Consider the following 57,671-nt stretch of genomic DNA (forward strand, 5'->3'; position numbering starts at 1 on the left):
TCTTTTTGGTCGATGTACTGTAGTTGGAGGTTTCATAAGTACCATTATTCATCTTTTCAAAGCCTTCAAAATCCTTTGAGGACAAACCTGTTTTAGAGGTTAACCTGCAGCCTAATGTTTTCGGAATTCGAATTTTTACCGTAGCAACACCTGTTTTTACGTGAACATCACTTACCGGCAACAACTCACCAAATTTAATGTCAAGCGCAGCTGCACCACCATCAAAACTAAATTCTCTGATCTTATAGGGAGCAAGATCAAAATCTACCTCTCCGGCACCCATGTTCATGTGCATTTCATAAACTGGGTTAACATTTAGCTTCAGCTTTACATCGTTGCCGCCATCACCCATGTTCCAGTTCTTTTTATTTTTCATTTTAAAAGAAATTGTGCGCACACTGTCTAACACCTCATTCATTAATGAAAACGTACCACCCCTTTTTTGAACTTTAGCCAGGAACAAACTATCAGTGCTGTCTTTCAGCTCATATGAAGTCCCGCCGCCGCTAATGCTCAATATGGTTTTTTTAGCGGAGTCAGCATCTTCAAAAGGCTCGACAAACAATTGCGTTTGCGTACTGGAATCATCATCGTCTATATCGAAATTAAAATGACTGCTTTTTTCGGTAACCGGGGGATGCTGACCTTTAAAAAAGAGCACGGTGAGCATCACTACCAGTACGCCTATGGAAATATAGCCGCCCAATTGCGATTTATTCCTGGAGAATAAGATATTCACACCAGCAATGATCAGAAAAATTGGCCAAAACCGCCAGATGCTTCCCCAATGAAAATCAATTATATTAAAATTCTCTAAAAGGAGTACCCCACCTATAAAAAGCAGAATTATCCCCCACATTATTCTATCAAGTTTCATATTAAATATCTTTTTTGGTGAAGTCTATCTTATTTGTAGTTGCATCATCAGCCGGCACTTCTGCCACTGGTGTATCTGTTACTTGGGTAACAGGAGTTACAGGCGTTACGGGTGTAACCGGATCCGGAGTAACCGAAGCTTCCGGTGCCGGCGCTGCAGCATTTTGCTCATTTTGCCTCTTCCATTCCTCCCATGCATTCTTGTTCTTGGATTTCATGATAAAGCTTACACCTATCGCTATAAAGATTAGCGGCCACATTTTACCAATATCAAACCAGAAAGGGATGATATCGAATTCATTCATTAAAAAGTAAATACCAATCACCAGTAAGATCAATCCGCCTACCGTTTTAGCGGTATCATTGTTCTTTTTAGGTGCCTTAAAACCACTTTCAAAAGAAGCGTTTTTATAGCTGTCATCATTTATGGTAGAAGATGTCCAGCCTTGCGGATTCGGCTTGCTTTCAAACGGGTTGGCAAACCCTTTGTTGTATTCATTAAACTTTGCAAACCTTTTAGCAGGATCATTATTTACCGGCACTACAATCCACATCACCAGGTAAACCAAAATTCCAGTGCCAACTAAAAAGATGGTCGATAGTACAAACAACAACCTGATTATTGTTACATCAACCTCCATGTACTCCGCAATGCCTGATGATACACCAGCTACTACTTTTTCGTACTCATTCCTAAATAATCTCTTTTCCATAATATTATCCTCCTGTATTAAAAATGTACCGGGTTAATCGTTATCTCCTCTACGTTAGCACCTGCGGATAAACACAGTATACTCGTAATACTTTTTGCTATATCTTCGGCTTGTACAAAATGATCACTCGGGATATTTGTTCCTTCCCATGAGGATGTTAATGTTGCACCTGGCAAAACAGCTGTTACCTTTACGTTGTATTTTGATAACTCTTCCCTAAATACACTGTTAAGACTAAACATCGCTGCTTTAGTTACACTATAACTGCCTGCATTTTCCGCAATTTTCTTACTGGCCACAGAGCAGATGTTAAAAATATGCCCAAACCGCCTTTCACGCATTATTTTGCCAAAAAACTTACTGCAATAATAGGCAGATTTTAAATTTAAATCCAGCATACGCTCAAACTGATCATCAGCTTCATCCAGAACACTTCCTGTTAAAAACAGCCCCGCATTGTTAACCAGTACGTCGGCATCCGGCATTTCATTCCTCACTGCATTACAAAAATTGACGCATTCTTGTTTTACAGAAAGATCAGCTTTTACCGCCAGAACCTTCACTTCTGTATACCTCAAAGATTGGGTCAGCTCTTCCAGTTCAGTTCCATTTCTGGAACAAATGGCCAAATTGTATCCTGCTTCTGCTAATTTTATGGCTACTGCCCTACCAATACCTTTGGTAGCACCTGTTACTATCGCATTCATGCTCCATTTTAAATATATGGCAATATTATAAAAAAGGGCTGCAAGCCAAAACTTTGAAGCTAAAGATTTGTTAGAAAAGTCTGTAAGGTCATTTCCAATTTTTATTGTTTCTTTGTAATACTATTGCTTATATACCTACAGCTAATTTTTAAAGAATGAATTTCACCAATTTTGGCAAATATTTACTTTTACTAAAGGCAGTATTCAGGAAACCTGAGAAGTTTAAGATCTACTTAAAAGCAATCTTCAAACAAATGGATTTTATTGGCGTAGGATCCATTGGATTGATTGCCATAATTTCTACGTTTATTGGAGCGGTTATGACACTGCAAATTGCTTTCCAGCTGGTGAGTGATTTTATCCCTAAAACAATTATTGGATCAGTAAACCGCGACTCCAGCATCCTGGAGCTTAGTCCAACCATTACAGCAATTGTATTGGCGGGTAAAATTGGCTCTGCCATCTCCTCAGAGATAGGAACCATGCGGGTAAGTGAACAGATAGATGCGCTTGAAATTATGGGCATTAACTCTCCGGGTTATTTAATCCTCCCTAAAATACTTGCAGGAATTACCATGGTACCTATGTTGGTGATCATGTCCATGTTCTTAAGCATCACGGGCGGTTACCTGGGTGGTACCCTTTCAGGAGCAGTTACACCTGCAGAATACATGGAAGGTATTACTACAGATTTCAACCCTTACACCATAACCGTAGCATTGGTTAAAGCATTCGTATTTGGTTTCATCATCACGTCTGTTCCTGCATACGAAGGTTTTTACGTAAAAGGCGGTGCATTGGAAGTGGCTCAAGCAAGTACAAGGGCAGTTGTAGTCAGCTGTATATCCATTCTTGCTTGTGATTACATTGTAACCCAGTTATTGCTGTAACCTGATTGATCATGATTGAAATTAAAGACATACACAAATCATTTGGCGACAATGATGTACTACAGGGCATATCTGGTAAATTTGAAGCTGGTGTTACAAACCTGATCATTGGTGGTTCCGGCTCCGGTAAATCAACCTTATTAAAATGCATGGTCGGTCTTCACCATCCTGAAGAAGGGGTAGTTGAGTATGATGACCGTGAATTTACCAGGATGAACTTCGAAGAGAAGATCGAGATCAGAAAAGAGATAGGCATGCTTTTCCAGGGATCAGCACTATTTGATTCTATGACTGTGGAAGAGAACATCATGTTCCCTTTAAATATGTTTACAGAACAAACCAGGTCAGAGAAACTAGAACGGGTTAACTTCTGTTTAGACAGGGTAAATCTGGAAGGTAAGAACAAGCTATATCCTGCAGAGCTATCGGGTGGTATGAAGAAGCGTGTGGGTATTGCACGTGCGATAGCCATGAACCCGAAATACCTGTTTGTGGATGAGCCAAACTCCGGATTGGACCCTAAAACCTCCATCGTTATTGACGAGCTGATTAAAGAAATTACAGAAGAATACAATACCACCACAATTGTAGTAACACATGATATGAACTCGGTAATGGGAATTGGAGATTACATTATGTTCCTGCACGAAGGCAAGAAATTCTGGGAAGGATCTAACAAAGAAATTGCCCATACCGATATTGAAGAACTGAACGACTTTGTTTTTGCCAGCCGTTTTATGAAGGCAGCAAAAGGAAAATTTTAATACACCACACTTTATGATAAGCCTTTTAACACCCACGCATTGGAAAGATTATGAACTGATTGATTGTGGGGATTTTGAAAAGTTAGAACGTTTTGGAAACCTGGTGCTATCCAGACCAGAGCCTCAGGCTGTTTGGAAGAAAACACTTTCAGATAATGACTGGAGGAAGCAAACACACATTAGATTTAAAGGCCGCTCCGCAACTTCAGGCGAGTGGATCAAGAGCTCAGCACATTTGCCAGACCGCTGGAATGTGGAATATAAGAATGACGATGTAACCATTAACCTTAGATTGGGATTGACCTCGTTTAAACATGTAGGTGTGTTTCCAGAGCAGGCCGTAAACTGGGATTACATCTCCTCCTCTATCAGGAAATTCAAATCGCAAAGTCCTAAGGTATTGAACCTCTTTGCTTATACTGGTGCAGCATCACTAATTGCCAAAGCAGCAGGTGCCGATACCACACACGTGGATTCTATTAAACAGGTAGTAAACTGGGCCAATGAGAACCAGGAATTATCTAAACTTAAAGATGTAAGATGGGTAGTTGAAGATGCATTGAAATTTGTAAAGCGAGAACTGAAACGCGGTAAAAAATACAATGGTATCATCTTAGACCCGCCAGCATTTGGTCACGGCCCAAATGGCGAGAAGTGGAAACTGGAAGATCATATTCAGGAAATGATGCAAGAGGTGGTGCAGTTATTGGATGAAGAAGAACATTTTCTCATCTTAAACACCTACTCGCTTGGTTTTTCATCAGTTATTGTAGAAAACCTGATCAAAACCTCCTTCCCTCAGGTTCAAAACCTGGAAACAGGAGAACTTTATTTACAAGCCACTTCAGGAATCAAATTGCCGCTAGGTGTTTTCGGTAAATTCAATAAGTACTAAAGTAATCTTAATGCTCTTGTTAACGGTATTAGCTGATGTTCGCTTTTAAGAACTTAAATACAGTGAGCGCTGGAATAACCAAAACACTCGTTCTGCTAAACCGCGCAATGTTAATTCCGTAAAATCTGCCATTGCTGTCAAACACCGGTCCGCCGCATTCTTCTGGTTTAATGATTGCATCGTGGGCGAAGACTTTCTTAAAACCATCCAGCCTTGCACTCTTGCCACCCTCAAATTGCTCCGCAGCATGTGTTGAAGCTGGCATTTTAGTCAGTAGAAGACCGGCAGTAAACGAGTGACCATCCCTTAGTCCCGCCACATATAAACTATCGCCTGCTACAAACTTCATCATAGTTTGGTTGTACTGGTCGGCATTTTTAACGGCTACATTATTTAACTTCCGCACCTCATCGCCGCTTTTCAGTCCGGCTAATTCTGCCGGACTATCTTTTAAAATCCTGGTGATCTTAATTTTGCCTTCATTATACATAGAATATGCTCCCATATATCCTAAATTGATCTTCTTCGGAATTTCAATGTACATACTGCTCAGCACACTGATGCGCTGATCATTTAATATAGAGGTATGATCATCAACGAGAGAAGAAACAGGGGAAATCAAAAACGTACCCAAGTCGCCTTTAGCCAAAGCAGCAGTGTCTTTTAGTGCCACAGATTTTAAACTGGTGTTACTTTTTACCGGAACCTGCAATAATACCAGGTCGTTTTGCTCATCTCTTGCAATAACCTTTGCGGGAATGTTCTTGCCAGAAATAATAACCTCAGGCTTCTCAAAGACTATAGAGCTTTTAGATACCAGATAGCACTTCCCTTCAATATTGAAAACAGTAGCCAATTCTTTATGTGCTTTATCTGCAGCTGTACTGCTGATGGACGCAACACTTTCCTTAAATGAAGATGCCAGCGATGTAAAGCTCGTCCCCATGTTTTCCAAAAACGGCAGGGTGGTATTTTTACTGCTCATCGGATCTTCCCCGGTTATACTGGTATCAGCAGGTAGTTTCACGTAGTTTTGTGGAGTTTGTAAAGCAGTCCAGTATTTCCTGTAAAAATCAACGGGCACTTCCAGGTTGTCGTTCTCGTTTACGCCGCATCTGCTGTGCATGCCTATTACCCTGCCCATGTCGTCAAACAGCGGACCGCCAGAATCTCCGGGTTCCATTTTACAGGTGGACTCCAGGAAACCCCATTCATTGATCAGGGATTTGATCCGGCCAAACCTCACAGTAGGGAGTAATTGATTTAGTGTTTCCGGATAGGCAATGCTGATGCAGGGCTGGTTTATCTTTAAACTGTGCGACCAGCTCATTTCTGCAACTGGCCAGTTTCCTTTGTCTATGATTTTTAACATACCCAGATCGGGCCTGTTTTCCAATTCAGCAAACCCTATCCTTCCCAATGCTTTGGCGATGGCTTCTCTCCCATCGGGAAACCTGACTCTATAGGTTCTATTGGGTATGGTGGCATGCGCTACGGTGAGGATGGTTCCGTCTTTACCGACCACTACTCCTGTAAATTGCGAGCTGTTTTGTGCTTTCCTGATGGTGTCAAATCCATAGATCCTCACGCTGGAGGCATAGGCATTGGCTACTCCCTTTTTAATTTGTACCTGAAGCTCCTTGGTATTTTGTAATTTCTGTGCAAAGCTGGGGGCGCAAAGCAATAACAGCCCAATTGAAAAAATCAGTTTTAATCGAATCATATCTAACCATCTACCTGGAATTGCGTAGCGGGGGCAAGATAGCAAGAAATATCCTTATCCGAATAGCTCAGGAACATGTTTACCCAGTCCGTCTGGAGTGGTGTAAAACGGCCGTTTCTCTATTACATAATTGGCATCTGGTGCAATCCCCAGTGCATGGTAAATGCTTTGGTGAACCTGGTCTATCACTATCGGATTTTCTACCGTTTTGCAAGGGCGTTCATCGGCAGTTTTACCATAAACACTTCCTTTTTTAATGCCGCCTCCAAACATCAGCATGGAGCAGCCATCTGTAAAGTGACGGTGCATGCCGTAGTTCTTAATATCGGTAATGATGTTTGGCTGCTCTACCTGTTCCTGAACTTTTAGGTCTGGCCTGCCTTCTACCATCATATCCCTGCTAAATTCGCTGGCCAGTATCACCAGTGTACGGTCTAGCCTGCCGCTTTTTTCTAAGTCCTTAATCAGCTGTGCTACCGGGCCGTCGATTTGCTTTTTCATATCTACCAGCCTGGTGTTACCGTTATCGTGCGTATCCCAGCCTTTAAACGGTTCATATTCTGTGGTCACACTGATAAACCTTGCACCTTGTTCTGTTAGGCGTTTCGCCATTAAGCAGCCCAGGCCAAATTTACCGGTATTGTAAATGTCATAGCTTTCTCTGGGCTCCAGGCTTAAATCGAAGGCTTTCGCCTCCGGCGAGTTCAGCAGGATGTAGGCTTGTTCCATGGATCTTTTTAAAGATTCCTTCTGGTAGTCGCTCCCATATTCGCCCAAGGGGCCCTGACTAATCAAATTATGGTAAAGCTGGTTCCGCTTTTCAAATCTTTTGGCCGACATGCCTACGGGCGGTCTAACGCTTTCCAGACCTGCAGATGGATCTGGTATAAGAAAAGGGCCATGCTCATTGCCTAGAAAACCCGCGGTATGGAATGCTTTCAATTCCTCCCCTTCGCCAAGGGTAAAGCGCTGACCAATACCTATAAATGCCGGGATCACCGAATTTAAAGGCCCTAGTTCTTTGGAGATCCAGGAACCAATATGCGGGGCAGCTACTGATTGTGGTGGTTTATAACAGGTATGCCAGTGGTACTGATGCCTGGAATGCAGGATATGTCCCATATCTGCAGCCACATAGGAACGGATAACGGTTCCTTTGTCCATCACCTTGCCTATAGACTGCAGGCCTTCAGAAAAATGAACCCCATCTAGTATGGTAGGTACAGATTTAAAGGTACTTAATACGCTATTGGCCTCCATGCCTTTAGTAAAAGGTGTATATTTCTTTGGGTCGAATGTGTCTGTATGGGCCATACCGCCTGCCATCCAAAGCAGGATAACAGTATCAGCAGTAGCGGTGCTGCTCCTTCCGTTGCAGGACGAAAGTAGGTTGGTTAACGGAATACCAGCCGCCATTGCAGCCAGCGTGGCGGCGCTTGTGTTTTTTAAAAACTCCCTTCTATTCCAGCTCATCTTGTTATAATTGGGTTTGATTTACACATGATTCTTTAGTAGATAATTTGAAATTCCGGCAGTAAAACCATCGCCCAGAAAAAGTCCTGTATGGCTTCAGCTTTTGGCGCGGCTCCCAGTGTTTGCCTGGCCAGTTTAAATTCCTTATCTGCAGGCTTTCGTCCTAATGTTTTTTGGTAGATGTCGCTAATCAGCTCATCGGTATTTTTAAACTTGGATTTCCAGTTTTGGGCTCCTTGTAGTAGTACCGAATTGAACTTGCCGCCGTTTGTCAGCTCTAAGGCTTGCAACAGGTTGGCCTGTGAATCTCTGCTGGTAGCCACAGTTTCCCGGTTTGGCCTGCCTAAAGCGGTTAGGAAAGAATTGTTGGCCACCAATGAGGAGCGTACAAATGCAGGTTTTACCGGCATCTTGTTGTATGCCGCATTCATAAATGGATTATAGCGCAAGTTGGAATCAGCAAATACTGGAGCAATGATGTTACTGATGGCATCGGTAAACTGCTCGGCCGACATCCTTTTTCTTACCATTCCTTTAAATTCATATTTTGGATTGCGCACCTGGCTGGCTTCTTTAAAGCCAACGGAGGGCAACTGGTAGGTATTTGAAGTGGCTATTTGATAGATGAGCTCTTTTACATCTGCTTTTTTAGCAACAAAATTAAAAGCCATCCAGTCCAGCAAATCCTGGTTCCAGGGCTCATTGTCCATCACATCTACCGGCTCAACCAAACCGCGACCCATCATTTGGGCCCATATTCTATTTACCAGCGTACGGTATAGCCTGCCGTCCTCTGGTTTAACCAGGTTTTCTGCGAGCTGCCTGCGCTTGTCGACCACAGGTGCTTTTGGATCTATGGTGCCGAGTTCTTTCCAGAGCATAGCGGCGTCTACGTACTTCCCGGTTGGCTTATCGCAACGGTTTATTTCTAATGTGGTATCGGCAAAGATGTTGGCAAAGGCATAGGCATCTACCAGTTTTAAATCACTAATAAAGCTGTTGTGGCAAGAGGCACATTTTAAGTTAAGACCCAAAAATACCTGCGATACGTTTTGCGCAGCCTGCATTTCTGTACGCTGACTGGAGTTGATAACCCCGCGCCATTTGATGCCCTCGATAAAACCTTTTGACGCCTCTGTAGGACTAATCAATTCTTTTACAAAGAGGTCATAAGGTTTATTGTCTTTGAGCGATTTGTAAAGCCAGTCGGTGATGTCAAACCTGCCTCCGGTAATATAACCGGTTCCAGTATAATCGTTCCTCAGTGCATCATTCCAGAAGCTGAGCCAATGCAACGCATAATCATCCTCCAGGTTTAACAGTTGTCGCACCCAGAGCGCTCTCTTATCTGGCCGGGTATCTTTAGCAAACGCTTCCTGATCCTGCGGGCTCGGCAACAAGCCAATAATATCCAGGTAGATGCGCCGCAGGTAAATGCGGTCGGCCACCGGTTTAGCCCAGGCTATGTTGTGCTTTTTAAAGTATTGGTTTGTCCACAGGTCTACCGGATTAGAAAGTCCGTTCGTGACCGCAGGCAAAACCGGGTTGCGGGGTTCCAGTTTGGCTACCCGGTAAACATTTTGCTTGCTGCCATCTTCAGGCCAGGGCGCGCCTTTATCAATCCAAAATTTAATGGTGGCGATGTCTTTATCCTGAAGCTTCTTGCCTTTAGCCGGCATTACGTCTTTATGATCTGCAGGAAGGTTTATCCTTTTGAATAATTCGCTCTCCGATGCGCTGCCGGGTATGACAACCAAACCATTCTCACCCCCTTTAAACACCAGGTGTTTACTGTCCAACCGTAAATCGCCCTTCACTTTATCTGCGCCATGGCATTTATAGCAATTGTGTGCCAGTATTGCCCTCACTTCGGTATTGAGTTCAATTTCCTGTTGCTTGCTCAATTTGCCGGTATCTGTTTGAAAAGATGCGAGGCTAAAATTGTTATTGATTCCATCCTGATCACCACTGTCCCAAGGCAATGTAGACGAAATAAAATCATCACCATGTGTTAAACCGGCACCAAAATGCCCGGTTATGGAAACGCCAATAGCTGTTGAGAATAGTAAAGTACGAAAGGCCTTTATAGTGGTTAGGCTGTTATTTTTGCCTATTTGTCGCAATACGCCTACGGTAATCAAACTGAGTATCGCGGTAGCAATACCCGTCCACAAATGGATCTTAAGTACAGGCCCTGCATAATCGCCATATAGGTAAAGGAGCAGACCGAATATAACAGATACCAATGCCGAAACTGCACCGGTAATGACTAAAACATCAATACCTGCGCGAAACTTGGAATGGTAGTTTTTTAAAGTAAAAAGCTCTAGAAAAGCTGCGAATACCAGTAAGGCAACCGGAAAATGGACGGCAAGTGGATGCAGATGCCCCAAAAAGTTCCAAATCCAAAATACCTGGGCTAATAGCATACGTAGTTAATATCTGGTTAATAATACTAGGCTCCTGTTGTGTGTTGCCTATTATTAAATGTCTGATTATTTTTCAAAATAACCAACCTGTACTATCCTGCTTTAAGAAAACTAAAGGTGCGATTTCTTGTTTTAAAACTTAAACTTATTGTTTTATTTGATTTATGGCAGGCGGCCGATTTAACATCAGTAAGAATTGGATTACCTTTGCAGCACATATGAGAGCATGCGCATTTTAAATCAAATCCGGCTATTTTTTCTTGGAGAGTATTTTTCTGATGCACTGCGCAATACATTGGTGATCTTACTGCCTGTATTGCTGTTTTTTAGCAAAGATGAGCAAATGGCCATTGCACTGGGTGTAGGTGCTTTATTGATCTCGCTAACGGATTTACCGGGAAACCGGGGCGACAAATTCCGCACAGCCCTTTCCAGCATTTTGATCTTCTCTGCTACGGCTCTGATATTTTCTCTCACTGAACACAATAAGTTATTTACCGGACTGGCATTTACCGGGATCACTTTTGCCTGGTGCATGCTGTCTGCTTTTGGTCAGCGTGCAGGTTTAACAGGTACCATGGCCATCATCCTCAGTACTTTTATTATGGGCTTACAACCGCAGCATCCTGTTCAATTTAGCCTATATATATTTTTAGGAGGTTGTTGGTTCTACGCGGTTAGTTTGTTGCAAGTAGTGCTATTTCCCTACCGCTCGTTACACCATGTTATTTACGAGTGCCTTAATGCCACTGCAAGTTATTTAAAAACCAAGGCATGTTTTTATCAACCGGAAATCCCCCTGGATAGCTGCTACAAAAATACGGTAACGGGCCACCTTAAGGTTAGTGAAAAGCAACAAATGATACGGGTGTTGTTGTTGAGCGATAAGAAGGCCATGCGGGCCGGAAATCCAAGAGGAGAACGATTGCTCAGCGTAGCTACGGCAGTGATTAATTTGTATGAGGAAGTTACTGCGATCCAATATGATTACACACAAATAAGGGAGCAACTTCAAAGGGTTGGAGCCCTTCCGCTGATTACGGAAATGATTGAATTGCTGGCCAACCGCACTGGTGAATTAAGTCAGCATTTTTTGAACAAGAAATCTACCACATGGAAAAACCGGGATCAGTTCGATTCGAGTAAAGATAAGCTTAAAGAACTGGCTTTGGGTGTCTTAGTTAGTGAACCCCGACAGGCAAAAATACTGACTGATCTTTATGAGAACTTTACTGGGATAGCGGCCCAACTGGATCTTATTCAAAACCCTAAGGAGACTATTGCCGAGCCTGACTCCAAGCCTCTATACGCTGAATTTTTAGGATCTGGTCTGTTTCCAATGGCCCAGCTTAAAAGTCACCTGAGCTTTCGATCGCCGGTTTTGAGGTTTGCGCTTCGATTGTCTTTGTCGTTTTTAGTGGGCTATTTGCTCATTCAATATCTGGGACAGGAAAAATATAGTTACTGGCTATTGCTTACCATAGTAATTGTGGCCAGACCGCGGTTCTCTGTGACCTGGAAAAGAAACTTGCAGCGAATAGGTGGAACTTTTGCTGGTTTGGTGATGACGTTGATGATATTGGTTATCCTACCTCCCACAAACATTCAGCTGATCATTGCCGCAACAGCGCTGACAGGTTTCTTCGCTTTCAACCGCACCAATTACAGCATCAGTGTAGCCTGTATTACCATTGCGGTGGTGATGTCCCTCAGCATCTACCGCGGCGATACGCAAGCTATTTTTCAAAACAGGGCAATATATACCATAGCAGGATGCTTAATTGCTTTCGCAAGCGTTTACCTTTTGCCCATTTGGGATTCAAAACAATTAAAGGGATTAATAGCAGAAACGTTGTCGGCCAACCTGGAATTCCTAAATGCCATAACTGACCCATCGCTTTCCTCAGTTTCCAGAAACCATCAGGGCAGGCTGGCCCGAAAAACCGCCCATCTTAAACTGGCCAAACTATCTGAAGCGCTACAGCACATTAAACTGGAACCAAGGGGCAAACAGCAATTGCCTATTTTAACTGAAGTTCAGATTATTTGCTACCGGATAAATGGTTTGATTACTTCGATGTTCTTAACTGGAGAATTGATTACGGCATCAGATGGCTTGTCCGAAATAAAATCCAGACTTAAGAGTTGTGAAACCGCAGAACTAAATGTCTTGCAAACGCATCGTGTGCAGTCGGTCAATGTTCCTTATCCATCTGAATTGTTACTGGAGGGAATTGCCTTGTTGGAAAGTTTGTCGATTCAATTAGCGGCATGTTTTGAGAAACGACCTAATGCAGATACAATTGCTGCAATGAATGAACTTAAAGCTGGTATTACCTAAAACTTATTCGAATTGTCTGTGTTTAACTCTTTAAAAACGAAATATGAATAACTTTTTTAGAGGATTAATTGCGGCCTGGGGGGCTAAAAAACTTGGCGGAGGCTGCCTTTCAACCATCATCATTTTTGTTTTAATATGGACCTTGCTCGGGAAATGCAACAACAATGGCGCTAAAGCACAAAGCCCAGCTGTAGTTAAAACTGAGGCGAGCATGCCCTTGTCTGCCGGATCCAGATAGCTCCGTTCTGTATGCGTTAAAATTTGTTAATTGTCACCGCTAACTTAGGCGTGCTAATTTATTTTCCTTTCCTTTAAGGCGTTAGCCTCTAAATGAAATGAAAATAAGATCAACCAAGGTCATCATAACACTTGGATTACTGATGGGATTTGCAGTTAACTTGCAAGCGCAAACTGGAAAAATGTTTAGAGCTGCTATAATACAGTACGCGACTGCAGAAACTGTTCAAGATGCGCTTGTAAAAAATCTCAACAACAGACAAACCAAAAAAAGCGACAACTTCGGCGTGTTTTCTATATTTGCTGCTATTGGTGATTCTTTGTTAATCCGAAAGATAGGATACCAGGATAGGTACTACAAAGTTACCGGATATAACGATGAGAGGATCTTCATCAAGCTTTCAAACGAATTGCTGGAAGTCAAGATTACCGGACAAAAAAAAGCCTCTGAAAACTTTAAAGAGGAAAGCAGGGCGTATAGTAAAGAAAAAGGGATATTCTACGAAGGGAAACCACCTATAGCTTTACTTTCTCCTTTTGGCGGAAGTCCGGTTACCTTCTTTTACGAATTGTTCAGTAAAGATGGAAAACGGGTACGGCGATTAAACCAGCTTGCAGCAAAGGCTGCGATAGATGAGGAAATTGCCAGGAGGTTCAATCAGCTTACTATTAAAAGGGTGGTTGATATCAGTGATTTGGATATGGATGCCTATAGAGACAACTACCCACCTAAGGTTGAAGAACTTAGAACATGGTCAGATTTCCAGCTATTTGAATACATCAAAACCAGTTTTTTGAAGTTTAAAAAGAAAGAGAAGAAATAATTTTATAGATATGCGCGGGGCGGCTTTTATATTATTGGAAGGAGTGTTATACTTGCAAGATATTATTGATTGCCCTCAACCTGCTTGAAGGCATAATCTAACCCTTATAAAAACATAAAAAATGAAATTACCTCAGTTAGCAGGGATGCTCATGGTCGGATTGTTCTCAATCGGCTTATCTACCAGTTGTACTTCTGAAACTAAAAAAACCGGAAGCAAAGATTCCAGCGCAAAATCAGGAGACTCAACTGTAACAGCTGAAGTTGGAACTGTTCGTGAACCTGTTGACACAGCAAAATATAATGCGAAGATTAAAAAATTAGCCAACGGTGATACCACTGGGAGATGGCCGGTTAAAAATCAGCCTTACCCGCTTGCTGGTGCAATCTTACCTTTTAAACGCATTGTTGTTTATTATGGGAATCTGCATTCTAAAAAAATGGGTGCCCTTGGCGAATACGCGCCCAAAGAGATGTGGAGCCGATTGAACAAAGAGGTTAAACATTGGGAAAAAGCAGATCCTTCAACTCCGGTTCAGGCAGGTGTGCACTACATTGCAGCAGTAGCAAGTGGTACTGCAGGAAAAGATGGTAAATACATTAACCGCATGGGCGACAAGCAGATTGATTCGGTATTAAAGATTGCCAAGATGCAGAATGCTATCGTGTTCCTTGATTTACAAGTGGCTTTAAGCACCATAAGGGCGGAGTTGCCAAGAATTGAGAAATACTTGCAAATGCCACATGTGCATTTAGGTATCGACCCGGAATTTTCTATGAAAGACGGCAGTCTGCCTGGAAAAAAGATAGGCACTTATGATGCCGCCGATATCAACTATTGTTCTGAATACCTGGCTAACCTGGTTAAAAAGTACAACTTGCCTCCAAAGGTATTTACTGTTCACCGTTTTACTAAAAAGATGGTCACCAATTACAAAAACATTAAACTTCGTCCGGAAGTACAGATTGTAATGCACATGGATGGATGGGGCGAGCCTGACCTTAAAATTGGTACTTACCGCCACTTCATTTTCTCTGAACCGGTACAGTTTACAGGTTTCAAATTGTTCTACAAAAATGATTTGAAGAAAGCACCTAACCGCTTGATGACTCCAGAAGAGTTATTGAAATTGAAACCTGCTCCTATTTATATTCAGTATCAGTAAAAACGATATTACTCTTAGTAATTAAACTCGACAGCGCCATCTGGGTTGTCGAGTTTTGTACTCTGACGCTTACCATTTACAATGGCATGGATCATATTGATCTGCGATTCATGCTGCTCAAACAGGATATTGTTAGTTATACTAAACTTCTTTACCGATGGAATGGCCGGCGTTTCAAAATAACACCAGGCAGCCTCCTCTTCTATTTCGTAGCCCACATATTTAAGGTTCAGTTCAACACCATTGGCTTTGATCTTCAAATGATCCTTAACATAGGCGCTAATTAGCTGGTCTACTTGCTGCTTATTTTTTGGCTTCAGTATATCCACGCTGGTTTTGTACCGCCTATCTATAGCCTTTTCCAGGTCGTCAAAAAAAATACGCGTACTTACTTGCACTGTCTTCGTTTTCTGATTCTGCTCAATTTCAGTAACACTCACATAAAGTGGGTGGAACAAAGCAAACCATACGAATAAAAGTTGTTGTAACATCATTGAATCTTATTGGAAATATCAGGATTGCTTGCAATCTTTAGCCAAATTTACGAATTTAAGTACTATGCAGGATTTCTCCCTTTATTTTGATTTAGGCTGGCAGCATATATTAGATTGGAATGGCTATGACCATATCTTATTTGTCATGGCACTTTGTGGCATTTACACACTCAAGGACTGGAAAAAAGTACTCGTATTGGTTACTGCTTTCACCATTGGGCATAGCTTAACGCTTGCGCTGAGCATTTTTAATGTGGTACATATTAATACTTCACTGATAGAGTTTTTAATCCCTGTAACGATTTTGATTACTGCATTCACCAACATCATTAGTAAAAAGGCCAAACCTAAAAGTATTAAACTGAAGTATTTTCTAGCTTTAGCATTTGGTTTAATCCACGGAATGGGATTTTCTAACTATTTAAAAAGTCTTTTGGGCAAAAGCACCAATATAGTGGTAGAATTGTTGGCATTTAACGTCGGTTTAGAAGTCGGCCAAGTATTCATTGTAACAGCAACATTGATTTTAGCTTTTATTTTAGTCTCGATTGTAAAAATTAAGCTATGGGACTGGACATTTTTCCTTTCTTCAGCTATATTTGGTATCTCTTTTATTATGGCGGCAGAGCGACTTGCTGCAATTTTATAACACTTATGAAGAAATTTATACTTTTCCTTACTGCAATTGCTTTGGGCACCTGTGCTAATGCACAAATGTTAAACAACCCAGGCTCTAATCATGGCAATAAGTTTGAACAATTGGGTACCACCTTGTCCACCCCAAATTCTTACAGAACTGCTTCCGGTGCCCCGGGTTCTGCCTATTGGCAGCAACGTGCAGATTATGTGATCAATGCGGAGCTGGATGAGAAAAAGCTATTGCTTACCGGTTCTGAAACCATTACCTATTCCAACAATTCTCCTGATCCGCTAAGTTACCTTTGGGTACAACTGGACGAAAACCAACATAAGGCAACCAGCGATAACAAGCTGACTGAGCAAAGTAAGATGACGGATAAGATGACCTATGCCGCACTTTCCAATATCATTAGGGAGGATAATGATCTTGGGGTAAAAATTGTTAAACTAACAGACGAAGCCGGAAAATCAATTCCTTACGTGATCAATAATACCATGATGCGCATTGATCTCCCTTATGTCCTTAAGCCCGGTCAGAAATACGTACTCGAGATTTCCTGGAATTACAAAATATCGGACCGCACCACTGTAGGTGGAAGAGGCGGTTATGAGTATTTTCCAGAAGACGACAACTATTTATTTACCATGACCCAGTGGTTTCCGCGTATGGCAGTTTATTCAGATTTCCAGGGCTGGCAAAACAAACAATTTGAAGGACGCGGCGAATTTGCACTTGCTTTTGGAAACTATAAAGTAAACATGACGGTTCCGGCAGATCACGTAGTTGGTGCTACCGGGGAGTGTCAAAACTATGGTCAGGTACTGAATGCTGCCAGCTTAAAAAGATGGAACGAAGCGCAAAATGCTAAGGCACCCGTGGAAATCGTAAACCTGGCTGAAGTAAAATCAGCAATGGCTAAACACGCCACTGCAAAGAAAACCTGGACGTACGCTGCAGAGAATGTTCGCGACTTTGCCTGGGTATCGTCAAGAAGAATAGTTTGGGATGCAATGGCTACTTATGTGGATGGCAAAAAGATAATGGCCATGTCTTATTATGGTCCGGAGGCCTACCCGCTGTATAACAAGTACTCTACAAAAGTAGTAGCGCATACTTTAAAGGTTTACTCAAAACATACCATACCATATCCATATCCAGTAGCCATATCAGTTGAAGCCTCGAATGGGATGGAATATCCAATGATCTGCTTTAACTACGGCCGGGCTGAAAAAGACGGAACTTATACAGAAGCCATTAAACTGGGCATGATTGGGGTAATTATCCATGAGGTTGGACATAATTTCTTTCCAATGATCGTGAATTCAGACGAGCGGCAATGGACATGGATGGACGAAGGGCTAAACACATTTTGCCAGTTTCTGGCGGAACAGGAATGGGATAACAATTACCCTTCAGGCAGAGGCCCGGCCCATAAGATAGTCGACTACATGAAAATGCCTAAAAACCAGTTGGAGCCGATCATGACCAACTCTGAGCAGATCGTTAATTTCGGGCCAAATGCCTATGCTAAACCTGCAACTGCCCTGAACATTTTGAGAGAAACCGTAATGGGCAGGGAGCTTTTTGACTGCGCCTTTAAAGAATATGCGAAACGCTGGGCTTTTAAACATCCTACACCAGCCGACTTATTCAGAACAATGGAAGATGCTTCTGCAGTGGACCTGGATTGGTTCTGGAGGGGTTGGTTTTACGGAACGGATCCAGTAGATATATCTTTGGACAGTGTTCGCTTTTACAGGATGAACAGCATGAAACAAGCTGTTGAAAATGTAGATAAAAAAGCCGTTTATGAGCGCGACAATAAATACATCGGCAGAGAACGCAACAAAGTAGCAGGAATAAAATTCGCGGTAGAACAAGATACCAGCTTATTAGACTTTTATAATAAATTCAACAGGTTTGAAGTTGGCAAGACGGCCGACCAGGACTTCCAAACCTATTACAATACACTGAATGAAAAAGAGAAAAGCTTGTATGAAAGCAAAAAGAATTTCTATGAGCTAAGTTTTAGTAATGTTGGTGGCTTGGTCATGCCAATCATTGTGGAGTGGACTTATAAAGACGGCACTAAGGAAATAGACAGGCTTCCTGCGTACATCTGGAGAATGAATGAGAATAGGGTGACCAAGGTTTTTGCAAAGGATAAAGAGGTGGTTTCCGTGCAGCTTGATCCGTACCGCGAAACTGCAGATATTGACGAGAACAACAACAGCTGGCCTAGAACATTAAAGCCTTCCAAGTTTGATCTGTTCAAACAGCAAACAGTGCCAAGAGGTGCATCGAGCGGAGGCAATCCTATGCAGCAATCAAGAAAACAGAACTAAACAAAACGGCCATCTCAGGATGGCCGTTTTGTTTACCTATCATTTAGCATTTGTTTTAAGCTCTGCTAATTCCGCTTTTAGTTGCTCAATTTGTTCTTGCTGTTCTTTTACAGCTGCAACCAATATTGGAATCAAATGGTCTTTTTTAACCTCGTCATATTTGATTACACTGGTGCTATTTTTACCAGCACTATACGTTTTTGCAGCTTCAAATATCAACTCAGGAAAATCATCTTTAGTTTCTGCGGACAGGAAACCATATTGCGTTCCGCCTGGGAATTTAAGATGTTTATACTTCTCTCCGTCAAACTTGTAAGTAACAGGTTTAAGGCTTTTTAAGAAATCCATTGAGTTTGAAATCTCAGCCACATTTGTTTTAAGTTGCTGCTCTTCTAATTTTTGCGCGCTGGCAGAAAATGTAAATATGCTCATCAGAACGCCTGCGAAAGCGCCCTTTAGTAATAAAGTATTGCTCATGTTTATTTTTGCTTGAATTAATGAATATTGGTTGTATTGGAATTACAACCTTACTTCAGGAGGCAGATCCGGCGAAGACAAAAATTCAGTAATTGTCCCCAGCGAAGCTTCAGGACGCAATTTTATTGAAGGTATATTAAAGGTGGTTAAGTGTTCGGACTGCAAAAATTCATCAAATAACTTTTCAAACTGTTTAGGTTCTTTGTTGTCTTCCTGCTGATCACCAGATTCATCATCATGATCACTTTGCCAGGCAACAATGGGTTGATGACTATTGCTCACGAAAAGCACTGTGCATTTCATAGAAATGAATAATAATAACAATAAAACAGCAGCAGTCTTGTTCAGCATATCTGGTAATTAAAACAACTTCGTTTGCCCCTTATCGTCAATATCAATATCATCAGGATTGGTGATTTCAAAATCGACAGATTTTGCTGTAGGGACTTCTTTTACTCCTTGAACGACCGGATGCTCATCTGTATTGCTTGCCGGAGCCACTTCCTTAATAACATCTTCTTTAGAAAGATTATCTTCTGGAGTAGTGTTTTCATTCTCAGAGACTTCTTCTTCCTCTTCAGCGGAAGCGATAACCGGCGAAGGCTTTTGCTCCAATTCTGGTTCTATTTCATCATGATTAGCAATGCTGATGTTCTTAACATCATGCTGAGAAAGGCGGTTACCATTCGCCTTTATACCTTTCACATCAATAAAGTCAGCCAATACCACTTCTATCGTTTCCGGAATCTGCGTTTTACCTTTCAATACATCAACGGTAAGCACCGCGGCAGGGTTACTGGTCAGATACATAAATTTAGATCCGGCTTCTTCACTGATCATTCCACCTTTTCTACCCACCGCTATAGGTTCGAATAAGAAACGCTTTACAAAGTAGTTCTTTGCCTTGCCTTCATATTGAACCAGGGCAAATGGCTTCTCTGGATCAAACTTCTGGATCAATATCAAATCAGCATCAAAGTGATTGCTCAATTCGAATGTACTTAGTTCATACCATCCGTCTTTATGCACTTGAAGGATCTTGTCATCACCATCAAATTCTCCAAGGTACTTACCTCTACCATCAACGTTAAGTCTTCTTAGCAAAGAATCATACCAAATCTTTAAGCCAGACAAGGTTGATACACCTTTGCTCTTAAACAAAATCTTTTTAACGGGATACTTGGAAACAATATTACCCTGTGAGCCTCTCCCTTTAATGGCTATTTCTGCGTAATCCAGATCAAACTGAAGTTTCTTTAACTTGGTATGAGGTTTAAGTTGTATTGTAACTACTTCTGCCTCCCCGTTTGGATTGGCCGTAAAATACAGAATTTTGGAGCCCTTACTTCCTTTAGTGAGATCATACTCTTTATCGCGAGTTACACCCACTACAGCAAAACGTTTAACGTAAGACACACCTGTTCCACCATCTTTATAGATCAAATTATATATGGTGCGCTCATCATTCTTTTTGAACACCTGCGCGTGGAGTATACCTTTTCCTACAAATGTTTTATCGGCCACTTTGGTGATGATGCACTTGCCATCCTCTCTAAATACAATGATTTCATCAATATCAGAACAATCGGCAACAAACTCATCCTTACGGAGTCCGGTTCCGATAAAACCGTCCTCACGGTTCATATATAACTTTACATTGGCCAGAGCTACTTTAGAAGCTTCTACCCGATCGAAAAGCCTAATTTCAGTTTTACGTTCCCTGCCTTTTCCGTACTTATCTTTTAATTTTTGAAACCAGGCAATGGCATAATCAGTGAGGTGTTTTAAGTGATTCTTAACTACTTTGATCTCGTCAGCGAGCGCTTTCATTTGATCGTCCGCTTTCTTCACATCAAAGCGGGTAATACTGCTCATCGGTTTATCGATCAGCTTTTTTAAATCTTCAGGTTGTATTTCACGGTAAAGCTTTTCTTTGAAAGGCTCAAATAACCTGTTTAAGACCTCGACAACCATCTCAAAGTTCACGGCATTTTCGTAGTCGGCATGCTTGTACATCCCCTCTTGTATGAAGATCTTCAGTAGGGAACTAAAGAATATCTTTTCCTGAAGTTCATGAAGCTTAATTTCCAGCTCCTGTTTCAGCAAACCTTTGGTATGTTGCGTATTCTGAATTAAAATATCATTAACGCTCAGGAAATTGGGCTTATCATCCTGAATCACGCAAGTATTTGGCGAAAGTGATACCTCACAAGAAGTAAATGCATATAAGGCATCTATGGTCACATCGGGCGAAATACCCGGCGCCAGATGAATCACAATTTCCACATGCTGTGCGGTATTGTCTTCTATCTTCTTGATTTTGATCTTTCCTTTATCATTAGCCGACAGTACGCTATCGATCACGGAGCCGGTCGTGGTGCTGTAAGGCACTTCAGTGATCACTAACGTACGCTTATCCTTTTCAGTAATCTTGGCCCGTACCCTGATCCTGCCACCCCTCATCCCCTCGTTGTACGCAGAAAAATCGGCCATACCACCGGTAAAGAAATCAGGTAAAATATTAGGTCTGGTACCTTTCAAGGCTTCTATTGATGCATCAAGCAATTCAATAAAATTATGGGGCATTACTTTGGTGGCCAGGCCTACCGCAATGCCTTCGGCACCTTGTGCAAGCAATAAGGGGAACTTAACAGGTAGGGTGATGGGTTCATTATTCCTACCGTCATAGCTCAACTGCCATACGGTAGTATCAGGATTAAAAACCACATCATTCGCAAACTTAGAAAGTCTGGCTTCAATATACCTCGGTGCGGCAGCGCTGTCGCCAGTTATGGGATCTCCCCAGTTACCCTGACAATCAATCAAGAGATCTTTCTGACCGATCTGCACCATGGCATCTCCAATGGAGGCATCACCATGTGGGTGATACTTCATGGTGTTACCAATCACGTTGGCCGCTTTATTAAAACGACCATCATCCATTTCCTTAAGAGAATGCATAATGCGGCGCTGCACCGGCTTCAATCCATCATTGATGTGAGGTACAGCACGATCAAGAATTACATAGGACGCGTAATCGAGGAACCAGTTTTCGTAAAGCCCGTTGATGGGAATTACGGTATGCGTATTTTCTTCGTTTACGTTGTTTTCTATTTCGTCACTCATCAAAAAAGGATTGGATTCCGTAAATATAAGGGTTGGATATAGATTTCAAGAACAGAAGTTTCCAACAGTTCACTGTGGAATATTTATTTCCCCAATCGCTCTTCCACAAAAGCAAAGGGCAATAGATTTTTAATCCCTGTTGTTTTAATAACCTCACCGTCCAGGCAGTAAAAAAGCACCTCTATTTCTTTTTTCTGCTTCTGCTCGTATTCTGCCATTACCTGCAGGCAGGCTCCGCATGATGTTACCGGTTTCTCAATTATAAAGTCATTGCTACGCGCAGTAATCGCCATCTTTTCGATGACTACATTTGGATGTATTGCACCTGCCGTAAACAAGGCTACACGTTCTGCGCAAAGTCCTGATGGATAGGCTACATTTTCTTGATTACTGCCCAATACTACCGAGCCGTTCTCCAGCTGAAGTGCTGTTCCAACCTTAAATTTAGAGTACGGTGAATGGGAAGAAACCAACGCATTTTTTGCCTGGTTACATAAAAATTGATCCTCCTGATTTAACTCATCCAGACTTTGGAAAGTTTGATAACTAACAGTAAAAATTTTTTGATACATATCTAAACATACGTAAAAATTGGTTGTTATATACCTGATGGCATAGTTTTGGTTATTGTGCAGTTAGCTAATCCTCAAATTTTTCAGGTTGAATAAATATATACGAAAAAGTTTAAAAGTAATCTTATGGGTCATCGCAAGTATTATCATACTGGTGGTGTTACTAGCGCTTTCTTTAAACATTCCCGCAGTCCAAAACTTTGTTAAAGACAAAGCCATTACCTATCTAAAAAACAAAACGAAAACAGAAGTAAGATTGGAAAGCATTAAGATAGCGCTTCCTAAGGACGTTGTTTTAAATAAATTTTACATAGAAGATAAAAAAGGCGATACACTCCTCTACGCACAAAAGCTTTCAGTAGACATTAGCCTCTTGAAACTTTTAAGCAATAAAGTAGAAATCAATAACATTTCCCTTCAAAAAATAAGGGCGAATGTTACCCGCATCAATCCGGACACCAGCTTCAACTTTTCTTTTTTAGTGGACGCATTTGTCTCTGAGCAGAAAAAACCCGATGAACAGGTAAGTAAAGACACCACTTCAACACTAAAATTTTCTATTGATAAAGTTAACTTCGAAGACATAGGTATCAATTACCGCGACGATGTCGCCGGTAACGACCTCAAGCTAAATCTTGGAGCGTTTAAAGCCAAGTTGAAAGACTTTGATCTGGCCAATCAGCATTATGTGATCAAAACACTTTCACTAAATAATACCTCTGTAAAATACCTGCAGCAAAAACCCTTAACCACACTTGCCGCTCATATCGAAAACAGTATAGACACTGCAAAAACAGATTCAGGAAAGCTTCCGCTAATAGAAGTAGGAGATTTTGCTTTCAACAATATTAAGATTGATTTTGACGACCAGACCTCAGGTATGAACGCTGCTGTTAACCTCAATAGTCTGCAATTGGAAAAGCTTTTTGTTGATCTGACAACTAATATCTATAAAGTAAGTACTGGTAAGATCAACAACACGCTGGTTAATTTCAAAATGCCGGGAAGCAAGGCCGATATCAACCTAAACGAATTCTCACTGGGTGATCTTGTTGCTGATGTAAAAAATGGAAAGTATAGCTTAAACGAAACCGCTTTAAATAAGTCGACTGTGGTTTTCGCTATGACGCCAGCTAAACCGGCTAAAGCGAATCCAACATCAGATACGACCACTAAAAGCGCCCCTTTATCGCTAACTGTCAATAAGTTGAATCTTGCAGAAAATAATATTCAATTTGATAATACAGCGGCAAATCCTGTTAAAGGAATGGACTTTAATCATTTAAACATTAACAATTTGAGCCTCGCTGCAGAGGCATTAGGATATAGTAATTCAGGCATCAGGGTATATGTTAAATCAGGTACTTTTAGAGAAAAGAGTGGTTTTCAACTCGATGAACTACAGGGTAATGTGGTGTACTCCGAAAAACAAATCCTTGTAGAGAACTTTAAAGCCAAAACTCCGAACACAACTATAGAAAACAACACTAAGCTTCAATATACTTCGCTGGAAGATCTGACTAAACATCCTGAGCGTGTAAAGATTGCGATGAACCTGAGCAATACGATTATCGGGCTACAAGATGCGACTTATTTTAGTAACGCAATACCTGCAAATTACCGCAACGAAACGATTAAGGTTAACGCAAGCGTTAACGGCTATATGAGCAACCTATCCATCCCTAGATTACAGGTTACTGGTCTGAAGAGCACTTACATTGATGTGAGCGGAACAGTTAAGGGGTTGCCAGATATTAACAAGACTTACTTAGACTTAAACATTAAAAAATTTTCTTTAACGAAGCGCGATCTGTTGATCGTTATTCCTAAAAAATCTTTGCCACCATCTATTGAATTGCCTAATGTGATTGCCGCGAACGGAAAGTTTAAAGGGTCTATGACTAATTTTACTACCGGCTTCAATATCAGTACCGATATGGGTGCTGCCAAACTGGCGGCAACGATGAAAGGTTTGAAAGGCAGGGAGCAATATGCAGCCAATATTAGCCTCAACAACTTCAACGTAGGTAAGTTGTTAAAGATGCAGCCTAAATTGGGAAAAATTACAGCGAAGGCAACAGTTAGTGGAACCGGACTGGATATGAAAAAGGCCTCTGCCAAGGTCAATGCCCAGGTAGTAAGCGCCTACTATAACAAATATACTTTTAGAGACTTGTTGTTAAGCGGAACCTATAGCAATGAAAAGCTGAATCTGAAAAGTAGTATGGCGGATACGAATGCCAACTTTAACCTGACGGCTGCAGTAAACATGGCTGGTAAATATCCAGCTGTAAAAGCAGATTTAAACCTGAAACAGGTAGATCTTCAAAAGCTCAATTTCAGCACGACCGAATTTAAATTGGCAGGTTTGGTTACGGCCGACATCAGAACTGCTGACCCTGATTACCTCAACGGTGATGTAAGCGTTAGGAGTTTGCAACTGGTAAAAGAAGGGCAGAAATTTAACATGGATACCATCGATGTGCATTCAGAAGCTTCTGCAGACCACAACCTGCTGACCCTAAAATCTGAAGTATTAAGTGCACGCGTTGATGGAAAATACCAACTCACAAAGTTAGGAAGTGCAGTTATCAACCAGATTAACAAATACTACCAGTTTGGTGAGGTAACTAAAATTCCTGATCAGCGCTTTAGGTTCTCCATGAACTTTTACAACCCTAAATTTTTGAAGAATCTTATTCCTTCTCTTACTACATTCTCGCCCTCAAGTATGAGTGGTTTGATAGATACACAAAAAGACAGTCTGCTGATGCGCGCCTTTTTCCCACAAGTAGTGTACGGTGATTATAAGGTAGACAGCACCAGGTTGAATATTGATAATAATAACCAAAAGCTTAATTATAAGCTGACCATAAAAGGTGTTCAAAGTACGTCCATCGCTTTATACAATTCAGAAATCAGCGGCAGCGCAGCAAATAATTTATTAGGGCTGAATATATTTTTACGCGACAGTAAGTTGAAAGACAAGTATGTGTTGGGCGGAAATTTCAAATCTCTAAATAAAGATTACCAGTTTAGTTTTGACCCCAACAAACTGCTGTTAGATTACCAAAAATGGGCTGTATCTCCGGACAACTACTTACAATTCGGACAATCAGGCATTCTGGCGCATAACTTTAATTTGAGTCAGGGTACACAGATGTTACGCATAAACAGCACAGACAATACGCCAAATTCTCCCCTTACTGTCGAGTTTAAAGATTTCCGGATTGAGACCTTAACCAAATTCGCAAAGCAGGATACGGCACTTGCAGGTGGGTCCATTAACGGCACAGTAAACGTGAAAGATTTGGTAAGCAACCCTAAATTCGAAGCTAACCTTACCGTAGATCAGCTACGTTATCAAAAAGACCAATTAGGAACTTTAAGGATCGCAGTAAATAACAATACAGCCAATGCTTTCGAAACCAATGTTGCATTAACAGGAGTTCATGAAATTAGATTAAATGGCTTCTACTACACCAATACAGAAAACGCGCTGGACCTATCCCTAAATATTGATAAAATCGACTTGAAGTCGCTGCAGAGCCTATCCATGGGACAAATTAAAAACGGATCAGGCACAATCACCGGGCAGTTAAATGTAAAAGGAGCTGTCTCATCTCCTAAAGTTTTGGGAGACGTTAAGTTTAACCAGGCAGCATTTACAGCAACCTATGTAAACTCCTATTTCAGGATGCCTAATGAAACGATCAGCTTTACCAATTCGGGCGTAAACTTTAACAATTTTAAGATACTGGATTCTCTGGGCCAGAAGTTCACTGTTAATGGTGGCGTGCTTACATCCGATTATACCAACTTTAGGTTTAATATGGACATCGTCTCGGATAACTTTAGAGTGATGAACTCAACTGCGGCCGACAACGACATGATCTATGGTACAGTTTACCTGACTAGCAACATTAAAGTTCGTGGCGATTTAAACCAGCCTAATGTAGACATGGCGGTAAAGGTAGAAAAGGGCACAAAGTTCTACTTTGCCTTACCTGTTAGCGACCCTTCCGTAATTGATCAGGAAGGAATTGTACAGTTCATAGACGCTGATGCTGCGCCTTTTAACGGACAAAAAGCATTAAATGGAGATAGCGTCAGTAAATCGCCCATTAAGGGAATTAATTTAAGTGCAAACCTGACTGTAGATCCTGAGGCAGAACTGAACGTGGTAGTAGATCCGTCAAATGGTGACGCCCTGAAAGTGAGAGGCGACGCAAATTTGGTTGCCACCATGGATCCGAGCGGAAAGACCAGCTTAACCGGCAGGTATGAGATTACAGACGGCTCTTATAACTTGTCTGTAGGTCCATTGGGTAAGAAAGCATTCAAATTGGTAAAGGGAAGCACGATTGTGTGGACAGGCGATCCCATGTCGGCCAATGTAAATCTAACCGCATTATACGAGGTAAATGCAGCGCCGATCGACTTATTAAACGATCCTACAAATATCCCGGCAAAAACCAAACTACCATTCCAGGTTTACCTGATGATGAAGGATGAGCTGTTGAAACCAACAATTTCTTTCCGCCTGGATTTACCGGAAAATGAGCGTGGAGCTTTGGGAGGTGAGGTTTACACCAGGCTGCAACGGGTAAATCAAGACGAAAACGAATTGAACAAACAGGTATTTGCTTTGCTGGCCCTTAATCGCTTTATTGCGGAAAATCCATTCCAAAGTCTGGCAGGCGGCGGTGGAGGTGTGTCAACACTTGCGCGTTCTAGTGTAAGTAAGTTGCTTACTGAGCAGCTAAATAATCTGGCTTCTGATTTAATACAGGGCGTAGACATCAACTTTGGGGTAAATTCATCAGAAGATTATTCTACAGGTTCATTGGAACAGAAAACTGATTTAGAAGTTGGTTTATCTAAGAAGCTATTGAACGATAGGCTAACTGTAACTGTGGGAAGTTCCTTCGGATTGGAAGGCCCCCCTACTCAAAACCAGAAATCGACCAACATAGCTGGCAATGTCAATGTAGAATATGCGCTTTCTGCAGACGGAAGGTATCGACTAAGGGCATACAGGCGCAATCAAAATGAAGGCGTTGTGGAAGGCCAGATTATTGAAACCGGATTAGGCTTTGCGCTGGTGGTGGACTACAATAAGTTCAAGGAGATTTTCCAGAAAAAGGAAACCAAAGAACAGAGAAAAGCCAGGAAAGCAAAGAACGAACAGCGCGAGCAGGAAAACAGAAACAAGGAAGCAGAAGAACAGAAATTAAAAAATGAAGAACCTATATAGACTTTTACCATTACTATTGTTATGTATGGTTATTGCGGCCTGCAGTAGTACCCGTGGTTTAAAGCCAGGGCAAATATTATATACAGGAGCAGATGTAAAGATTAATCCAGATACTTCTGCAAAAATTGACGATCAAAAGTATGTAAGGGCCACACTGGAAGGTAAAACAAGACCAAAGCCCAACAAGTCTTTCCTGGGCTTTAAATACAAATTGTTCTTTTACAACCTGGCTGGCGAGCCTACAAAACCTAAAGGATTTAAACATTGGTTGAGGACTAAGTTTGGTGAACCACCTGTACTGTTGAGCGAGGTAAAAATTAAATACAACAATGATGTATTGACCAGCTACTTGATTAGTCAGGGTTATTTACAATCTGTGGTTACCGGCGACACGCTGGTTAAAGGCAAAAAAGGTAAGGCTGTTTATACTGCGCTCACCGGTCAACGTTACAAGATCAACAGCATCAGCTTCCCTAAGGACAGCGGTAACCTGGCCAACATTATCAATCAGCATAAAGGAGAGACTTTATTGAAAGTTGGAAATTTTTATGATTTGGATACCTATAAAAACGAACGGATCAGGATTGACAATGATCTTAAAGAAACTGGATATTTTTATTTTAGCCCGGATTACCTTATCCTACAGGTTGATAGCACTATAGGTAAAAATCTGGTAGACATTCGGGTGAGGGTTAAAGACATCGCACCGGATGCTGGTTTAAAACCATATACGATCAAAAACATCAATATTTATCCAAGTTATAGCCTACGGAGAGACAGTGTTTTAAGGAAACTGGAACCATTAAAATACAACGACTTCAACATTTACGACAACAGGAATACGTTTAAACCGAGGGTATTCGATAGATTGGTATTCTTTAAAAAGGATGAGCTGTACAATAGAAAGGACCATAACCAATCATTAAACAGAATGGTTAACATTGGTGCATTCCAAAACGTTAAGGCGGAATTTTTGCCTATTGATAGCTTTAAAAACAACCAGTTGGACCTTAACATTTACCTGACACCGCTTAAGAAGAACTCGCTGTCATTCGGTGTAACCGGCACCAGTAAGTCCAACAATTTTGTAGGATCTGAGGTGAAGCTAACACAAACAACGAGAAATGTTTTTAGAGGCGCTGAGATATTAGAAGTGAGTGCGAGTGGAGGTTTTGAAACGCAGGTAAGCGGTAAATCGACTCAAAACTTAAACTCTTATTCGCTTACCGGCGAGGCAAAACTAACCTTTCCAAGGTTTATAGTGCCCTTCTACAAACCAGGTACCACCAACGCATTTATTCCAAAAACCATTACCTCAGTTTCGTATCAATTGTTAAACAGGGGATCGCTTTATACTTTAAATAGTTTTAAAGGAGAGTTTGGTTATAGCTTTAAAGAGAATCAATACAAGGAGCACATATTTAATCCAATCTCTGTAAATTACGTTCAGCCTATTATTGATAAAAATGTGAATCAGAAGGATCTTTTCGACTCTATTCCGGGATTAAACTATACACTTCAAAAACAGTTGATTATTGGTAGTAATTACAGCTTTACCTATACCAACCAGATGGAAGAATCGCGACGTAACAACATGTATTTTAATGGTGCAATAGAAACCGGTGGTAATGTTTGGGGGCTATTTACGCCCAAAGATAAAAATGGACAGCGCTCCCTGTTTGACGTTCCTTTAAATCAGTTTGTGCGGCTGGAAACGGATTTTAGAGATTACTACAAAGTAAACCGGGGAGTTACCTGGGCTAACCGGTTAAATATTGGATATGGATATGCCTATGGCAGCAGTACATCCCTCCCATTTGTAAGGCAATTTTTTGCCGGAGGTAGTAACGACATTAGAGCTTTTAAAGCTCGGTCTTTAGGCCCTGGGACCTATAAAGTGCCAGACTCGATACCATTCGCAGATCAGGGGGGTGACATCAAGCTCATGCTGAATAGTGAACTCCGGTTTAAAATAGTAAGTGTGCTTTATGGAGCTGTATTTGCAGATGCCGGTAACGTTTGGTTAAGAAAAGAAGATCTAGGTTCGCCCGCCACAGCAACCACCCCAGCAATTGACGGCAGACCAGGATCACAATTTAAACTCAAAAATGTTTTGAATGAACTGGCAGTTGGTACTGGAGCAGGATTAAGAGTTGATGCTACCATTTTTGTGATAAGACTGGATGTGGCTTTCCCTGTCAGGAAACCTTACCTACCAGAGGGCCAGCGCTGGGTTCTTGATCAGGTTAACTTTGGCAGCAAGAGCTGGAGAAGAGAGAATTTAATCTACAACATTGGTATCGGTTACCCATTCTAATTATGGCATTACTAAATAAAATGAGGTCCTTTTTTATGGCTACTTATCATCTGTTCGTAGCTGCGGGAAAAGGTTTTATCGAAGATAGGGTGATGAAATTAAGTGCTGCCCTTGCTTATTATACTATTTTCTCCCTAACTCCCCTTATTGTTATCGTGATATCCGGAGCAACATTATTTTTAGGAGATCGCCTTAACCCCGGTTCTGAACTTTTCTCAGAAATCAGCCAAATGGTCGGTTCAGATGCTGCAGCGCAGCTTAAGTCTTTTGTAGACCAGTCAAATTTAAACGGAAAAGGTACTTTTGGTTTGATCATTGGTATCGGAACCTTAATTATTGGTGCCACAGCGATCTTTATCGAGATTCAGGATAGCATTAACCTGATCTGGAAAGTTAAAGCAGTCCCAAAAAGAGGTTGGAAAAAATTAATCACCAACAGGCTACTTTCATTCTCCTTAATTGCGTCACTGGGCTTCTTATTGCTGGTATCTCTTGTACTCAATAGTATTGTGGTTGGAATTGGCGACAAACTTGCCAGCTACTCCAGTAAAATAGGCATTGAACGGGTCTCTGAGGTATTGATGCTCATTGTTACCAATGCCCTCACCTTAACCGTAGTAACAATCATTTTCACCATCATCTTCAAAGTGTTACCAGATGTTGACTTAAAATGGAAGCCTGCCATTATCGGCGCTTTATTCACCGCCGTGATGTTCAGCTTGGGTAAGTATGTAATTGGTGTTTACATAGAAAAGGGGAATCCGGGGTCGGCCTTTGGTGCGGCCAGCTCCATTATCGTCATTTTGGTTTGGATTTATTACACCTCGATTATTCTTTACTTCGGTGCGGAATTCACTCAAGCCTATGCAGAGAAGTACGACAAAGGTATTTCGCCTAGCAAATATGCCGTACACACCAAAATCATAGTAGTGGAAAAGAAAGTAGATGTACTTCCACCTCAGCACCCGGAAGAAACGAAAATTAAAGAAGAAAGCTAGGCAGATTCTGCCAAATCTTCGTCGACCACATCGTGCATTACAGCCGAGGTGCCAGCATCTTCAGTAGCAGATATCAGTTCTTCCACAGTATCTTTCTCTACCCGAAGGTTCCTGATAATGTGCTGCTGCCTGTCGGGCGTGTTCTTGCCCATATAATATTCCAGCAAATTCTTAATAGTCTGATCTTTTAAGATCACTGGATCCAGCCTGATGTCTTTACCGATGAACAACCCAAACTCATCCGGAGAAATCTCTCCAAGCCCTTTAAATCGCGTAATCTCAGGTCTGCTGCCCAGCTTCTCAATTGCCTTTTTGCGTTCATCATCGCTGTAGCAATAAATCGTTTCCTTTTTATTACGTACCCTAAACAAAGGCGTTTGCAAAATATACACGTGGCCTGCACGTACCAACTCAGGGAAAAATTGCAGGAAAAAGGTCATCATTAACAACCTGATGTGCATACCATCCACATCGGCATCGGTAGCAATTACAATGTTGTTGTAGTGCAGACCCTCCAGTCCATCCTCAATATTTAGGGCATGCTGAAGCAAATTAAATTCCTCATTCTCGTAAACCACCTTTTTGGTAAGCTCATAACAATTCAGAGGTTTACCTTTTAAACTAAAGACCGCCTGGCAGTCAACATCTCTTGATTTGGTGATGGATCCTGATGCAGAATCTCCTTCGGTGATGAACAGCGTAGTTTCGTAACGCTTATCGTGAGTACTGTTAAAATGTACTTTGCAGTCCCTCAATTTCTTATTGTGCAAAGAAGCTTTCTTGGCCCTGTCGTTAGCTAGCTTTTTGATACCGGCAATGTCCTTACGCTCCCTTTCCGATTGCATAATTCGCTTTAACAGTGCATCCGCAACATCAGCATGCTTGTGCAGGTAATCATCCAATTCCTTTTTTACAAAGTCATTGATAAACGTACGCACAGATGGCCCTTCCGGACCCATATTTTGCGAGCCCAGCTTAGTTTTCGTTTGCGACTCAAACACAGGCTCCTGTACGCGCACAGAAACGGCAGCGATAATGGAAGCCCTGACATCAGATGCATCAAATTCCTTTTTGTAGAACTCCCGAATGGTCCTTACTACTGCTTCGCGGAATGCAGCCTGGTGTGTACCACCCTGGGTGGTGTGCTGACCGTTTACGAAAGAGTGGTAATCTTCACCATATTGCTGTCCGTGGGTCATTGCCACTTCAATATCATTTCCAATTAAGTGGATTATTGGATAGCGGAGCTCTTCAGGTTTATTGAATTTGGAAAGAAGATCATACAAGCCTCTTTCTGAGAAATATTTTTGATTGTTAAAATTAACAGTTAAGCCTGTGTTTAGGAAAACATAGTTCCAGATCATGCTTTCCACGAAATCTGAAATGTAATGGTAGTTCCTGAAAATACTTTCATCCGGATAAAAAGTAATGGCAGTCCCGTTACGCTGGGTGGTATCAATTACGTCATGCTCAACGATGATCTCACCTTTAGAAAATTCCACCTTTTTAGTTTTACCATCCCGATAAGATTGGACAACAAAGTTAGTAGAAAGTGCATTCACGGCTTTAGTACCTACCCCGTTTAAACCAACAGATTTCTGGAAAGCATTACTATCGTACTTACCACCAGTATTGATTTTAGAAACACAATCTATCACCTTGCCCAAAGGTATACCCCTACCGTAATCCCTGACATTTACTTTAGAATCAGAAACGGTAATATCTATTGTTCTGCCAGAGCCCATCACAAACTCATCAATAGAATTATCCACAATTTCCTTGAGCAGCACATAAATACCATCATCCTGTGCAGAACCATCACCCAGCTTTCCGATATACATACCCGGACGCAGCCTGATGTGTTCCTTCCAGTCGAGAGATCTGATACTATCGTCGTTATAAATAGGTTCTGCCATGATGTTGATGAGTGTTTTACAAAAATAACCTAATAAGTTTTCCAATCAACTACAAAGTTTCAACAAATACACATTTGACCGGGATATTTTCTATTTTAGGTCATCAATCCCCCCGATCCATGGAACAAAAAAAACAGCTATCTCTCTTCGACCTGTCCATGATCGTTGTAAGCCTTGTGATAGGTATGGGAATTTTTAGAACACCAGTAAACGTTGCAAAAGCCGCACAAATTCCGGAGTTGTTTTTCCTGGCCTGGATTGTTGGTGGGTTCATCGCTCTTTGTGGGGCATTAACTTATGCGGAGATCGGTTCCAGGTTTCCGGTAACGGGTGGCTATTACAAAATCTTTTCTGAGTTTTACCACCCTTCTATTGCCTTTGCCATTAATTGCATCATCGTTGTATCCAATGCTGGTTCGGTGGCAGGTGTATCTATTATTGGGGCAGAGTATTTCAGCAAAGTAATTTTACCAATGGAAATGCAAACAGAAACCTGGCGGATCACTATTGCAACAGTAACCATTGTATTGTTTTATTTCCTAAATCTCCTTGGTCTCCGGGTAAGTTCTAAAGCACAAAATATACTTTCTATTATAAAGATGGGAATGGTCATTACTTTGATAGCAGCAATTTTTGAGGGCTCCGTTAAGGAAACTGCCGCGCCTGTTTTTAAAACTGCTACTGGATTAATGCCCAATTGGTTCGACTATGGAAAGGCACTTGGAGTATGCCTAATTGCCATCTCGTTTACTTTTGGCGGCTATCAGCAAACTATCAATTTTGGTGGCGAAATCAAGGATGCTAAAAAGATATTGCCACGCGGCATTATCATCGGACTAGCCATCATCATTACCCTTTACCTGGCCATCAATTATGCTTACGTAAATGTAATTGGTTTTGAACAACTTAAATCCTCAGAAAGCATCGCAGCAATCCTGGCAGGAAAAATATTCGGGCCAATCGGCTTCACGCTTTTATCCGGATTGATCTATCTTTCTGTACTTGGGTATGTAAACGTAAACTTACTCAGTAATCCCAGGGCAATGTATGCCATGGGCGAAGAAAATGCTTTACCAACCATATTCACTAAAAAAAGTAAGAAAACAGATGTTATGTATGTGAGCCTTACTGTATTCGCCGTCATAGCTATCCTTACCTTATTCTATGCTCAGACGTTCGACAAGATTCTAAACTATACCATCTTCCTGGATTGTATTGGAATGGCCACCTCTGTAGCTACCATTTTCATGCTGAGAAAGCGTACGGCGCATCTCGATAGAAACACTATTTTTACCATAAAATTATATCCATTATTGCCGCTTATCTTTATCGCGGCATATCTTTTTGTGGCGATTAGCATTTATAGCGATGACCCTGAAGCAGCAATAAACGGATTGCTGATCTTTGCCTCATTTATCATTATCTATTTTCTCAATCGTTTTTTCAACAAATCCAAATCAAAGCATTCAATTTGATTACCTTAGTAGACCTACCTGTAGTTAACACATGCCAATAAAACAGCTCCCATTAAGAAAACAAATTGCCTATGCATCAGGCATGATGGGATGGAGCATGATGAGCAACATCATCATCGTGATGTTACCGTACTTTTATTTGCCGCCAAACAACTCAGGATTAACGCCACTTGTTCCCCAACTCCTTGTTTTTGGTGCATTTAATATTTTATCGCTTATCGCAGCTTCGGGCAGGTTGTTTGATGCCTTATACGATCCTTTTATCGCATCAGTAAGCGATGGAAGCAAAAACCCTCAGGGCAGAAGAATCCCAATAATGCGTTATGCCATTTTACCAGCAGTCATTTTTTGCTCCCTGGTTTTCTATCCCATCGTAAAGGGTGAAAGTGTGATCAACGGCTGGTGGCTAACCTTCGTATTGGCCGGTTTCTTCATTTCGGTAACCACCTACATTATCCCCTATAATGCGCTTTTAGCAGAACTGACGCATACACCTGACCAGAAGGTTAAGCTGTCGACATACCAGCAGGTGGGTTTTGTGCTGGGCATGATTGTAGCTGCGCTTGTAAATAACTATGCCGATCTGATTCAAAACTATTTCGGGGTAGCCGACAGGTCTTTAGCCCTTCAATACACCATCTGGATATTGAGCATATTTGCGGGTCTGGTTATGATACTTCCCGTTATATTTATTAATGAAAAGGAATATACAGAAGCTAAACCAACACACATTGACCTTATTCCAGCTATAAAAAATACCTTCAGAAACAAGAACTTCAAATATTATCTGATCTCAGACTTCGCTTATTACATTGCATTAAGCATTATTTCAAGTGGCCTGTTGTTCTTCGTGACGGTATTGCTAAAGCTGCCAGATTCTGACGGGGGAAAATTCATGGGGGTTATGGTTATACTCTCCCTGCTTTTCTATCCATTTATCAATTATGGCGCTAAGAAATTTGGAAAGAAAAGCCTGGTATTATGGGCTTTTGTAGTGTTATGCCTAATCTTTGTTACCATCTATTTCCTTGGCAAACTCCCTTTCCCACCAGCGATGCAAATGCTCATGCTGGTAACCCTGGCCTCTTTTCCGCTTGCTGCATTGGGTATTTTACCCAACGCAATACTTGCAGATATAGCACAGCAGGACACCGCAGAGACAGGTGAAAACCACGAAGGAATGTTCTTTGCTGTAAAATACCTCTTTGTTAAGCTGGGCCAAACATTGGGGATTGCCATCTTCGCCATGTTAACGGTTTATGGTAAAGATCCGGGTGATGACTATGGCTTGCGTTTAAATGGTGTGGTCGGCTTTGCATTGTGCGTACTGGCATTGCTGTTCTTTAGCCGATTCAAAGAGCCAAAACTCCCTGTTAGATAAGCACATAACTATAAATAAACTAGAAAAGCAAAAGCCAAAAGTAATGCGTATCTTTGTGGCCAGAGCGAAAACTAAGGCTCTTATTATACATTAAATACACGTACATTGTTATTCGAAGAATTAAACCTGATTGAGCCTATTTTAAAAGCGCTGCAAACAGAAGGTTATACACAACCAACCCCAATACAAGAACAATCCATCCCGAGCATATTACAAAAGAAAGATCTTTTAGGCTGTGCCCAAACCGGTACCGGCAAAACTGCAGCATTTGCAATACCTATGTTGCAGTTATTAAGCAAGCCCCATACCAATACCAAGATACATAAATCAATAAAGGCCCTGGTATTAACCCCAACACGGGAACTGGCTATACAAATTGAAGAAAGTTTTAAAGCTTATGGCAAAAACCTACCAATCAAACACTTAGTGATCTTTGGTGGCGTTGGTCAGAAAGCCCAAACTGATGCCTTGCACAGGGGTGTAGACATACTTGTAGCAACCCCTGGTCGCCTTTTAGACCTGATGAACCAAGGGTTCATTAATTTGAAGGATGTAGAGATTTTTGTGCTGGATGAAGCTGACAGGATGCTTGACATGGGTTTTATCCACGACGTTAAAAAAGTAATCTTGAAGCTCCCTGCAATCAGACAAACTTTGTTTTTCTCGGCTACCATGCCTAAAGAAATCCAATCACTTGCTGATACCATTCTAAGAAATCCGGTAAAAGTTGAGGTTACACCAGTATCTTCCACCGCAGAAAAAATACAACAACAGATTTTCTTTGTCGAGAAAAACGATAAGAAAGATTTATTACTTCACCTTTTAAAGGATAAGACCATTGAAACTGCCCTTGTATTTGCACGTACTAAACATGGTTCAGACCGTATCGTCAAGGATCTGATTAAAGTGGGTATAAAAGCAGAAGCAATTCACGGCAATAAGTCGCAAAATGCGCGACAAAGAGCACTATCTAATTTCAAAGCTAAAATCACCCGCATCTTAGTCGCTACTGACATCGCTGCCCGTGGTATCGATGTTGATGAGCTGGCACATGTGATCAATTACGAGCTGCCAAATGTCCCGGAAACTTACGTACATAGAATAGGCCGTACTGGTCGCGCGGGTTTAAGCGGTACCGCTTTCTCTTTCTGCGATCCGGAGGAAAAGGAATTTCTTGATGATATTGAAAAGTTAATCGGTTTAAAAATACCGGTTACTGAAGATCATCCTTTCGCAATGAGCTGGCAAAGCCTGCTTAGCGGTGCTGCAGCAGCAAAAGCTAAAGGCAAAGCCAAACCTTCAAGAGGTGCCAGACCAGACCGCAACGGAGCAAAGCCAAACGGCGCAACCGCTACCGGTTCTAGGCCAGGTGGCACATACGCAAGTGGAAAGCCGAGTGGCGCCCGCCCGGAAAGAACAGAAAGGCAACCAAACTTAAGCGGAACTAAAAGGACGCCAAGTAGTGGTAGCAGACGTTGGAGCGGCAAAAAAACATCGAGCTAACTTGTAAAAAATAAACCGTTCTGTTCCAAGGCTGCATAATTGCGCTGAAAAAGCGCAATGACGCTAGGCCTTTTCACAGAAGGTATATTTTCTTACCGATTAGCATCGTACAAAGAGTCCAAAAGAGAAAATAGTGTTTTCCTGGAGTAGGGAAATATTTACGAAAGGGAAGCAATTTATTGCTTCCCTTTTTCATTAATAGGCATGTAAATTAAAATTAACTACTTGTTGGTTTAGCATTAATAGACTTGCAGATTAAAACAAGTATCCCAATCTGGTGTTCTATCAATAAATTAAACAACAACGATATGATTACTCCAGAAAACCAAATCCCGTTAGATGATTCTAACAATTCAGAAAGCGAAGACCAACAAAGTCAAAAAGATATTCATTCAAATGGATTTGAGGAAACTTCCGTGCCATCAGAGGATAACGATCAATCAGGTGATATTGAACGTTTGGAACAAGCTTCAGATGCATCAGAGCCATCTTATACTTTAAGTCTCGGCGAGGAAAAACCAGCAGACCAGTAGTTTACTTAAGTAGGAAATTGGTGGCTGAAGAATAACTTCAACCTCTCCCACTTAGCTTTGCGACATCAAAAATTATGCTTGCTCAGAGAAGGCCTAGCGTCATTGCGCTTTTTCAGCGCAATTATGCAGCCGTCGAAGAGGAATGCATAATTTTTCTAAGCAAACTAACGCTCAATATTATTGGGTCTTACATAAACCATCTGCATCACATTGATATTCCTCATTTCAAATGCCGCTTCGCAATAATTGAAATAGTAGCGCCATTTTCTAATAAACCTGTCATCATAACCCAGTTTCTTAATCTCAGCAATGTTCTGATTAAATTGGTCATACCATAACCTTAAGGTTCTGGCATAATCCAATCCCAAATCCTTCAGATCAACCATTGTCAGTTCGCTGGTCTTATTGATAGACTGATTGATCTTTGCTACAGATGGCAACAATGATCCGGGAAAAATATGCTTCTGAATCCAATCTACACCCTTGCGCAAACTATCATAACGAGAATCAGGACTAGTAATTACCTGGAAGGCAAAGATACCATCTGGCTTAAGCAAGCTATTTACTTTAGAAAAATATTCTTCGTAATAATTGTGTCCTACAGCCTCTAACATCTCAATAGACACAATCTTATCAAACTCGCCGGTTAAGTCACGGTAGTCCTTTATGATAACGCTCACACGATCAGACAAACCTTCAGCCGCTACACGCTCTGCAGCCATCTTTTGCTGTTCTATGGAGATGGTAACAGAGGTTACCTTACAACCATAATTCTTGGCCATGTAAATTGCGTTAGCTCCCCAGCCACTCCCAATTTCCAATACATGATCCGTTTTTTTCAAATGAAGCTGATCACAAAGGCGTTGGTATTTTGCATATTGAGATTCCAATAAAGATATGCCCTCTTTAAAAAAGTACCCACTGGAGTAGGTCATGGTCGTATCCAAAAAAGTCGCAAAAAACTCGTTGCTCAAATCATAATGCTCAGAAATGTTTTTCTGAGAGCCAGATATACTGTTGGATCTGCCATTATGATAGATCCGGTTTAACCATTTAAACAAATTTAGAGAAAGGGCTTTTGCCTTACTACCAGAAACAGACGGTGCATTGTCAACATTCAAAAGAACCCACTTGATTAACTTGGTCACATCATTTGTTTCCCACAAACCATCCACATAAGCTTCACCGAAACCTATATCACCATACAATACCAAAGCTTTAAAAAATTCATCATACTTAATGTGAATATCCGCCTTAAGTTTTGCATGCTCATCACCAATCTGGATAAACTCTCCATTAGGCAGCGTAACTTCAAGACAGCCTTTAGTCATTTTACTAAGAGCATTGATCACGGTGTTTTCGTAAAATCCTGATCTGTTTTTGGCGATAGTTAGCGCTTGCATAATTACTTCGTTTGCGGTTTATACGTCTGATATGGTTTATATACGTCCTTTTGCATTATCTGGTTTGCAGATTTTTTGTGAAAAGAAAATTTCTTACGCCATAACAAAAATGCCTGCCAATGAATTAACCACATCACCCTTAATGGTATAAGAGGTATTGAGAAGAAATATCGTAATAAATTCCGGTCATTTAAAACTTTCCTTTGTCCTGTTAGCGTACTCAAAAAAAATCTTTTGCCCTCCTTGTCGTAATCGTCTATACGGATGTCAAGTTTTTCTCTCGGTATCTTAAGGTTAAAGTCGAACGAGGTATCCAAATCTATAAAAGGTGATACATAAAAGTACTTCTCAGCTCGTTGCCTGAATGTATCGGATATCAACTCATCTTTCCCGATAAAAAACATCTTCATTTCATGAAAAGTGTTACTTATTTCCACCACAGCGCAAAGTGGCGCTCCATCTCTATCAAAACAGAAATAGAATGATACAGGATTAAAGTTATAGCCAAGTACAGAAAGATTGGTCAGCAACATCACCCTCCCATCGCCCAATATTACTTCATGTTCTGCCAAATAGGTGCTAAGTTGCTCTCTTACACTCTTAGTCGTATCCGGGTTGTCCTTTGGCAACTGCAAATGGTCTTTATTTCTGAAATTAAATAAATTGAATCGATTAAAGCTTAACCACTTCAGCTTGGCCGACAATGCCTCTACCTCATCCAAATCCAGGTAAAACAGGTACACATTGTACCAAAAACTATGTTGCTTTGGTGTCAACCTGTTGTGCATTACCTTGCATATATACAGTGAGGAATTCATCGTTCAACTACAAAAGTTTACATAACGCTACTGCGCTCGCATAGGCATCCTCATGGAAGCCATACTTAAAATAACTACCACAATAATAGATCGGCCCATCTTCATTTAGTAAATGCAGCTCATCTTGTGCCTGCATAGCTGGTACATCAAACAATGGGTGCTCGTAATCAATGGATTTAATAATCCTTTTGGGATCCAATTGATCTGATGGATTAATGGAAACAAAGTAATTCTTCTTTTCAGACACTTGCTGCAACTGGTTCATCCAGTATATTGTACTCGGCACCAACTCGTTACCTTTTTTTTCCACCCGGTAATTCCAACTGCTCCAGGCCAGTTTCTTTTTCGGCATCAGTGTCTCATCTGTATGTAAAACAGCCTTGTTAGGTTGATACTTAAATTTAGAAAGCAAACGCTCTTCATCGGTCGTTTTTCCGCTTACAATTCTGTAAGACTGATCGGCGTGACAAGCCATAATCACTTTATCGTAAACATGAGCTGTACCATCGGCAAGGGTAACGGTTACCATACCGTCTGCCATGCGACTAACTTTAACGGCTTTCTTGTTGATCTGTATCCTGTCTTTGAAAGGTTTAATTAAAAGTTCGCGATAAGCCTGGCTTCCTTTGTCCAGGGTAAACCATTGGTGTTGGGTATCTAGGCCTAAAAACCCGTGATTCTTAAAAAACCTGATCAACGACACTGCTGGAAAATCCAGTATCTGCTCCATAGGGGTAGACCACACGGCCGAGCTCATGGGAATTAGATATTTCCAAAGCATGTCTTCACTATAACCAAACTCTTTTATGTACCTGCCAATTGAATAATCTGCATATTCAGGCTTATCCAAGATATCTACGCTTTCTTTATTAAAACGGTTAATCTGCATGAGCATCTTAATAAAAGAAGGTTTGAATATATTCCGGCGCTGTGCAAACAGATGGTTCATACTAGATCCGCTGTATTCCAAATTATCTGGCAGGTACTGCACACTGAACGACATATCCGTCTTCTTAACCGGAGCTTTTATTTCATCAAAAAGCTTCGTTAAATTAGGGTAAGTCTGGTAATTAAACACCATAAAACCAGTATCAATGTAAACGGGTTTACCATCTTCATTTACCGTAACGGTATTGGTATGCCCCCCCACATAATCCAATTCCTCAAAAAAAGTGAGGTCATATTTTTTATGCAAAAAATGGCCGCAACCCATACCGGCTACGCCGGTTCCTATAACAGCAACTTTTTCCATTATAGTTGGTTCTTTTTGAACAAGTAATGGCACACCATCCACTCATTTCCTTCATCGTATCCAAACAATTCTGCACAGGCGAGGTAAAACAAGCGCCAGTAAACCCACCACTTAACTGCCTGATCCTTACCGTACGTTTCCTCAAAAACAGGCATGATGTCTTTCTTATGCAAATCCATATTTGCCAGCCAGGCTTCCGACGTTTTTGAATAGTGCATACCATTGACTACCCACATTTGATCTACCTTCAAATCGTCATTAAAGTAAAACAACAGGTGGTTAGAAGGCATGATACCACCGGTAAAAAAGTATTTACTCATCCAATCGCTCTCATCCTTCACCTCGAACTTATAAGCCAAGGTTTTATGGGTAAAAATATGAACGAACAATTTGCCATCCTCTTTTAAAAAGGAAGCAACTTTACTAAGTAACAGCTTGTAGTTGCGCATATGTTCAAACATCTCTACGGATACTACCCTGTCAAATTGCTGAAGAATCTGAAAGGTGTTCATATCTGCAGTGATCACCGTCAAATTTGTAATGCCGCGCTCCTTGGCTGCATTGTCTATATAGGCTTTTTGCGTTGTAGAATTGGAGACCACAGTAAAGCGACTGCCAGGGTATTTGGCCGACATATAAAGTGACAAAGAACCCCAGCCACATCCCAATTCCAAAACATCCTGTCCGTCTTCCAACTCTGCACGTTTACAAGTCAACTCCAACATATCAGATTCGGAAGTATCAATATCAGAAACACCCTCCTTCCAATACCCGCTTGAATATTTCAGGTGCTTTCCTAGACAATATTGGTAAAATACAGTGGGCACTTCATAGTGCTGTTGATTGGCATCAGCGGTATTTATGGCAATGGGCGAATTCCGTAGTTCATCCAGTAACGCATTAAAAGCATTCTGCTGCATCTCTACATCAGGCAAAGTTTCGTCTGTTAAACGCTGCTTCAAGAGCTTTCTAATGCCTTGTCTTAATATAAAGTCAGGAAGTTTATCTTGTTCAATTAAAGAATCGTACCACATTTAGCTGCAAGTTTTAAATCGTAAGTCTAGGTTATTAAGTTTGCATACGATCAAAATAATGTACGCATAATAAACTATACGTTATTGCTAAAGAAAAAGATTTTAAGTTGAACTCTTTTTAAACCATGGCACGAAAACACTCGTGGTTTTCTGGTACTTACGGTATTTATCTCCTTTTGATCTTAGCGATTGCTCCTCCGTTGCCGGGATTCCCGTAACGTTGAAAAGAAGATAGAGTATAATCGCCGGGCTTATGAATGCAATCCAACCAAATGGTGCAGTTAGAGCGAAAATAGAATATGCAATCCACATCAGGGATTGGAAAAAATAGTTGGGATGTCTGGAGAAATGCCATAAGCCAACATCGCATACCTCACCTTTATTCACAGGATCCTTTTTAAACTGGTCTAATTGCCAGTCGGAAACTCCCTCACCAATCACAGCAATCAGCCAAATACCTATGGCAATATACTCTAAGAGGTTAAGTTGGGGAGCCTGATTAAAAGCAATCAGGAAAAAAGGAGCCGAAAGCAACACATTGGAAATGCCTTGAAATTGGAAGAAAGTAAAGAACTTAAAATCTTCACGAGGCGCCCATTCCTTTCTCAATTGTTTATAGCGACCTTCCTCTTCTTCCAGGTGACCAATAACCCGCCTTCCAAGATGTATGCCCAGTCTTGCTCCGGCAATGATCACCATCCCACTAATCAGTAATTTACGCAATTCTAACCCATCCGCAAGAAAATAAAGAATTACCGCAACGACCGGAAAATTGAGTGCCCAAAAAACATCTACTACCCCTGCATTGGTAATCTGCTTTGCCCAAAGCCACACAGCAAACATAATTACGCAACAAGTAGCCAGACATACCAATATGGTTATTAAAGGACTCATTGTTAGTTTTTGTTATTGATCAATTCTTTAACACCTTCTCCAGGTTTAAGTTTGAACAATTGAATAAGCATATACACACAGGTTGCGATGCTTCCCAGGCAAAATAACAACAACAGCCAAAGTATTTTAATAGCAATGTTCTTTTCTTTATAAAGTACCCATAAGTAAATCACGAAAAGATTAGCATAAAAGTCCCATAATGTTGCACGCATCCAGGGAATGCTGCCCAGAAAATCCCATTCCTTAAAAAGATTGCTCTCCATACTGGTCGTGATTACCTGGTAGGTAACCCAAACCAGGATAATAGAAAAGATAATCTTTAAAAAGGTGATGATATTCATAACTAAGTTTTTCTTATCCTGATGATGTGCATCCAATGCATCACCTTCATGATTGGGTAGGTAGGATCAAACTCAAACCATTTAGAAGCAAAATTCGGACTGTTAGGCTTTTTGTGGTGGTTGTTTTGAAACAACTCTCCCATCATTAGAAAATCCAATGGCAACGAGTTTTTGCTATGGTCATCATTGTCATGATTGGAATAACCGTACTTATGACCGCACCAATTTACAATAGCACCGTGTAACGGCCCCATTAAAAAGTGGATAGGCAATAATAGGAACATCCACCATGCTGTAGCAAAAGTTACATAGAACCAAATGTAAAAACTAATAAAAACAACCCTGGTAAGCCAGGAATCTCCAATCTTATCAATGATTGGCCAGGACGGGTACTTATCTCTGAACTGCTCCTCAGGCTCATGGTTATACTTAGAGTAGTTGAGGTAAATATTCTTGGTCTGGATCATCATGCCCCAAACATCTTTAACAAAATGAGGCGAATGCGGATCCTTCTCGGTGTCGCTATAGGCATGGTGCATACGGTGTAGAATAGCGTATGCCCGGGGGTTCAAAAATGACGAACCCTGCGATAAGAAGGTAATGGTATAAAAGAATTTCTCCCAAAAAGCATTCATCTTAAACATTTTATGCGAAGCATAACGATGCAGGAAAAATGTCTGTGAAAAAAGAGAAAGAAACCAGTGTAATAGAAAAAATAATAAAATGATCATATATGATATTAACGAAGAATATAGGTGATTAGATGTGTCTATCTTCCGAAATCATCCTGAACCCTTACAATATCGCTTTCATCTGATGGGTTATCCAAATCAGTGTGTTGCCAAATCTCTGAAACAATACCCCAGTCTTCTAATCCTATTAAACGGTGTCTTTCGCCTTGCTTTAACTTGATCGACTGACCAGGAGCTAGCTTTTGTAATGGCCCTTCTTCATCTGTATCACTAGTAACAACACCTACTGTACCATTTACTACTCTCCAGATTTCCGCACGGCGATGATGATATTGCCATGAAAGTCTTGTTTTTGGAGCAACTATTAAAATTTTAGGACTTAATTTACCGGAAATCCTCAAGTCTTCAACATTTAAACCTTCAAAATAAACGTTAGCAAACTGCTGAGCCTGGTCTTCATCTATAACAAAAAAACCACCCCAAGGACGAGTTTCATCACGATTAACTACATTAAAACCTTCAATCTTCAGGCGTTGTGCTACGCCATCAAATATTTCTTTTTTCTGATCTGACATTTTATAAGGGTATTATTTAATTCCCAAACTTAGGCAAAACTGATTTAGCTTTTGTAAACAACCTAAAAAAACTTTAATGCAAACTATATATTTGTCGGGAATTGAGTGCAGGGCTTTTGAAATGTGATGAACTAAACATCGATTTTTATTATCTTTAAGCCATATGTCAGGATTTTACGAATCTTTTATTCATCTGGTTTTTATTGGCATTATTGCCCTTTTTCCGGTAGTTAACCCGATTGGGTCTGCTTTTATGGTGAGCCCATTTTTTGAGCACCTCAACAAAGCAGAAAAAAGAACCGCAGTTACCAAAATTACCTTTTATGCATTTTTAATCTGCACCATTTCTTTATTTGCTGGTCAATGGATATTGCGTTTGTTTGGCATTTCAATCCCGGTGGTACAACTTGCTGGTGGTATCATGATTTGTAAAATGGGCTGGGAATTTTTATCAACTGATCAGAAAAAAAACAGCATTGACGATATCACTGAAGATGTAAATGTATCTGCCTATTCCCACATCGTCAAAAAGCTTTTTTATCCTATTACCTTTCCTGCAACTACGGGTGCAGGCACAATTTCGGTTCTTTTTACCTTGAGTGCTCACGGCGCTGTGTTTGGAAGCAAGTTATATTTTCTAAATACCGGAGCTATATTAACTTCAATTATGATCATGTGTATCATGATCTATTTCTTCTATCTCAATACGAAAACTGCCATACAATACCTCGGCTCTAATGGTGAAAATATTGTTAATCGTATTTCAGCATTTTTAATCTTTTGCGTTGGCCTGCAAATAGGAATAACCGGACTCAAAGCGCTATTTAGAATATAAATCTGGCCCTGATGACAATTTGGCTCTTACCATCAAACATTTCTGGAGAGCTTATCAATCTCCAACAGATCTAAGTTAAGGTGATGAATCAGATCGTATAGCAAGGAAATATTTTTATCATCAGACGGAACTTCCTCCAAGCAAAATTCAGAATAGCGTTCTATAAATTCATCGTAAATTTCATCTGGAACGTCAATTACTTTTAAATCCAGCTGACAGGTTACATGGAACAAAAGCTGCGCAATGCAGAAGTATACTGTATTGAGATTGATAACCAGGTCTTCGTAAGTGCTATTTTCCCAATTGATGATATAAACATAATAATTATCGGAGGCCAGCTGATTAAACTCATCATTCTCCATAACCTCCAGTTCATCCAGGTTATTGATCAGGTAATAGGTTTTCATGCACTTAATTACACGTTCTACAGAAACTAGTAGCATCTGGACAATAGGATCATCCACAGCTTCCAAAAGTTCAAAATCATCCGGATCTATGGTATCGGCTTCAACCAGCCCTTTCAAATCAGAAAGATCATTTTCAAATGCAAGCAAAAAAGCATTCTTTGAAAGCTCATTAATAATGAACCCTAGCGTATGCGGTACAGAACCTATAATTGAATCTTCCAAGGCATTAAATTTAGTTACCGGATCTCTGTATAGATGAATGTTAATCACCTAGCAGTAATATAACAAATAAATATAAGATGTACAACTCCATTAAACTCCAAAAAAAAAGCCCTGATAAAAAATCAGGACTTATCTATAAGCTTACAGTTGCTACTATTTATTCAACTGTGCATTAATGCGTTTCACAATATAGTCTATATCAAATGGCTTACTGATGTAATCGTTGGCGCCAGCATCCAGGCTGATTTGTTTGTTCTGGTCATTTGCCGACATCACGATAATAGGAATATGTTTGGTAAAAACGTCTCCTTTTAAATCTTTACAAATACTGGCTCCGTCACCGTCAGGAAGCATTACATCCAATATAAATAAATCTGGAACTGAATCCTTAAGTTTGCTTTTTAGTTCAGCAAAGGTAGATGAAAGCTGCAATTCATACCCTTCATCCTTAAGGAGTACTCCAATGATGTATCTTATATCTTCGTCATCTTCAAGTACATGTATTCTTTTAATCATAATTGATCTGGTTTTTATGTGGATTTGTTCTTATTCCTAGCAACAACTTTGCCATTATTTCATATTTATCCAGGCAGCGATATCATCGATCAACAAAGAAGAGACATTTGCAGGTTTTTGGTACTGCATTGCCGTTCCCTTTTCAGTCTGTGTACTCAACAAATGGTTCAAATCAACATAAGATTTTAATGCAACATTTTTCCTTTTGCTTAAAGCGGCAGTCCAAAGGTTAAAATCGTTCATAGAAACCTGGAAATCCATGCCACCTTGTGCGATAAAAATGCGTTGTTTAATTAGTTTCTTTGCCAGCTCTACTTGGTTGTAATTATTTAAATCTATCCAGTAGGACGCTGGTAAACCCAGTAAAACTGAATCTGCTTTGATTGTTGTACCTAAACTCGTTATTCTTGATTTTGCAAATTCTAAACCGGCCTCTTCCATCATTTTTCGTCCTTCAGCGGTTGTATCTTTAGAAAGCGCAAAAACGTAATTATTTTGTTCCACAATTAAGTCTGTAAGTTTTCTTGCAGGGGCAGCAAGCAAAATAATACCGTTAAGATCCGGAGCCAGACTGGCAATTCTCGGAGCGAGCATTCCACCCAGACTATGTCCCAATACAAACAGCTTTTTCTTATCTGCACCAGGTATTGTCCTGGCTAATGCCACGGCGGCCAACGCATCATCTAAAACTTCTTCCTTTACGGTGAAAGCACCTACAAATTCGTTTTGATAGATAATGGTACGTTTAACATACCTGATCGTAGCAATGCCTTTGGAAGCCAAACCTGAAGCCAAATCTCTCAATGGTCTATTAGGACCAACTGAACCATCCATATCGCTCGGGCCAGAACCATGCACGAGCACCACAAGCGGAAAATTTACTACTTTTTTAGGAACGGTTAAAATTCCCACCAAGCTGTGCTTTTCAGCCTTCACATAAATCTCTTTTTCAGTATATAAGCTTGTATCTGCGTAAGCTGGCTTAATGTACTCTGCAGAAGCAGCCCTGGGCTGTACCCTCAAACCTACAATTTTCTCAGCCTTATTAAAAGCGAGGCTAAAATTCTGAACGTCATTATCGAACCTTCCTTCTACAGTGAGTACATAAAGATCACCCTCAACAGCTTTACTGCTCAATACGCTTATTGACTTTAACTTCCCCAGTTTGCCTGTAATTGTACCCCACATTCCCTGAAACTTATCAAGTGGTGCCTGCGCCTGGAAGGATGGATCGATAAAAGCATAAGCCTCCTCATATTTTTCAGTACCCAGCAGGGTAAAAAAATCGTCGGCTTTACCAAATAGATTTAGCATACCTTGAGAAAATGCAGATGTTGTGCACAATAGTGCGATAAACAAGACAAAAAGTTTTTTCATGAATATTTTAGCGTGGTGGTTTCAAAAACTAGACTAACAAAGCTAACAATTTAATAGGTTTATTACCGCAATATCAATCCGCAAAATGGTTAAAAAACGTTAAAAACAAAACGGGGTTACGCTTTCGAATAACCCCGCTCCATTAAACGTAAAAGTGCTTATTTACTGTTTTTAGTTTCTGTAATTTCCGTACGGATTTCTTGAGCTAAATTTTTTAATTCTTGCATTCCTTTTCTAACTCTAGTACCCGCTGCACCGTTACCTGAATTGTAAAATTTAGCTGCATCTGCTTCGATTGTAGCTACCAGTTCTTTTAATTTTGTGAATTTTTCCATTTTTATTTTTTATAAGTAATTCGAATATAGTTTTTTATGATTAAAACGAAATAACTAAACCAAGAAAATTTAACATTTTTTATTTTATGAGGGTACTATGTTTAACAAAAACAACCAATTACTTAAACAACAATAGGCCCTAGCTACTATAATCGTCTCCAAAAAGGTATTTTTGCCCTGCCGTTTCACATCTATATTTTCCGATTAATCGTCACACTCCAATAGGGGATGAACGAAAACTGCGTCACCATTTTAAAATGTTTGTAAAATAGGAAGTCTATTTCTTTGATATCAAAATAATCAAAAAATTGAATTTACGAACGAAAGTGAGTGTTTGAGATTAGATCAGTGAGTGTAAAAACAGTTAGCAACTTCTTAGTAATTATTAATAATTTAGTATATAACTAATGGGTTGCATTATCCTTGACATATCATTGAAATATATTTACCTTATCTTTAAAATATCATATAAGATAAGTCAAGGATATCGCAACCATAAAGATAACATATCGATAAATAATAATTATGTAGTAGTTATATGGTTATTTAATTGTAGTTACTAATTATTCATATCGCCTCGTTACACGTCTTTTATCTAAGGTTGGCAAATATTTCAAAGTCAGAGAAGACGCCGAAGTTTCTATTTGTCAGATCAGTTAACTTATAGTATATGAATACTATTTCTGATGAAACGAAAAAAGAAGCAGGAAAATTGGTGGAGGATATACTTGCAGATTATCTCACTACATCAGAATAATATTGGCGTTAACAGCTCTCCAGATTTACTTTACTGTACGTCACAACAGGCGGGGCCATAGGCTCTGCCTTTCTGTTAACTATCTAAATTGAGTCTTGTCTTGCCCATGCTACCATGGCATCTAAAATTGGAGTTAACAATTCTCCAGATTTCGTTAAACTGTAAGTAACAACAGGCGGCACCACTGGTTCGGCTTTTCTGTTGATCAGACCGTCCGTTTGTAGTTGTTTTAAGTGCTGGATCAGCATCTTCTCTGTGATCTCAGGTATCGCTCTGCGCAACTCACTGTAGCGCTTAGGGCCACTCATTAAATGAAAGATAATGATGGGTTTCCAGTGCGAGCCAATCTTGTTCATAACGTAAGTTACCGGGCAGGCACTTACTATTGTTTTATTAAAATTCCTTGTGGAGCTCTCTTTAACTGCTGTCATGTTACATACTTTGGGGTAAGTACTTGTATAAAAGTAAGTACAAATATACCTTTGTGTATCATTAATCAAAAATAAAAAATCATGAATATCACAATCACAGGATCACTGGGAAATATCAGTAAACCACTAGCAGAAAAATTAATTAATGCAGGACATGAAATAACCATCATCAGCAGTGATGAGGATAAGAGATCTGCTATAGAAGAATTGGGCGCTACAGCAGCAATCGGCTCTGTGGAAGATGTCGCTTTTTTAACTGAAGCATTTTCAGGAAAAGATGCCATTTATACAATGGTTCCCCCTAATTATGGCGCAACAGATGTGAGGGGATTTATTTCTGGCGTAGGCAAAAAATATGCGGAGGCCATCAAATCTTCGGGCGTTAAGCAAGTAGTAAACCTAAGCAGTATCGGCGCGCATTTAGACAGCGGCACTGGCCCTATCGCCGGCTTGCATGATACAGAAAATGCATATGCTGAACTATCAGACGTAGCTGTAAAGCATTTACGCGCAGCATATTTTTATATCAACTTCCTGGCAAATATCGACATGATCAAGCATGCGGGTATCTTGGGATCAAATTATAGTGCTGAAACTCTATTGGTACTTGTACATCCTGTTGACATTGCAACTGCCGCAGCCGAAGAATTTGAAAAAGGTTTTACCGGACAAAGTATCCGCTACGTTGCCAGTGATGAAAGTACCGCAGGTGAGGTTGCTAAAGCCTTGGGTTCAGCCATAGGTAAACCTGAGTTACCTTGGATAGAATTCAGTGATGCTGAGGCTTTAGCGGGCATGACTGGTGCAGGTTTGCCAGAGCCAATGGCCAAGAGTTATGTAGAAATGGGAGATGCTACTAGAAGCCAGAAATTGTATGAAGATTATTTTGCGCACAGACCAGCTACGTTGGGTAAGATTAAGCTAGCAGATTTTGCAACGGAGTTTGCAAGAGCGTATAATTAATTGCATCCGGCCTTTTTAGATTTGTCGTTGCGAGGTACGAAGCAATCCCCTAATGAGATTGCTTCGTACCTCGCAACGACGGATTTAAGCCAATAATGGGTCTAAATGTATCGTACCGCACGCTATTTAACCTGCCCGAACAGCAGGAAGGCAATAATCAATGTAATGATGACATTGAATCCTTGGGCAATTAAAAATGCATAAAACGGCTTCTTGCTGTTCTTACCAAATAGGTCTTTGAAATTTGTTTCTAAACCTATGCTGGTGAAAGCTAATGCGAACCATAATCCCTGAAGGTTCTTGAGACTGCCTTTAACTGCTGTATTTGTTTCAGGAGAAACGAAAAAAGAGAAAAGTAGTGAAGCGCCAATAAAGCCAATTACAAACTTCGGAAATCGCTCCCATATTACTTTAAGCGTTGATTTGCTTGCTTTATCCTGACCTGCCGGGTGTTTGGTATACGTCCAGTATACGGAGATGGCAAATGCCGCAATTCCAAGCAATACGTTCTGAGAGAATTTAACGATGGTACTGATCTTCAGTGCTTCTTCCCCAACCAATGTTCCAGATGCGACTACAGCACCAGTAGTATCAATACTTCCACCCAGCCATGCGCCGGTAACGGCTTGCGGAAAATGAAAGTATGCAGCAATATATGGCATAAAGATCATCATCGGTATGGCAGTGATCAGCACCATAGATATCACGTAAGAAAGCTTTTTCGAATCCCCTTTAATTGCACCGGAAGTTGCTATCGCGGCGGATACTCCACAAATAGATACCGCACTGGATATCATCATGGTCAATTCGTCATCAACTTTGAGTTTTTTACATAGCCAGAAAGCAAAATACCAAACAGACAACACCACAACCAAGGCTTGGATTAAACCTAATGAACCTGCTTTTAAGATGTCTGAAAAGATAACAGAGGTTCCTAACAACACCAAACCAATCTTTACGTAAAGTTCTGTAGAAAGGGAAGATTTAAGCCATTCAGGCAATTTCAGGAAATTTCCGATCGCCAATCCTATTGCTAAACTAAAGATTACAGCTTCCAGGTTCAATGCTTTCACTTGTGCGTTACCTGCAAGAATTAATGCAATGATGGTGAGCAGATATACAATTGGAAAGGTTTTCAAATTGCCGACTATTGATTTGCCTGTTAATATGGCGCCAAAAGCAGAAATAATAAGCACGAAAACGAACTGTATGAGAATGATCTGAAGGTTGCTTCCAGATAATACAGCAGATGTTAATTCATCGGCTGTTTTCCAACTAAACGCTGGAACGGTTAACGATATACCTGCTAGGGCTAAAAGAATAATGAGGCCTCCAAGAATTACGACTACCCAGTCTTCGTGAACAACCAGCTTTTTTTGATCTGACATGATTTATTTGTGTGTTTTAGTTTAAATATTTATTGAAAAGATGTCTTTGAGTGCTCTTTTGGCCGCGTGATAACCACACATACCGTGGACCCCGCCACCCGGAGGTGTTGATGAGGAACATATATACAATCCTTTGACAGAAGTACGGTAAGGAGAGCTACGCAATGCCGGTCGGGTAAAAAGCTGACCAAGATCAATTACCCCGCCATTAATATCGCCCCCAATGTAGTTTGGATTGTATTGCTCAACCTCTGCCGTATTCATAGTATGCTTAGCCAATATCAGATCTCTGAAACCTGGTGCAAACCTTTCTACCTGACTTTCTATAATGTCGGTCATGTCTTTTACCGAACCATTGGGTACGTGGCAGTAAGCCCACGCAGTATGTTTACCTTCGGGTGCCCTGCTGCTGTCGAAAATGCTTTGCTGAGCTAGCAATACAAATGGTTTTTCTGAATGTTGATTGTTCCAGATTTGCTTTTCCGATTCAGCGATCTCCTCAAAAGTATTCCCCAAGTGAACTGTTCCGGCTCGTTGCGCTTCTTTTGCTGTAAACGGGATTTGCCCGTCAAGTGCCCAGTCGACTTTGAACACCCCCATCCCATAGCGGTATTTTTCCAACTGCCATTTATATATCGAAGAAAATTTATGCCCTGCTATTTTAAGCAGTTGTTTTGGTGTCACATCGAATAACACCGTCTTTGCCGAGGGCAATTCCTCCAGCGACTTTACATAATGCCCTGTTTCAATCTTTCCACCTAAGGAAAGAAAATAAGAGGCAAGCGCATTGGCAATTTCCTTTGATCCACCTTGCGGAATTGGCCACCCTTTGAGGTGCGCCGCAGTTATTAATACGAGTCCGATTGCCGAGGTGCTCAAATTACTTAACGGTTGTATAGCGTGTGCAGCCATTCCGGCCCAAAGGCCTTTGGCTTGCTTTGTTTTAAATCTCTTAGCAAAATGGGATGCAGAAGTTAAAGCTTTAAGTCCAAAACTAGCCATTGCGATGGGATGCTGAGGAAAAGTAAGTGGTCCCAGCACATCTGAAGCAATTTCTGGCCAGTCGGCAGCTAGCTTTTCAAAGATCTCCAGATATGTCTTCTCGTCTTTGCCCAGCGAACTGGCTGTTTCCTGAATGGACTTAGTTAGGATTGCTGCAGTACCATCATCAAATGGGTGTGCGGCTGCCCGGTCAGGGAAAAGATATGTTAGCCCATGCTGTTCTAGCGGGAGGGTATTAAAAAACGGAGAGCCAATGGCCAGCGGGTGAATGGCGGAGCAGACATCATGTACGAAGCCTGGCAATGTAAATTCTGCGGAAGTGAGCCCACCGCCAATAACCTCTTTGCCCTCTATTAACAAAACAGAAAGTCCTTGCTGCTGCAAAGTAATGGCAGCAGCAAGTCCGTTTGGACCAGAGCCCACTATAATCGCATCAAATTCAGTTTTGCTCATTAATTTTTTCTGTTGACACCAACAATATCATCATTCTATTTTAAAAGAAAAGTCTTTATTTTAATACTTACCTGCGCTTAACGTACTTTCAGGAAGCACATATTTCCTGTTAATTTTATCAAGTACGACATAGATCGAATCCTTTGACTCGTTAATGCCGCTCAGAATAACCCGCGATCCGTCTTGAGTAGCATATTTTAAAACCATTCTATTTCTTTTAATTTTTGGTTCAGGTCGCGCAAATTCACGGTCTCTTCTTGTTGACCATGCTTTAGGATCGATCATTTTATTCTCATCTCCAATATGTTTCCAGGCTGCGTCGCTGATCCAATTATCGGCTTTTTCATGCTTTTGCTGACCAGCAAAACTTTGCCTTGATTGCAATCCGGCTCTTTCACCACGAGAGGCGACTGCATTCTTATCTTGCAAATATAAAACATGGTCTATAGTATCTGCATAATAATGAAAAGCACGTTGTCCGCCTGCTGTTCCAGCAATTTCAAAGGTTCGCTGCACATCTCGCATCGGACTGCCACCCCCATTTGAAGGATCTACCACAACTGGCTTGTTCACCCTAAAGGTAAGCGTAGTCCATTTTTCAAATGTAGCTTCTTTCCACCTGACAGAATCTAAGGGAGAATATGGGATTACCTGTCCGTTAATTTTGAATTCCGTTACCGCATAATTGCCTCTAAGGGATTTTACACCAGCGGTAGAAGGCTGCTTATACGGATCATACTTGAAGTTGATCACTTCTGTATAGGTAAGGATAACGAAGAAAATTAGAATAGCCAGCCCCTTTAATGCAATCCTGGTATATTTGTATGCGGGCAAATTGTAATTTGGGTAATAGAAATGCGGAACGGTATAGCGCTCTAAAATTAACAGGTTATACAAGCGTGGCACATCCGCAGCGATTACAAATGAACCAAGCAACACAAAATAAAAAGCGTAAACATGTACTCCCCCATCGTAGGCGTAGTTTACAAAAGTGATATCGCCCAATGCGCCAATTAATAAAATAGCACCGAAGGTGGCGGTCTTTCGGAACATAAGTAATGCCCCAGCAGCCAGTTCAACAATGCCTCCAAAAACCTGATACCAGGGCACGATACCTACGGACAGCCAATAAATCTTTTGTGCTGTGAAGTCTCCAAAATCAGTATTTAACAGCCCAAGTGAGGGATACGGCATTTGCGTTGGAAAAAGCTTGGTGAATCCGAAGCCAATAATCCCGATTGCAGCCCGATACCTGACTACTACCGTGAGCCAGTAATAAAGTACGTTGTATGAAGGCCTTTTACGATCGATTAGCGTCCAGATTAACCCGATGATTACCGCGATTACCAGGGCGTTGCCCCAGGAACTATAGTCAGCTATCCAGCTCCTATTCCTTCCTGCTTGCGCCTGGGCGTTGACTGTTTCAGGATTGTTTCGTTTAATCTTTTGCTTACCACCCGACTTTTCTTTCTGCTGCTGAGCTGCTGCACCAAATTCCCCCTCTTCACTGCCTTGATTTCCAGATTTCGAAAATAGGGATGGTACATTAGTTCCGTAACGCGCAATATCGTAGATGTCGCGGTAATGCGGACGAGTCCAGTCGATGCCAGCCAGACTTTTGTACCAGCCTCCGCTTAACGGAATAGACACCAGGATGAAAAAAGCAAATGCAATACGAAATGCGATTTTCTTATAAATGGACCATTGAACGGGAGAACTTCCAGTGCTGTTTTCTATGTTAGCCATCTTAAATATTTTTATAATTACTTTTCATCTTTGTATTATCAGAGCTTTAGTCGACCGCGGCGACCAAGCAGGATTGGATATTTTTTATCGATCTTGTTTAGTAGTACATACACAGAATCCTTAGTATTGCTTACACCCTGAAGTATGATGGTAGCGCTATCAGGTTTACTATAATGCAATATCAACTTGTCGTTTTTGTAGTTCTTGTTCTTATTTTGCAATGTCAGAACATGGCTTACGGTATCTGCAATATAACTGTAGTAATGCCTGCCACCGGAGCCTGCCAATTCATAATTCCTATCTTCATCTTTGTAAGCTACCTGTTCATAATTGGTAGAATCCAATTGAACTGGCCGGTTAGATCGAATACTTATTGTTGCCCATTTCTCAAATACCACATCTTTCCATCTGATCGGATCAGTTGCATTATAGGGAAATAACTTACCATTGAGTTTGAACTCTGTTACATTGTAGATCCCACTTGTGTTGGTGATACCCGCTGTGTGGGGGAACTGGTAGGGATCGTTTTTGTAGCCTTTGTAAGTTTTGAAAGCATAAACAAAGACAAAAAAGAAGATGACAGAAATCTTTAAGACTATGCGTGCATTTTCCTGCCAGCCCGGAAACTGTGGTTTAAACAAATTAGGTACAGTAGGTTTACCAAGCGACACCAGGTTATAGATTCTTGCTGCATCATAAGCAAAAATAAATAGTGCAAGGAAGATCAGGTAAAAGCTGTAGACGTATTCTCCCCCCTCATAAGCCAGATTTGAAATAAAAACATTTCCGGTAAACACCAACACGATCAATGCGCCTATAGAAGCAGTTCGTCTAAAGAACAACAGAAACCCCGCAAGCAGCTCAACACAGCCTAGGAAAGATTCGTAGTGAGGAACTACTCCGAGACTTAATGAAAAGATCTTCCAATCCGTAAAATCGCCATAGTTGGTGTTCAAGTTGCTGATTGAAGGAAAAGGAGCTTGTAAGGGAAAGAATTTGATGAATCCATACCCGATGATACCGATGGCCAGTCTATACCTTAAGATCACCCTCAACCAATAGTAAAGTTTGTTATAATCAGTACCTGGTTTTTCCTTGCTGGCCCAAATGGCCGTGCCGATTACCGCAACTACCGCAATAATGATCCAATTAACAAAGCTATCCTGTGGGGTAATGAACCTTGGAAAGTAGCGAGTAATGTAAAAGATGTCACCATACTTTAAATTAAGCCAATTGATCGAAAAGATTCCACGATAGTATTTCCAATCGAGCGGAATGGTTTGAAGAATAAAATAAATAAATAAGAAACGCAGTGCTACTTTTTCGTAGCTCTTCCACTCAGCAGAAGGTTGTTCTAGTTTAACTGTGCTCATGATATGACTATAAATTTAGTATCCAGGATTATTTGGCCGTAATGCAGGATCAATCAACAATTGATCATTAGGAATTGGCATCAAATATTTCCTGGTGTCGGTAATGTTCAATACAGCCGCAGCTCTCCCTGTTCTCACCAGGTCAAACCAGCGGTGTGGCTCCAACGCAAATTCAATTCTTCTTTCGTTTTCGATAGCAAGCAAGACGTCTGCTTTGGTTGCCGCAATGGACGTAGCTAATCCTGCCCTGTCCCTCACTGCATTCAGATCAGCCAGGGCTCCAATGATCTTTTCATTGGTAACAGTTGCGCCGTCGGGCGCCTGGTTTGCGCGCGCCTCGGCACGGATCAGGTATAACTCCGCAATCCTGATGACATATGACGGATCTGTTGCCGGACTTCTATAATAAAGGTTCCCGTACCAGCGGTTTTGGTTGTCTTTCGCTACCAACACACTACGTGTCCCTCCAATGAGTGGGTTGTTTACCAATGCCACAAAAGCATCATTTGGAGCCCATTGCCTGGTTCCCCCATTGGTTTGAGGCTGCCATTGACCGCGGTGCCCATTCAACTCTGCTGCACTATAAAAGATTTCGAATACCGACTCCTGTGTGCCCCTAACATCATTCTGGAAAAATGACCCAAACGGTTTCAGGAGTTTATAGTTGGTATTATCTGCAATAAGTTTGGTGGCATAGAGTTCTGCATTAGCCCAGTCACCGCGATACAGGTAATAGCGTGATTTCAATGCCCAAACAGTTTTTTTGGTTGCCCGATACCTGTTTGT

At 40.9% G+C, this 57,671-nt stretch carries 48 protein-coding genes (2 of these 48 cut by a window edge); 18 read left to right on the plus strand and 30 right to left on the minus strand.

Annotated elements, in window-relative coordinates; all coding sequences use genetic code 11:
- The 3 genes in view from ACXZ1K_RS18635 to ACXZ1K_RS18645 are tightly spaced (at most 17 nt apart) and all read right to left on the minus strand, a layout consistent with a single transcriptional unit that may run on beyond the window.
- Positions 1–877: the 5' portion of a LiaF transmembrane domain-containing protein gene (locus ACXZ1K_RS18635; protein ID WP_458971192.1), read on the minus strand. Its footprint begins 53 nt before the window's first position; only the first 877 of its 930 coding nucleotides appear in the window; the start codon lies at positions 875–877; its stop codon lies off the left edge, out of view.
- Position 878: 1 nt separating this feature from the next.
- Complete coding sequence (locus tag ACXZ1K_RS18640) at positions 879–1,589, minus strand: PspC domain-containing protein (protein WP_458971193.1); 711 nt, start codon at positions 1,587–1,589, stop codon at positions 879–881.
- Positions 1,590–1,606: 17 nt separating this feature from the next.
- On the minus strand, positions 1,607–2,296 hold the full coding sequence (locus ACXZ1K_RS18645) for an SDR family oxidoreductase (RefSeq protein WP_458971194.1): 690 nt from the start codon (positions 2,294–2,296) through the stop codon (positions 1,607–1,609).
- A 155-nt stretch (positions 2,297–2,451) separates the two neighbouring features.
- Here ACXZ1K_RS18645 and ACXZ1K_RS18650 point away from each other — a divergent pair, with 155 nt between their 5' ends.
- From ACXZ1K_RS18650 to ACXZ1K_RS18660, 3 genes are read left to right on the plus strand one after another with little or no spacing between them, the layout of a single operon-like run.
- The gene (locus tag ACXZ1K_RS18650) at positions 2,452–3,186 is read left to right on the plus strand and encodes an MlaE family ABC transporter permease (protein WP_458971195.1); all 735 of its coding nucleotides are present in this window, start codon (positions 2,452–2,454) and stop codon (positions 3,184–3,186) included.
- An 11-nt stretch (positions 3,187–3,197) separates the two neighbouring features.
- Complete coding sequence (locus tag ACXZ1K_RS18655; protein WP_458971196.1) at positions 3,198–3,950, plus strand: ABC transporter ATP-binding protein; 753 nt, start codon at positions 3,198–3,200, stop codon at positions 3,948–3,950.
- A 13-nt stretch (positions 3,951–3,963) separates the two neighbouring features.
- A complete protein-coding gene (locus ACXZ1K_RS18660; protein WP_458971197.1) occupies positions 3,964–4,845 on the plus strand; it encodes a class I SAM-dependent methyltransferase in 882 nt (293 codons plus the stop codon).
- A 28-nt stretch (positions 4,846–4,873) separates the two neighbouring features.
- Here the strand turns inward: ACXZ1K_RS18660 and ACXZ1K_RS18665 are convergent, their stop codons facing one another.
- Genes ACXZ1K_RS18665 through ACXZ1K_RS18675 form a run of 3 tightly spaced genes read right to left on the minus strand, consistent with a single transcriptional unit; the run spans position 4,874 to position 10,470 of the window.
- Positions 4,874–6,568, minus strand: a complete 1,695-nt coding sequence (locus tag ACXZ1K_RS18665; protein ID WP_458971198.1) for a trypsin-like peptidase domain-containing protein — start codon at positions 6,566–6,568, stop codon at positions 4,874–4,876.
- A gap of 54 nt (positions 6,569–6,622) precedes the next feature.
- Positions 6,623–8,041, minus strand: a complete 1,419-nt coding sequence (locus ACXZ1K_RS18670) for a DUF1501 domain-containing protein (RefSeq protein ID WP_458971199.1) — start codon at positions 8,039–8,041, stop codon at positions 6,623–6,625.
- A gap of 35 nt (positions 8,042–8,076) precedes the next feature.
- On the minus strand, positions 8,077–10,470 hold the full coding sequence (locus ACXZ1K_RS18675) for a DUF1549 domain-containing protein (protein ID WP_458971200.1): 2,394 nt from the start codon (positions 10,468–10,470) through the stop codon (positions 8,077–8,079).
- Positions 10,471–10,696: 226 nt separating this feature from the next.
- Here ACXZ1K_RS18675 and ACXZ1K_RS18680 point away from each other — a divergent pair, with 226 nt between their 5' ends.
- The 4 genes from ACXZ1K_RS18680 (at position 10,697) to ACXZ1K_RS18695 (ending at position 15,037) form a co-directional block, all read left to right on the plus strand.
- The gene (locus ACXZ1K_RS18680) at positions 10,697–12,811 is read left to right on the plus strand and encodes an FUSC family protein (protein WP_458971201.1); all 2,115 of its coding nucleotides are present in this window, start codon (positions 10,697–10,699) and stop codon (positions 12,809–12,811) included.
- 43 nt (positions 12,812–12,854) lie between these two features.
- Complete coding sequence (locus tag ACXZ1K_RS18685; RefSeq protein ID WP_458971202.1) at positions 12,855–13,049, plus strand: hypothetical protein; 195 nt, start codon at positions 12,855–12,857, stop codon at positions 13,047–13,049.
- A gap of 97 nt (positions 13,050–13,146) precedes the next feature.
- Entirely contained in the window at positions 13,147–13,872 is a 726-nt protein-coding gene (locus tag ACXZ1K_RS18690; protein WP_458971203.1) for a hypothetical protein, read from the plus strand.
- A 121-nt stretch (positions 13,873–13,993) separates the two neighbouring features.
- Positions 13,994–15,037 (plus strand): hypothetical protein, encoded by a 1,044-nt coding sequence (locus ACXZ1K_RS18695; RefSeq protein WP_458971204.1) that lies wholly within the window; start codon positions 13,994–13,996, stop codon positions 15,035–15,037.
- 14 nt (positions 15,038–15,051) lie between these two features.
- Here the strand turns inward: ACXZ1K_RS18695 and ACXZ1K_RS18700 are convergent, their stop codons facing one another.
- Positions 15,052–15,531, minus strand: coding sequence for a DUF6702 family protein (locus ACXZ1K_RS18700; RefSeq protein ID WP_458971205.1), 480 nt, complete (start codon positions 15,529–15,531; stop codon positions 15,052–15,054).
- 64 nt (positions 15,532–15,595) lie between these two features.
- On the opposite strand from ACXZ1K_RS18700, the gene ACXZ1K_RS18705 reads away from it, so the two are divergent.
- Together ACXZ1K_RS18705 and ACXZ1K_RS18710 are read left to right on the plus strand one after the other, a co-directional pair.
- Positions 15,596–16,180 carry a HupE/UreJ family protein gene (locus ACXZ1K_RS18705; protein ID WP_458971206.1) on the plus strand — a complete coding sequence of 195 codons (585 nt, stop codon included), beginning with the start codon at positions 15,596–15,598 and terminating at the stop codon, positions 16,178–16,180.
- Between the two features lie 5 nt (positions 16,181–16,185).
- Positions 16,186–18,516, plus strand: coding sequence for a M1 family metallopeptidase (locus tag ACXZ1K_RS18710; RefSeq protein WP_458971207.1), 2,331 nt, complete (start codon positions 16,186–16,188; stop codon positions 18,514–18,516).
- A 39-nt stretch (positions 18,517–18,555) separates the two neighbouring features.
- On the opposite strand, the gene ACXZ1K_RS18715 is transcribed toward ACXZ1K_RS18710, so the two are convergent.
- The 4 genes from ACXZ1K_RS18715 to ACXZ1K_RS18730 form a co-directional block, all read right to left on the minus strand.
- A complete protein-coding gene (locus tag ACXZ1K_RS18715) occupies positions 18,556–18,993 on the minus strand; it encodes a tail fiber domain-containing protein (RefSeq protein ID WP_458971208.1) in 438 nt (145 codons plus the stop codon).
- 42 nt (positions 18,994–19,035) lie between these two features.
- Positions 19,036–19,344 (minus strand): hypothetical protein, encoded by a 309-nt coding sequence (locus tag ACXZ1K_RS18720; protein WP_458971209.1) that lies wholly within the window; start codon positions 19,342–19,344, stop codon positions 19,036–19,038.
- Between the two features lie 9 nt (positions 19,345–19,353).
- Positions 19,354–22,119: a DNA gyrase/topoisomerase IV subunit A gene (locus tag ACXZ1K_RS18725; RefSeq protein ID WP_458971210.1), complete on the minus strand. Its 2,766-nt coding sequence runs from the start codon at positions 22,117–22,119 to the stop codon at positions 19,354–19,356.
- Positions 22,120–22,202: 83 nt separating this feature from the next.
- On the minus strand, positions 22,203–22,691 hold the full coding sequence (locus ACXZ1K_RS18730; protein ID WP_458971211.1) for a cytidine deaminase: 489 nt from the start codon (positions 22,689–22,691) through the stop codon (positions 22,203–22,205).
- Positions 22,692–22,779: 88 nt separating this feature from the next.
- Between ACXZ1K_RS18730 and ACXZ1K_RS18735 the strand changes: the two genes are divergently transcribed.
- The 3 genes from ACXZ1K_RS18735 to ACXZ1K_RS18745 are packed head-to-tail and all read left to right on the plus strand — an operon-like array spanning position 22,780 to position 31,263.
- The gene (locus ACXZ1K_RS18735; protein WP_458971212.1) at positions 22,780–27,948 is read left to right on the plus strand and encodes a translocation/assembly module TamB domain-containing protein; all 5,169 of its coding nucleotides are present in this window, start codon (positions 22,780–22,782) and stop codon (positions 27,946–27,948) included.
- Positions 27,932–30,265, plus strand: a complete 2,334-nt coding sequence (gene tamL, locus ACXZ1K_RS18740) for a translocation and assembly module lipoprotein TamL (RefSeq protein ID WP_458971213.1) — start codon at positions 27,932–27,934, stop codon at positions 30,263–30,265. The genes ACXZ1K_RS18735 and tamL overlap by 17 nt, the downstream gene beginning before the upstream one ends.
- Before the next feature lie 20 nt (positions 30,266–30,285).
- Positions 30,286–31,263 carry a YihY/virulence factor BrkB family protein gene (locus ACXZ1K_RS18745; RefSeq protein WP_458971214.1) on the plus strand — a complete coding sequence of 326 codons (978 nt, stop codon included), beginning with the start codon at positions 30,286–30,288 and terminating at the stop codon, positions 31,261–31,263.
- On the opposite strand, the gene ACXZ1K_RS18750 is transcribed toward ACXZ1K_RS18745, so the two are convergent.
- A complete protein-coding gene (locus tag ACXZ1K_RS18750) occupies positions 31,260–33,179 on the minus strand; it encodes a DNA topoisomerase IV subunit B (RefSeq protein WP_458971215.1) in 1,920 nt (639 codons plus the stop codon). The genes ACXZ1K_RS18745 and ACXZ1K_RS18750 overlap by 4 nt on opposite strands.
- A gap of 119 nt (positions 33,180–33,298) precedes the next feature.
- Here ACXZ1K_RS18750 and ACXZ1K_RS18755 point away from each other — a divergent pair, with 119 nt between their 5' ends.
- From ACXZ1K_RS18755 to ACXZ1K_RS18770, 4 genes are all read left to right on the plus strand, one after another.
- On the plus strand, positions 33,299–34,654 hold the full coding sequence (locus ACXZ1K_RS18755) for an APC family permease (RefSeq protein ID WP_458971216.1): 1,356 nt from the start codon (positions 33,299–33,301) through the stop codon (positions 34,652–34,654).
- A 31-nt stretch (positions 34,655–34,685) separates the two neighbouring features.
- Positions 34,686–36,035, plus strand: a complete 1,350-nt coding sequence (locus ACXZ1K_RS18760; protein ID WP_458971217.1) for an MFS transporter — start codon at positions 34,686–34,688, stop codon at positions 36,033–36,035.
- 105 nt (positions 36,036–36,140) lie between these two features.
- The gene (locus tag ACXZ1K_RS18765) at positions 36,141–37,538 is read left to right on the plus strand and encodes a DEAD/DEAH box helicase (protein WP_458971218.1); all 1,398 of its coding nucleotides are present in this window, start codon (positions 36,141–36,143) and stop codon (positions 37,536–37,538) included.
- Positions 37,539–37,846: 308 nt separating this feature from the next.
- Positions 37,847–38,071: a hypothetical protein gene (locus ACXZ1K_RS18770; protein ID WP_458971219.1), complete on the plus strand. Its 225-nt coding sequence runs from the start codon at positions 37,847–37,849 to the stop codon at positions 38,069–38,071.
- Positions 38,072–38,235: 164 nt separating this feature from the next.
- On the opposite strand, the gene ACXZ1K_RS18775 is transcribed toward ACXZ1K_RS18770, so the two are convergent.
- The 8 genes from ACXZ1K_RS18775 to ACXZ1K_RS18810 form a co-directional block, all read right to left on the minus strand.
- On the minus strand, positions 38,236–39,474 hold the full coding sequence (locus ACXZ1K_RS18775; RefSeq protein WP_458971220.1) for a class I SAM-dependent methyltransferase: 1,239 nt from the start codon (positions 39,472–39,474) through the stop codon (positions 38,236–38,238).
- 2 nt (positions 39,475–39,476) lie between these two features.
- Positions 39,477–40,292, minus strand: a complete 816-nt coding sequence (locus tag ACXZ1K_RS18780) for a DUF1365 domain-containing protein (protein WP_458971221.1) — start codon at positions 40,290–40,292, stop codon at positions 39,477–39,479.
- Between the two features lie 7 nt (positions 40,293–40,299).
- Positions 40,300–41,544 (minus strand): NAD(P)/FAD-dependent oxidoreductase, encoded by a 1,245-nt coding sequence (locus ACXZ1K_RS18785; RefSeq protein ID WP_458971222.1) that lies wholly within the window; start codon positions 41,542–41,544, stop codon positions 40,300–40,302.
- Positions 41,544–42,578, minus strand: a complete 1,035-nt coding sequence (locus ACXZ1K_RS18790) for an SAM-dependent methyltransferase (RefSeq protein ID WP_458971223.1) — start codon at positions 42,576–42,578, stop codon at positions 41,544–41,546. Before ACXZ1K_RS18790 ends, ACXZ1K_RS18785 begins: the two co-directional genes overlap by 1 nt.
- Before the next feature lie 102 nt (positions 42,579–42,680).
- Entirely contained in the window at positions 42,681–43,472 is a 792-nt protein-coding gene (locus tag ACXZ1K_RS18795) for a DUF1295 domain-containing protein (protein WP_458971224.1), read from the minus strand.
- A gap of 2 nt (positions 43,473–43,474) precedes the next feature.
- Entirely contained in the window at positions 43,475–43,813 is a 339-nt protein-coding gene (locus ACXZ1K_RS18800; protein WP_458971225.1) for a DUF1475 family protein, read from the minus strand.
- Between the two features lie 2 nt (positions 43,814–43,815).
- Positions 43,816–44,544 (minus strand): acyl-CoA desaturase, encoded by a 729-nt coding sequence (locus tag ACXZ1K_RS18805; RefSeq protein ID WP_458971226.1) that lies wholly within the window; start codon positions 44,542–44,544, stop codon positions 43,816–43,818.
- Positions 44,545–44,582: 38 nt separating this feature from the next.
- Complete coding sequence (locus tag ACXZ1K_RS18810; RefSeq protein ID WP_458971227.1) at positions 44,583–45,080, minus strand: cupin domain-containing protein; 498 nt, start codon at positions 45,078–45,080, stop codon at positions 44,583–44,585.
- 163 nt (positions 45,081–45,243) lie between these two features.
- Here ACXZ1K_RS18810 and ACXZ1K_RS18815 point away from each other — a divergent pair, with 163 nt between their 5' ends.
- Entirely contained in the window at positions 45,244–45,915 is a 672-nt protein-coding gene (locus tag ACXZ1K_RS18815; protein ID WP_458971228.1) for a MarC family protein, read from the plus strand.
- 32 nt (positions 45,916–45,947) lie between these two features.
- On the opposite strand, the gene ACXZ1K_RS18820 is transcribed toward ACXZ1K_RS18815, so the two are convergent.
- From ACXZ1K_RS18820 to ACXZ1K_RS18840, 5 genes are all read right to left on the minus strand, one after another.
- Positions 45,948–46,544 carry a hypothetical protein gene (locus tag ACXZ1K_RS18820; protein ID WP_458971229.1) on the minus strand — a complete coding sequence of 199 codons (597 nt, stop codon included), beginning with the start codon at positions 46,542–46,544 and terminating at the stop codon, positions 45,948–45,950.
- A 153-nt stretch (positions 46,545–46,697) separates the two neighbouring features.
- A complete protein-coding gene (locus ACXZ1K_RS18825; protein ID WP_458971230.1) occupies positions 46,698–47,060 on the minus strand; it encodes a response regulator transcription factor in 363 nt (120 codons plus the stop codon).
- Positions 47,061–47,114: 54 nt separating this feature from the next.
- Positions 47,115–48,437, minus strand: coding sequence for a DUF3887 domain-containing protein (locus ACXZ1K_RS18830; protein WP_458971231.1), 1,323 nt, complete (start codon positions 48,435–48,437; stop codon positions 47,115–47,117).
- A 158-nt stretch (positions 48,438–48,595) separates the two neighbouring features.
- Positions 48,596–48,772: a histone H1 gene (locus tag ACXZ1K_RS18835; RefSeq protein ID WP_458971232.1), complete on the minus strand. Its 177-nt coding sequence runs from the start codon at positions 48,770–48,772 to the stop codon at positions 48,596–48,598.
- A gap of 840 nt (positions 48,773–49,612) precedes the next feature.
- A complete protein-coding gene (locus ACXZ1K_RS18840; RefSeq protein WP_458971233.1) occupies positions 49,613–49,960 on the minus strand; it encodes a winged helix-turn-helix transcriptional regulator in 348 nt (115 codons plus the stop codon).
- A gap of 81 nt (positions 49,961–50,041) precedes the next feature.
- Here ACXZ1K_RS18840 and ACXZ1K_RS18845 point away from each other — a divergent pair, with 81 nt between their 5' ends.
- Positions 50,042–50,923 carry an NAD(P)H-binding protein gene (locus tag ACXZ1K_RS18845; protein WP_458971234.1) on the plus strand — a complete coding sequence of 294 codons (882 nt, stop codon included), beginning with the start codon at positions 50,042–50,044 and terminating at the stop codon, positions 50,921–50,923.
- 122 nt (positions 50,924–51,045) lie between these two features.
- On the opposite strand, the gene ACXZ1K_RS18850 is transcribed toward ACXZ1K_RS18845, so the two are convergent.
- The 5 genes in view from ACXZ1K_RS18850 to ACXZ1K_RS18870 are tightly spaced (at most 60 nt apart) and all read right to left on the minus strand, a layout consistent with a single transcriptional unit that may run on beyond the window.
- A complete protein-coding gene (locus tag ACXZ1K_RS18850) occupies positions 51,046–52,311 on the minus strand; it encodes a YeiH family protein (protein WP_458971235.1) in 1,266 nt (421 codons plus the stop codon).
- 21 nt (positions 52,312–52,332) lie between these two features.
- Entirely contained in the window at positions 52,333–53,766 is a 1,434-nt protein-coding gene (locus tag ACXZ1K_RS18855; protein WP_458971236.1) for a phytoene desaturase family protein, read from the minus strand.
- Positions 53,767–53,826: 60 nt separating this feature from the next.
- Complete coding sequence (locus tag ACXZ1K_RS18860; protein WP_458971237.1) at positions 53,827–55,512, minus strand: hypothetical protein; 1,686 nt, start codon at positions 55,510–55,512, stop codon at positions 53,827–53,829.
- Positions 55,513–55,550: 38 nt separating this feature from the next.
- Positions 55,551–56,885, minus strand: coding sequence for a DoxX family protein (locus ACXZ1K_RS18865; RefSeq protein WP_458971238.1), 1,335 nt, complete (start codon positions 56,883–56,885; stop codon positions 55,551–55,553).
- Between the two features lie 15 nt (positions 56,886–56,900).
- On the minus strand, positions 56,901–57,671 hold the 3' portion of the coding sequence (locus ACXZ1K_RS18870; RefSeq protein WP_458971239.1) for a RagB/SusD family nutrient uptake outer membrane protein. It continues 600 nt past the right edge of the window; only the last 771 of its 1,371 coding nucleotides appear in the window; its start codon lies off the right edge, out of view; its stop codon occupies positions 56,901–56,903.

The sequence above is a fragment of the Pedobacter jaeyakensis genome (assembly GCF_054461315.1).

Excerpts from the sequence above, each read along its gene's own strand:
- ACXZ1K_RS18640 (WP_458971193.1), bottom strand. The coding sequence starts at position 1,589 with ATGGAAAAGAGATTATTTAGGAATGAGTACGAAAAAGTAGTAGCTGGT.
- ACXZ1K_RS18645 (WP_458971194.1), bottom strand. The coding sequence starts at position 2,296 with ATGAATGCGATAGTAACAGGTGCTACCAAAGGTATTGGTAGGGCAGTA.
- ACXZ1K_RS18650 (WP_458971195.1), top strand. The coding sequence starts at position 2,452 with ATGAATTTCACCAATTTTGGCAAATATTTACTTTTACTAAAGGCAGTA.
- ACXZ1K_RS18655 (WP_458971196.1), top strand. The coding sequence starts at position 3,198 with ATGATTGAAATTAAAGACATACACAAATCATTTGGCGACAATGATGTA.
- ACXZ1K_RS18660 (WP_458971197.1), top strand. The coding sequence starts at position 3,964 with ATGATAAGCCTTTTAACACCCACGCATTGGAAAGATTATGAACTGATT.
- ACXZ1K_RS18665 (WP_458971198.1), bottom strand. The coding sequence starts at position 6,568 with ATGATTCGATTAAAACTGATTTTTTCAATTGGGCTGTTATTGCTTTGC.
- ACXZ1K_RS18670 (WP_458971199.1), bottom strand. The coding sequence starts at position 8,041 with ATGAGCTGGAATAGAAGGGAGTTTTTAAAAAACACAAGCGCCGCCACG.
- ACXZ1K_RS18675 (WP_458971200.1), bottom strand. The coding sequence starts at position 10,470 with ATGCTATTAGCCCAGGTATTTTGGATTTGGAACTTTTTGGGGCATCTG.
- ACXZ1K_RS18680 (WP_458971201.1), top strand. The coding sequence starts at position 10,697 with ATGCGCATTTTAAATCAAATCCGGCTATTTTTTCTTGGAGAGTATTTT.
- ACXZ1K_RS18685 (WP_458971202.1), top strand. The coding sequence starts at position 12,855 with ATGAATAACTTTTTTAGAGGATTAATTGCGGCCTGGGGGGCTAAAAAA.
- ACXZ1K_RS18690 (WP_458971203.1), top strand. The coding sequence starts at position 13,147 with ATGAAAATAAGATCAACCAAGGTCATCATAACACTTGGATTACTGATG.
- ACXZ1K_RS18695 (WP_458971204.1), top strand. The coding sequence starts at position 13,994 with ATGAAATTACCTCAGTTAGCAGGGATGCTCATGGTCGGATTGTTCTCA.
- ACXZ1K_RS18700 (WP_458971205.1), bottom strand. The coding sequence starts at position 15,531 with ATGATGTTACAACAACTTTTATTCGTATGGTTTGCTTTGTTCCACCCA.
- ACXZ1K_RS18705 (WP_458971206.1), top strand. The coding sequence starts at position 15,596 with ATGCAGGATTTCTCCCTTTATTTTGATTTAGGCTGGCAGCATATATTA.
- ACXZ1K_RS18710 (WP_458971207.1), top strand. The coding sequence starts at position 16,186 with ATGAAGAAATTTATACTTTTCCTTACTGCAATTGCTTTGGGCACCTGT.
- ACXZ1K_RS18715 (WP_458971208.1), bottom strand. The coding sequence starts at position 18,993 with ATGAGCAATACTTTATTACTAAAGGGCGCTTTCGCAGGCGTTCTGATG.
- ACXZ1K_RS18720 (WP_458971209.1), bottom strand. The coding sequence starts at position 19,344 with ATGCTGAACAAGACTGCTGCTGTTTTATTGTTATTATTATTCATTTCT.
- ACXZ1K_RS18725 (WP_458971210.1), bottom strand. The coding sequence starts at position 22,119 with ATGAGTGACGAAATAGAAAACAACGTAAACGAAGAAAATACGCATACC.
- ACXZ1K_RS18730 (WP_458971211.1), bottom strand. The coding sequence starts at position 22,691 with ATGTATCAAAAAATTTTTACTGTTAGTTATCAAACTTTCCAAAGTCTG.
- tamL (WP_458971213.1), top strand. The coding sequence starts at position 27,932 with ATGAAGAACCTATATAGACTTTTACCATTACTATTGTTATGTATGGTT.
- ACXZ1K_RS18745 (WP_458971214.1), top strand. The coding sequence starts at position 30,286 with ATGAGGTCCTTTTTTATGGCTACTTATCATCTGTTCGTAGCTGCGGGA.
- ACXZ1K_RS18750 (WP_458971215.1), bottom strand. The coding sequence starts at position 33,179 with ATGGCAGAACCTATTTATAACGACGATAGTATCAGATCTCTCGACTGG.
- ACXZ1K_RS18755 (WP_458971216.1), top strand. The coding sequence starts at position 33,299 with ATGGAACAAAAAAAACAGCTATCTCTCTTCGACCTGTCCATGATCGTT.
- ACXZ1K_RS18760 (WP_458971217.1), top strand. The coding sequence starts at position 34,686 with ATGCCAATAAAACAGCTCCCATTAAGAAAACAAATTGCCTATGCATCA.
- ACXZ1K_RS18770 (WP_458971219.1), top strand. The coding sequence starts at position 37,847 with ATGATTACTCCAGAAAACCAAATCCCGTTAGATGATTCTAACAATTCA.
- ACXZ1K_RS18775 (WP_458971220.1), bottom strand. The coding sequence starts at position 39,474 with ATGCAAGCGCTAACTATCGCCAAAAACAGATCAGGATTTTACGAAAAC.
- ACXZ1K_RS18780 (WP_458971221.1), bottom strand. The coding sequence starts at position 40,292 with ATGAATTCCTCACTGTATATATGCAAGGTAATGCACAACAGGTTGACA.
- ACXZ1K_RS18785 (WP_458971222.1), bottom strand. The coding sequence starts at position 41,544 with ATGGAAAAAGTTGCTGTTATAGGAACCGGCGTAGCCGGTATGGGTTGC.
- ACXZ1K_RS18790 (WP_458971223.1), bottom strand. The coding sequence starts at position 42,578 with ATGTGGTACGATTCTTTAATTGAACAAGATAAACTTCCTGACTTTATA.
- ACXZ1K_RS18795 (WP_458971224.1), bottom strand. The coding sequence starts at position 43,472 with ATGAGTCCTTTAATAACCATATTGGTATGTCTGGCTACTTGTTGCGTA.
- ACXZ1K_RS18800 (WP_458971225.1), bottom strand. The coding sequence starts at position 43,813 with ATGAATATCATCACCTTTTTAAAGATTATCTTTTCTATTATCCTGGTT.
- ACXZ1K_RS18805 (WP_458971226.1), bottom strand. The coding sequence starts at position 44,544 with ATGATCATTTTATTATTTTTTCTATTACACTGGTTTCTTTCTCTTTTT.
- ACXZ1K_RS18810 (WP_458971227.1), bottom strand. The coding sequence starts at position 45,080 with ATGTCAGATCAGAAAAAAGAAATATTTGATGGCGTAGCACAACGCCTG.
- ACXZ1K_RS18815 (WP_458971228.1), top strand. The coding sequence starts at position 45,244 with ATGTCAGGATTTTACGAATCTTTTATTCATCTGGTTTTTATTGGCATT.
- ACXZ1K_RS18825 (WP_458971230.1), bottom strand. The coding sequence starts at position 47,060 with ATGATTAAAAGAATACATGTACTTGAAGATGACGAAGATATAAGATAC.
- ACXZ1K_RS18830 (WP_458971231.1), bottom strand. The coding sequence starts at position 48,437 with ATGAAAAAACTTTTTGTCTTGTTTATCGCACTATTGTGCACAACATCT.
- ACXZ1K_RS18835 (WP_458971232.1), bottom strand. The coding sequence starts at position 48,772 with ATGGAAAAATTCACAAAATTAAAAGAACTGGTAGCTACAATCGAAGCA.
- ACXZ1K_RS18840 (WP_458971233.1), bottom strand. The coding sequence starts at position 49,960 with ATGACAGCAGTTAAAGAGAGCTCCACAAGGAATTTTAATAAAACAATA.
- ACXZ1K_RS18845 (WP_458971234.1), top strand. The coding sequence starts at position 50,042 with ATGAATATCACAATCACAGGATCACTGGGAAATATCAGTAAACCACTA.
- ACXZ1K_RS18850 (WP_458971235.1), bottom strand. The coding sequence starts at position 52,311 with ATGTCAGATCAAAAAAAGCTGGTTGTTCACGAAGACTGGGTAGTCGTA.
- ACXZ1K_RS18855 (WP_458971236.1), bottom strand. The coding sequence starts at position 53,766 with ATGAGCAAAACTGAATTTGATGCGATTATAGTGGGCTCTGGTCCAAAC.
- ACXZ1K_RS18860 (WP_458971237.1), bottom strand. The coding sequence starts at position 55,512 with ATGGCTAACATAGAAAACAGCACTGGAAGTTCTCCCGTTCAATGGTCC.
- ACXZ1K_RS18865 (WP_458971238.1), bottom strand. The coding sequence starts at position 56,885 with ATGAGCACAGTTAAACTAGAACAACCTTCTGCTGAGTGGAAGAGCTAC.